Origin of the sequence: Parapedobacter sp. ISTM3, assembly GCF_016533505.1 — a bacterium.
GTDB classification, from domain to species: domain Bacteria; phylum Bacteroidota; class Bacteroidia; order Sphingobacteriales; family Sphingobacteriaceae; genus Parapedobacter; species Parapedobacter luteus.
Genome location: NZ_JAENGN010000005.1, coordinates 173,014 through 230,684 on the forward strand (window position 1 = coordinate 173,014; position 57,671 = coordinate 230,684).

A 57,671-nucleotide genomic window follows, 5' to 3' on the forward strand; every position below is an offset into this window, starting at 1 on the left:
CGGCCGGAGGGATCGGATTTGGTGGCGATGGAGGTGTTGGCTATCGAGATGGTCGCCGCCGCAACAACCTCGTCGTCTGAGGCCACCGTTCCATACACAACAGCAAGGCGCTCTTGAGCGAACGTGGTATGGAACAACACTAAATATAAGCAAGTAAAAATAGTAGGTTTCATGATGAATGGTTTCATGATTGAATCGTATGATCGAATTTTGTTTTCGTTGTAATTATTACCGATGACGCTATTACCGATGACGCGGATTACGCACCGACGTACCGCGTGCATGGTAGCTGCACGACGATATAAATGGTATCGATGACGCATCCTGAAATATATGATACGCTGCATGCCGATCGCACGCAGTTAACGGCACCACGGGATCTGCTTGGCAGCCGTGGCTTATAACATCGCCGGTGGACCGCGGAGATACGCGTACTGGAAAGGTTCGTGGGTGTAATAAATATGCTGCCCGACATTGAAGGGGATTACAAAATGCAGGGCAAGTGAGAAATCAAAGACAATGCAGGAAGGCTGGGTATAAGAACCCTGAAAAATCACATCCAGCAAATGGATCTCGGTTTCCGTATGGTGATGCTTGGTCGCATCGGAATCCTTTGATAAATTGTAGGGGTGGGCGTGGATAACGATCCGGCCGTCAGCCGTCTTATGCTTGTGCATAAAGACGGTTCCACTTGCGACAAGCAAACAGAACAATATAGCTTGAAACCAGGCGAGACTTGGACGGATCTTACTACTCCACATTCGTAATGACTAAACGCTTTTTTACGAAGACTGATCCACCTTAATCTGGATGCAGGGGGTGCATAATGAACACCCACAGCAAAGTTAAGCGAAAGAGTTTGATTAACCTAACAATTCGCTAAATTTTCTCGATAGTATTTGCGGGGAGTTATAGCAGCCGGTTGTTTTCGTCGGGAAATACCAACGTAGGCTCGTATTTTTTGGCTTCCTCAAAGTCCATGAGCGCATACGATATGATGATAATAATATCTCCTACCTGCACGAGGCGCGCCGCTGCGCCATTGAGGCAAATGGTGCCTGAGCCACGCTCGCCTTTGATGACATAGGTTTCAAAGCGTGCGCCGTTGTTGTTGTTGACGATTTGCACTTTTTCATTGGCAATAATATTTGCCGCATCCATCAAATCCTCGTCAATCGTGATGCTTCCCACATAGTTTAATTCCGCCTGCGTGACGCGCACGCGATGAATCTTGGATTTTAATACCTCGATAACCATGGTACAAAGATACGGAAAAATAATAGAACAGATCCGCCCTTTATTATCCGGCTAATTGCAGGTTGATACGCGCTCGATACCAAGAAGACACCGCTTATTACCTCCTTCGCCACGACCACAATAAACTACCTTGGTAAGTCTATAATGAATCCATAGAAAACATGAGTTTTATAGACTCATTATGGACTTACTATGGATTCATTATGGAGTTACCCCTTAGGAGATACGGATATGGTAGTGCGGGAGTACGGACCGCTTCCGAATAACCGATAGTGATTAAAGGCGACAGAACAGGAAAACTTCGGGAATGTGGTTGACTGTCTCAAAGCTGCGTTTTTTACTTCATCAGGTCAATAGTAGGATCGACAATTTCAGAAACCACCAGATTGTGCTATCTTTATCAATGGCATCAACACCGTTCAACCATGCGCTGGATATTGTTCACTTTCTTCTGTCTGCTATCTATCTGTAGGGTAGGAGGCCAATCTATCCGCCCTGATGGGGGGCAGTACAGCAATGTCCGCACGGCGGTTCCTTTCTTGCTCATTGCGCCGGATGCAAAGGCCGGGGCAATGGGTGACGTAGGAGTAGCCACCGAACCTGATCCCTACGCCATCCATTGGAATGCCGCCAAATATGCATTTGCGGAAGAAAGCGGTGGCGTGGCACTCTCTTTTACCCCATGGTTGCGTCAGTTAGCCGATGACATCAGCCTTTCTTACCTCAGTGGTTACGCGCGGCTGAACGAGCGGCAGACACTTGCCGCATCCTTTACGTACTTCTCGCTCGGCGAGGTGCGTTTTGCCGATGGGCAAGGCAACGAGTACCTCCAGTATCGCGCGTTTGAGGCAGCTTTAGACGCAGCCTACATACTGAAGCTCTCCGACTATATGGCATTGGCCACGACCTTCCGTTACATCTATTCCGGCATTGGTGCGGGCGATTACCTCACGGGGGAAGCCTTTCCGGGCAGAGCCATCGCGTTTGATGTCGGGTGGTACCGCAGACAGCCGGTGGCGCCGGATCGTATTAATGCAGACCTGGCTTTCGGCATCCAGCTGTCCAATCTTGGTACGCGGATGCAGTATGGATCCAACGACCATTTTCTGCCGATGAACCTGCGTATGGGCACAGCCTATACCCATCATCTGGACGGTAGCCGCGTTTCTGTCGCGCTTGACTTAAATAAATTGCTCGTTCCTACAGAACCGGAACGGGATGCACAGGGCAACATCATCAAAGGCAAGAATCCCGATCGTTCCATCACCGGGGCTGTGTTCGGTTCTTTTACAGACGCTCCCGGCGGGCTGCTGGAAGAACTGAGCGAAGTACGTATATCAACCGGATTGGAATGGTCGGTTGGCGAACAGTTTGCACTGCGGGGAGGGTATTACCATACCAGTCCGCGGAAGGACGATCTTCGCTACTTCACGGTAGGCATGGGGTTGCGATACGAGCGGCTGCGTTTCGACTTTTCTTATCTCATCTCCGCGCGGCAACAGAATCCACTGCGCAATACGTTGCGTTTCGGCTTGAGCTACGGCTGGTAAGCGATATTTATCCTGTCAATGCCTGATCACCACCTGCCGCTTCTCTACTTCGCCGTTGTGGTGGATGTGCACGAAGTAGGTGCCCGCGGCGAGTTGCCGGGTATCGAACGCTACCCTACCTTCCTTGCTCTCGCCCTGGCGGAGTTGCCGGCCGCCGCTGTCGTACAGGGTAACCCGGAATGCGGGCAGGGCTGATTTGTCCGGCAGGCCACTGCCTCCGGCTTTGCTGCCCAGGGCCACGGTGAGTGTCTCATTGGCGGGGTTGGGGAAGACTTTCCACACCGTTGTTCCACCATCCATTCCGGAACAATCCATGAACTCGATGTCGTCTTCTTGCCACGGTCCAGGGCCACAACTGATGCTGCCGATGGCCCGCACACGGATGTTGTACCAGCCCGGCACGGAAGGTACGTAGCTTAATGTGGTCAATTTGCTTGTGGTCGTTTGCGTAGAGACAACGGCCAGTGAGGGGTAGCTCCGGATCTGGATTTCATATTGCGTGTGCGGCGCGTCCGTTTTGATCAGAATACGGTTGTTGCCATGCGTGGTGCAGAGGTAGCTGACCCCGCCGTCATGCTGGCAGGTAAAATCCCCTTCTTCGATGGCGTTGCTATAGGCTATGCATTCGATATATGGGAAACCCACATAGATGTCGCGGGTCAGGACGGTGTTGCCACAGCTGGTGCCTAACGTCGCTGACAGGGTCACCCATCCCGAGTAGCTTCCCGAGCGCGTGACCGTACGGGAGTTGCCGCTGCCGGAGAGCGTGACAGCGCCGGCGGGTGAGGCGCTCCACGTCACCGTAGCCCCCGCAGGCAGGTTCGTGACCGTGTAGGTTTCCGAGGTGCAGAGCGTGGAGGGGCCGGTGATGGAGGGTAAGGCAGCCTGTACAGCTGCATGAGTATTTAGGCGGCCAAACCCGAGCTCATCACAGCGTCCACCTACATAGATATAACCACCTACTTTGTCTGCGGTAGAAGTAATAATATTTCTAATTTGCGCTGGAGTTAACCCTGGGTTAATTGACAACATCAAAGCAATCGTTGCCGAAACCATCGGTGCTGCAAATGAGGTTCCGTCTAAATCATCATACTGATTATTTAAAGTAGTTGTACGGATACCTTCTCCGGGAGCAGCAATAACCAAATTACTGCCAAAATTTGAAAATGTAGCCCTTTGGTCGTTTTGGTTCGTCGCTCCTACGGAAATTACATTACTATTTCGTGCGGGATAACTAACAGGCGCACCGAAGCCATTTCCTGCAGCACACACAACTACTACTCCATTATTGATTGCATGTTCTATCGCAGCATTAATTGCTGATGTTTCGCCGACTGTTGCACTTATTTGGATTATTCGTACTCCCTTATCAACAGCATGCAAAATAGCGTCATCCATAACAGATCCATCAGGGGCAGCTATTCCAATGCATAGGCCCAAAATTTTCACTCCATCATCGTTATTTCCACCCGCTATTCCCGCTATTCCCCTATTATTATTTGCCTTTGCTGAAATGATGCCGGAAACTTGAGTACCATGACCATTGTTTGTCCGAACATCGTTAGAGTTAAAACTGTAATTCCAGCCCTTCCAATTATCAATTAACCCGTCGGTATCATCATCAATTCCGTTCCCAGTATTCGGATTGTTTTGATTTGACCAAATATCCTCTCCGGGGTTCAGCCAAATATTCTGATATGTGTCGTGCCCAACCCCCAAATCTTCATGTTCCCAATCAACTCCAGAATCCAATACGCCAACTACTATACACGAACTACTGCCCATGGTATAATTCCAAACATTTCGAGCCTGTATACGATTTAGGTACCATTGGTTGGTCAATTGCGGGTCATTTGGTGTCACTTGGAAAGCATTATAAACCCCAAACGTATTAATGTCTATCGACTCAATGTTTGGATCCTCAGATATAGTGCGCAGCTGTGAGAAAAATTCAATATCTTTAGAAAGTTCTACATCAATATAGCCTAAAGAATTTTCCCTGACCTTTCTACCTATTTCAGCCGAAATGGTTTGCTGCAACCCATCTTTTAGCTTGACAGTAATAATCTTGTTGTTTACGATATTTCCGTATTCATCATGCCATTTATCATCCTTCTGTTCATATTGCCTACCTTGAAAATTGGTCACCATCTGGGAATAGCACGAAAAATAAATTCCAAATGCTGTAATAGCGATGAGTATACACTTTTTCATTGTGATTTTAGGTTTAAGTTCTATAAACGGTCTTGTATCACTACATCCAAATTTACGTCTGTTCCCTTAGGGATTTTACCAATAATCACCCCAAAACGAAACAGCCCTAAAGCGGTATAACCCCCATTTTTTATCACGACACGGTATGTGTAGGTTTTATCGTCCGAACGATACACCTCTTCACTAATCAATCCTCCTTGCACGTGGGAAATTTTCCTTTTGCCTATCAACAGTGTATGTTTGGTAAAGTCGATTGCCAACTCTTCCTTCAGCAATTCACATACATCGGGATTGTCATTGGCGACAAAGATGGATTGCTCTAATTCTTCCCGTGTATTTACCACAATAAAGCCGTCCGATAATTGTGTGTCCATAACAATTGCTGGGCAGTCATTTAATCGTTTTAAAGAGATGAAATCGATGGCCTCCTTGACCATTGGTTCTGTTTTTGTACAAGCCCATACGAACGATGAACAAAATAATAAACCTCTGGTTAACAACTTTACTGCGGTAGGGCGATTCTTTTTTTTTATCATTCTCATTTCATATCCGTTTTGGCTTGTAATACAAAGTGCTTGTCTAAAAACATCAGCCCTGAGGCGATGGAATAAGCCCGCTGTGAGTGAATATCCTGTTTACATTTCGTACCAATCAAAGGCAAATTGGTATAGGCGGGATTTTCAGGGATTTCACTTAGCGGGATGGTATCCGTATCGTTGCCAATGTCTTTCTTCTGGCATCCACCGAACAGCGGCAGGCAGAAAAACATGCCTGCCGTTAGCAGCTGGAATAGCGTGTTTTTAATCGAATTTCCCATATCGCTGCGTTTTGATGATATAAACCTAAAAAGCTACGGCTAAAAACGAAAGGCATCGGCAGGTAATTGATATCCAGCACTAAGTTAGTAACTTAATCCTGACAATCCAAAGGGCTGTCCCACCGGACAGTCAATGTCTACATTGCAGGGAGCCGATGCTCCGAATCCTGTAGAAAAGGTATTGATGTATCCATGTATCACTTTTGATATACTCAATTTTACCTGTTTCAATGCTTCTTTGTCACCCAACAATTCCAAAATTATCCCATCGCCAGGTAGCAGATCGGTCCAAAACTCTCCCTCTACATCGCTGTTGGATTCATCGATCGGCCCCATCACCGTTGTTCTGTTTCGGTCATAGATATACAGCGCAGCACCATTTGGAACACTTAATTGGTCAAAAATCAAATTAATGGAATATGCCCTAGGTGAGGATATTTTTAATTTCCATTTTGATTGGCCGCCTTCATCATACCATTCGCCATCTTCCAAACCAATCTTCATGTCATATGTCTTGCCAAACTGAAATGGTATTCCGACGGTAACACAAGCAGCAGCAAGGTAAAGGTTCTATTCATGGCTTTATCGTTTTAATTTTTAGGTCCTAATGAATCTCAAACGGAACATTGAAGTGTGCGTAAAGTTGGTCGAACTTGGCAAACTGTATAGCATGTTCAAATTTAACAACATATTTACCTTTGGGTAGACTGGAGTTGTCTAAATATTTTATGCTTCCCCAGGTTATTTTCGTTTCTTCCGCGTTTCCAAGCCAAGTAACTCTTATGACGGCCGGACTTGTTGAAAGTAAGGTGTTTCCCCATTTAAAATCAAAAATATACGGAGCATGTGTAGGGCCGACTAAGGTCAAATCCCCAGAGATATCCTTATATACGTTGAAAACCGGATAAACCGGCTTATCCATTTCATTTTGGTCATACCAAACAATGTCTTCCGAACTTCTGTTCACCATCCTGTACTCGAATACAATATCCTCCCCCTCACGGAAAGAGGTCGTGGGCTCCCCGGTGGCATTCAGTAGCTGGAACTGCACTTCGACCGGATGCTCCGGGATCACTTCTTTTTTGGAGCAACCGGCAACCGCTAATATGACAAGGGCTAATAGTATTCTTTTTGAGGTATCCATAACAACAATTTTGAACTAAACAACACGTTGGATTGGCTAAAAACGAAAGGTCTCGGCAGGTAATTGATATTCAGCACTAGGTTAGTAACTTAATCCTGACAATCCAAATGATAGCGGGCTTTTAAAGGAACGTATCTTAGCCCCCGAATGCTACAGCGGGCCAGCGGACGGCCATTCGTGGTCGAGGTCACAGCAGCATATTGTCAATCAGCCGCACGCCGTCCACCCAGGCGGCCACCAAGGCTACCAGACTCCGGCTGGATGCTGCTCCGGTTGCGTCCTCAAACGTGTCGGCATCGTAGATAGCGAAGTATTCCAGCCGGACGCCCGGGCTGGCTTCGAGCATGTCGATAGCGTTTTGGCGCAGCGTTTGGAGGTCCGTATGCACGGCGTCCGCTTTGGTTTGCAGCAAGGCCCGATAAAGTGCCAAGGCGTGCTCCCGCCCCTGGGGCGTCAGCCGCACGTTGCGCGAACTCATCGCCAGACCATCCGGCTCTCTGACTGTGGGGCATAGCTTCAATGCAACAGGAAGCGCCAGCTGGATAACCATGTATTCAATGATTTTATATTGCTGGAAATCTTTTTGGCCGAAACAGGCCACATCCGGCTGCACGGCATCGAACAGCTTTTTTACAATCTGTGTTACCCCTTGAAAATGTCCCGGACGGTGAAGCCCTTCAAGCACACTATCCAATCCGCCCAGCTCCATATGCCACTGTTCGCCCGGCTGATACATTTCGTCGACTTCAGGCTGGAAAAGCACATCGCAACGTACATCCTCCAGTAAGGCGATGTCTTTTTCGATGGGACGTGGATATTTCTCCAAATCTGCCGGGTCATTGAATTGTGTGGGGTTTACAAAGATGCTGCATACGACGACATCGGCCAGCGTCTTAGCATGATTGACAAGCGCGATATGGCCTTGGTGCAACGCACCCATCGTAGGGACAAATGCGATGCGCAACCGTTGGTTGCGATAGGGTTGCAGCTGCTGATGCAACGATTCCTTGGTCTTAACGATTTTCAACAGACGAACTTGTTTTTTGTTTGACAAAAATGATAAATTTTTAGGTAATCTCGTTTACGGATCGGGTAACTAATTGGTATATTGATAAAAAATGATTATCTTTGCAAACCGATTTTACTTTTCTAATAAAAATTAAAAACAATAAATTGGAGATGGCAAAAACGAAGATTCTGTTTGTTACCCACGAGATGTCGCCTTTCCTCGAACTAAGTAAAATTTCTGAAATCACCCGCCAGCTGCCTCAGGCCATGCAGGAAAAAGGTTATGAAATCCGTATACTGATGCCGCGCTTCGGGAACATCAACGAACGCCGAAACCGTTTACATGAAGTAATCAGGCTTTCAGGAATGAACATTGTTGTAGATAACAATGACAATCCGTTGATTATTAAAGTCGCTTCTATTCCAGCGGCGCGTATGCAGGTGTATTTCTTGGATAACGAGGAATATTTCCAGCGTAAGCATGTGTTTTGTGATGAGTGCGGTAAATTTTTCGAAGACAATAACGAGCGCACGGTGTTTTTCTGCAAAGGGGCTTTGGAGACGGTGAAGAAATTGGGATGGGCTCCGGATGTGGTGCATTGCCATGGATGGATGAGTGCGTTGATACCGGCGTATGTCAAGACCGCCTATAAAGACGATCCGACTTTCAAAGACGCCAAAGTAATTTATTCACTTTATAAGGAAGATTTTAACTTTTCCCTGGGTGAAAATTTTGCGGAAATAGCACGTACCGGCAATATGACTGCTGCGGATGTGGCGGCGTACGGTACCGGCGATTATGCAGGTTTGTATCAAGGGGCCCTGGCTTATTCCGACGCTGTGGTTCTGACGGGCGACGAGGTAGACGAGCAACTGTTAAATATTGTTAAAAAAAGCGAAATTCCGGCATTCGAAGTCGAAAGCAATGCAGAATTCGAAAATTATTGCAACCTTTACGAACAATTTTCAAGCGTTGAGCTTGAAACGGAATTGGAAGCGTAATTTTGGATTAATTTCTTGCAAATGGGCCTTCGTCACGGCTGTTGAAAATGTGCGATACACGTGGATGTTCCATTAGCTTTTAAACTAACAATATACAAATGAGATATCATACTAAGGACTTATTAACATTGTTGATAAGTCTTTTTGTTTTGGGAGGCTGTACAAACCCATCAGGTATTGGATTGGATGTAAATCCGGGCGATGAGATTGTGGGTACGTTGACGGATACCCTTACGCTGCACGCCGTGACTTTACGGGATGACAGTACCCGTTCGTCGTCATTCAATCAAACCGTTTTTGGCTGGTTTGACGATCCGGTAATCGGTAAGACCGTTGCCGATATGGCCTTGGCCATCGGAAGGCCGACCGCGGTTCCGCGGCTGCGCCCCGACGCAGAAATTGATTCGGTTATTTTGGTACTCCCGTATGGCACGGAGTACTTTGGCGATACGCTTAATCCGTTCTTTTCCCTGCAGGTGCGCCAATTGGATGAGGCTTACACCGATGGAAACTTCTCTTCTAAGCAATGGTCGGTGCGGGAAGCGGTGATTGGCTCCAAAACCATCAATCGTTTTGCCTACAAGCAAAGCGATAGCGTTAGCATCACTAAGCATATAGATGGCAAGGATTCATTGGTAAAGGAAATCCCGCAGCTGCGTTTGGCACTTTCGCCGGAATTTTTCAAGGAGCTGCTCAGTGAGTCGGTTGATTCGGCAACGCTTTCGACGGATGCCGGATTTAATAATCATGTAAAAGGCCTTTACCTGAGTGTCGATGATGCTGCCATGAACGGTGTTGGTGGCCTGGTGACCCTGCGGGGTATCGTCAACATGACAGGAATAGAATTGACTTATCGGCAACCGAACGGCAAAGAAGGCGATGACGCCGCCATCGACACGGTGCGTACATTCCTGCCCACGACGATACAGGATGGCTTCAGCGGGGCGACCTACCATCGGTTGTCTTCAAGCATCAAGCGGACGTATACGGCGGATGTACTGGCCCAGCTGGAAAACCCGGAAGGCAACTACGGACAGTTATATTTGCAGGCGCCCGCCGGACTTCGGGCGCGGTTGCGGATTCCGTATATCGATGCGCTGAAAGGACGTAATATTGCCGTAAATAAAGCTGAGCTGGTGCTCTATGTTGATTCGGATGCTTCCAACGGCGGGTTCGATCTTCACGCACCGCGGCTGACCCTGTACCGTGAAGACATTGCCGGGCAACGTCAACCCATTCCCGATGGCGATTCCCGCGCAAGCGGCAACAGCTTCACAGGCGATGGGCGTAGCCTTTGGTACCGCTATGGTAATTGGCGGGCGTTCGGCGGCCTGTTGGATACCGAAAAACAGCGCTACGTTTTCCACCTGACGTCATTTGTCCAGGACGTGCTTATGGGGAGGATAAACCGCAGCGAGTTCTTTATCGCCCCTGCGGGTATTACCGATAATATAATTCCCTATCATCCCACATTGAACAACGGCGGACGGGCGATTATCAGCAACCTTGACGACCCCAACGTGAAAATGAAATTGAATATCTATTATACGCAGATAGGGGATTAACATCCGGCTTCTGCTGTCCGATGAGAAAGCATCCGTGAAGTCGCGGATGCTTTCTCATTTATACCGATATCCAATTGAGTCGGAATTGCCGGATGCTTGCTTGCCAAGACTGTGTTGACGGTGCCCCGGTGCGGGGAAAAAGTAACGGTTGCGCTTGTTATAAACGCAACCGTTACTTTTATGCTGTTCGCTCTGTTCCTCGATTAGAAGATGCCCAATACCTTTTTCTTGTTGCCCTGGGATCGTGTCCGGTTGGCCGGGAAGCTCGGCTTCGTTTTGGTATAGACTTCCGGTGAGCCCACCAAAGTCATCGCGCAGCGGAAACCGGTCATGGCGTTGGACTCGTCTTGTTGCATAAAGCGTCTTGTTGCCGGATTCAGCCAATAAGCGCGGTCGTTCCAGGAGCCGCCTTTGTATACGCGGGATTTATCGTTTATCAACGAAGTGACGCCATAAAGTTCGTTATTTGTCTCGTCGGCATATCCGCGCATATCGTGGTCAAAGCCGGCCCGGGCCGAATCCGCGGATGCGGCCTGCAATTCTTCCCAGGTCTGTTTCCTCGGGGCCTTGGCCGGTACGCGGATGGGCCGTCCATATTTGTCCTTTGCAATAATGCCTTTCTCGGCGTCCTCGTATTGTTTATCTAAGTATACATTGCCACGGAACGGATTGAAGTCTTCAAAATCCTCAAACGAGAGTTGCCTGTAGACATCGCTTACCCACTCGTTGACATTGCCTGCCATGTTATACAGGCCGTAATCGTTGGGAAGGTAACTTGTCACCGGTACGGTGATGTCACCTGCGTCGTTGAGGTAGCCAGCCACGCCCATGTTATCCCCGCTGGTGGGCTTGAAGTTGGCCATCATCAGGCCCTGCGTGCGTCTCTTGCCTGAGCGAACACCTAATCCATCCCAGGGATATACCCGGCCGGTTTCAATGTTGCCGAACTCGGTATTGCCTACCAACCCGAGTGCTGCATATTCCCATTCCGCCTCAGTTGGCAAACGGTAAGGTTGCTTAAGTATACCGTCTTCCATCCGTACCGGGCGGCGCGATCCGTCCTCGGCGCCCGGCCGGTTATCGCGCGGCATCCGTTCGCCGTCAATTCCTTCACCTTGGTATTGCCCGTTGAGGTAAATGTCCGTGTTGAAGGGCTCATTTGGGCGCGATTGCGATTCCGCCAAAGTCCGATAATCTACCAAAGCCCCGCGTTGGCGGAGAATGTGTTCGTTTACCCGATCGGTGCGCCATACGCAATAGGCATTGGCTTGTTCCCAAGTAACACCCACCACCGGATAATCTTGGTACGCCGGGTGCCGCAAATAAAGGTCGACATACGGTTCGTTATACGAAAGTGGCTGACGCCATACCAACGTGTCTGGAAGAGCATTGTAATAGAGTTCTTTATCCTCCGGAAAGTTCTGGTTGAGCCAATGCAGATATTCCAGCCAGTCGGCATTGGAAACTTCGGTTTCATCCATGTAGAATGAAGCCACCGTTACCCGGCGTTTGAGGTTGTCATGGGCATAGGTGATGTCCTCATTGAGGCTGCCTCCCATGACGAAGGTCCCGCCCTCAATGACCACTAAGCCGGGGCCGGGCCCTTCCTTTACCTTTCTGTTGATTTGCAATCCGCCGTTATAAGGGTCATTATAGGCTACTCCGGTTTTCGAGGATACACCGCTTCGGTTTTTACAGGAACTCAATAGCGAGCCACAGCAGAGTAATGTGAGGAAATAAGTGAAATAAGTGGTTGTCGTTTTCATTCGGTACATCAGAAAGACACATTTCTTTACCAAGAACCAAAAATAGGATAAAATATTGAAGTTGCTGCAATTGAAATAAAATTACTTCGGGTTCGGGGATAATAGGGCCAGCGTTTTGAGATTGTGCGGGCATTTGGTTATGTTTGGCTGGTAACCGGAGGTCTGATAGCGGTGATCTGCGGCTGTATGGACTTTATAAAATAACGATATGAAGATAAAAGTAGGATTCGGGTTTGATGTGCACCAGCTTAAAGCGGGGCATCCTTTTGTTTTGGGGGGCGTGCAGGTGCAGCACCACGCCGGGGCATTCGGGCATTCCGATGCGGACGTATTGGTTCATGCCATATGCGACGCATTGCTGGGTGCCGCGAATTTAGGCGATATCGGCCATCATTTTCCCAACACGGATGAGCGCTGGAGGGGTATCAGCAGCCTCATTTTATTGGAGGAGTGTGTCAGGCTGTTAGGCGAGCGTGGGTGGGCGTTGGGCAACATTGATGCGATGTTGTGCCTGGAAGCGCCGAAGATTAAGCCGTATATTCCTGAGATGAAACAAAAAGTTGCGATCGCGGCGGGTATCGATCCGGATGACATATCCATTAAGGCAACGACCAACGAAACGATGGGGTTTGTGGGAAGGCAGGAAGGGGTTGTCGCGTATGCGGTGTGCTTGATCGAGCGGCAATAGGTCGGACTCGGTGTGAAAAGGGTGATATTTTGGCGATTTGAACGTAACTTGATAGTTACCCCCGTGTTTTTTGTCAAGAAAACACGCATATTTGGCATGAAGATGTCGTTGGTTTGGCGGTTAAAACAGCTTGCATTCAACGGAAATCTTCGAAAAGTAGGATTTAATCACCCTTTTACTAACGAAAGTTAATTTACTTACACATGAAAAGAAAATTTACGCCACGTGGGGCTGCCTTCGCATTGTTTTTACTGCCGTTTTGCTCGGCCGCCATTGCGCAGGACAACTTGACTTATCAGGCGCCACCCGAAAGCATCCGTGCACTGGTGGATGCGCCCACTACACCGTCGGTGCTTTTTACCAAAAGTAGGGACAAGATGCTTTTGCTCGAACGGCCGGACTTCCCGACGATTGCAGACATCGCTCAGCCCGTATTGGGGCTTGCGGGCATACGGCTCAATCCGGCCAATAATGCTGCAGGAGGGACTGGTTTTACGGCCATTATGGTAAAAGATGTAAAGAGCGGTCAGGAAAGTACGGTCACCGGTTTACCGGCGGAAGCCCGTATCGGCAATGTGGCGATTAGCCCGGATGAGAAATGGGTGGCCTTCAGCAATAGTACAAAGACAGGCGTGGAGCTTTGGATAGCGGATATGCAACAGTTGACGGCAAAGAAACTGACCGACGTGGCGCTCAACGATGCCTTCGGCGCTACGCTCGTGTGGACACCCCGTGGTACGCATATCCTGGCCAAGTTTATTCCGGAGGGGCGGGGTGCCGCACCAAAGGCAAGTGATGTGCCCACCGGACCTGTCGTGCAGGAAAGCTTGGGCAAAACCGCGCCTTCGCGGACGTATCAGAATTTGCTGGAGAATCCGCATGACGAGGCGCTGTTTGATTACTACATGACCGCGCAATTGGGGCTGGTGGATTTGCAGGGCAACATCACGAAACTTGGCACGCCGGGTATCTACCGTTCATTAAACTATTCGCCTGACGGGAATTACTTACTGGTGCAACAGGTAAAACGCCCTTATTCTTATCTTGTGCCGGTATTTTCCTTCCCGTACCATGTGCTTGTTTGGGACAGCAAGGGCAATGAAATAAAGAAATTGCATGAGGCCCCTTTGGCAGACAACGTCCCTATTGGTTTCGACAACGTGACGCCCGGCCCGCGGGCGTATAGCTGGCGTCCGGACAAAGCGGCTACCTTGTATTGGGTGGAAGCATTGGATGGTGGCCTGGCCCGCAAAAAAGCGGATAAGCGCGATGCGGTATACCAACTGGAAGCGCCCTTTGCCGGCCAACCAACCACTTTGATCACGACCTCGTTGCGGTTTGGCGGCATCACCTGGGCGGACAACGGTTATGCGGTATTGAGCGAACGTTGGCGGCAATCGCGCAGCGAAAAGATGACGTTGTTTGACTCCAATAGTGGCGACACGATAAAGACCATCGCGGACCGCTCGTCGGAGGATACCTATACGGACCCGGGACGGTTCGTGTACACGCCCAATGCCTATGACCGCTCGGTGTTGTTGCTGGATAAAGGCAAGCAACCGACGGTATTTACGATCTCAGAAGGCGCTTCCCCCGAGGGCGATCGTCCATTTTTGATGCGATGGAATCTGATCTCCGGAAAGACGGATACGCTGTTTCGGTCGCAGGCGCCTTATTATGAGTCGCCGCTGTATTTCGATAATACGGGCACACTCATCGTTTCACGGGAGTCGGTGGAGGAACCGCCGAATTATTACACCGTCAATCTCAAAAACCGTTCGATGACACCGCTCACTGCATTCCCACACCCATATCCGTCACTCAAAGGCGTGCAGAAGCAGCAATTGTCATATCCCCGAAACGACGGGTTGACGCTTACCGGTACGCTGTATTTGCCAAAAGATTACAAGAAGGAGGATGGTCCCCTTCCTATGCTGATGTGGGCATACCCAAGGGAGTTTAAGACGGCCGCCGCGGCAAGCCAGGTTAAGGGGTCGCCATACCGTTTCACCCGCATAGCATGGGGTTCGCCGATTTACTGGGTTACCAGAGGCTATGCCGTGCTTGACAATGCGGATATGCCCATTGTCGGCGAAGGCGATGAAGAACCCAATGACACCTTTGTGCCACAGGTACAGGCAAATGCCAAAGCGGCGATAGATTACGTCACCTCGCTGGGTGTCGCTGATCCGAAACGGATAGGCGTGGGCGGGCATTCGTACGGTGCGTTCATGACAGCCAATCTGCTCGCACATACCGATTTGTTTGCCGCGGGAATTGCCAGAAGCGGCGCATACAACCGTACACTGACACCATTTGGCTTCCAAGCTGAGCCCCGCACATACTGGGAAGCTCCGGAGGTATACTACCAAATGTCGCCATTCAGCTTTGCTGACAAAATCAAAACGCCGATTTTACTTATTCACGGCATGGATGACGACAATTCAGGGACTTTTCCCATCAATAGTGAGCGTCTCTACGCCGCTATTAAGGGACATGGTGGTACCGTTCGCTTGGTCTTTTTGCCCAAGGAACTGCATGGCTACCGCGCAAAAGAATCCGTATTCCATACCTTGTGGGAAATGGATCAATGGTTGGAAAAATATGTCAAAAATAAGGCCGACTAATCCGTGGAAGACGCCATGTCGTCTTGCCATTCGATGATCAGTTCTTCTTTATAGGAAAATTTCAGCAGGTGTCTCACAAGGACACCTTTTATTTTTTCAATGTCTTCAGCCTTTGACGCAGTAATGTCAAAAACGAGCTGGTCGGGCTTAGCTATCATTTCGCATGTCCCGAAGGGGAAAATCGCCCGGCCTGTCGTTGGCGTGTACGTTGCTTCGATTTTGTGCCGGAAGTGGCGGCATAGTTTACCGATATAACTGCTGGCAGCTTGTGTTTGTATGATACTGATGGATTTTTTCATCGTGTATTTTTTTTTGTGGCTGGTTCATCGCCGAGCCGGTGTACGAGCTGTTTCGGGCGACAGCCATAATATTTTAAAAATGCATTGGAAAAGTGCGCGATATCCCGATAACCGACCTGATAGGCAACTTCACCGATGGTATGGTTTCCGTCTTTAAGGAGCGAAAGGGCCAGCCGCATCTTCTTGTGGATGACATATTGGTGGACGGTTTGCTGGTAATAGGCTTTGAATCCCACTTTGAGCTTGTACTCATTCAGCATGACGGCTTTTGCCAAGGTGGGGATAAGGGGCGGGTTGGCAAATTGGTCATCCAGAATGCGTTTTGCTTCGGCGAGTTTAGAGACATCGGCAGCCTGCAACGGCAGGTTACCCGTGCCCGGCGGTTCCTGATAAAGAAACTGCTCAAGCTGGACCACCAGTATTTCTTTTATCTTCGTCTCCAAGAACAACCGCGGTAACCGGCCTTGTTTATTCGCCGCTACGATTTCAGATAGCACGCATTTCACATCGGGCGTTACCTTCAGAGGCCCCGGCGAAAAATAGGCGTGCTCTTTTTTTTGCATCTTATTGACAAAATCCTTGTGCAATGTCGACTCCTTACTGATCAGATTAAAATAGAAACTTTCCGAAAGGATAATGCAAACATAATGAATTTGCTGGCCCGCTGGCATGAGAAAGCGTCCATGGAAGTAAGGCGTATACGATATGGTGTGGCTGGTCAAGGTTGCCGGATGGAGGGGGACAAGTTTATCCACCTCGTACGCAATCGATCCGCTTAAACCGAAGTTAAGCATGATATTGCTTCCGTCGATCCGAAACAGATCTTCGGTGTCCTCGCGAAAGCTCATGCGGCAATTAGCGATGATAAGGCCCGAGGTGGTCAGGTAGTGTGCTTCCATATACCTGATGGCGGGGTGGTCAATCGTGTTGACCCCTTCATCCAACGCGCTGTCGGGCATGTAATCATCCCCAACTTCCAAGTTGTATATCCAACCTGGTATGCTTGTTATGCGTGACGTTAACTTCATTTTCGCGTTGCTGCTTCGATAACTGGCACCATAGCCGGCCAATTTTTTTGCAAATAATAATACCAATGGCGCAAGTACTATGGCGCTACGGCTTCTATTTTTGCAGCAAAAATATTTATAATTAGTCTAAATAGTAAATGATTGTTGGAAATTTTTACGTAAACCGTCTGGTGCTGCTGGTATTGATAAGTGGGTTGATGTGGAGCTTTGTCCCGTTTTCCGTTCGTGCTCAGCATACTTCCGTCCGGTTGCACGGCATGGTAACGACAGAAGAAGGAGCCCCTTTGCAGGACGCCTCTGTATATATCGAAGGCAGTTCGTTTTCGGCCGTAACCGATGCCGGCGGTGTATTTCAATTGCAGGTGCCGGGAGGTCGGCACCGGATAGTATGCACGCTCGTGGGCTACAGGCAGCAGGCGGTCAGCCTGGCTATTCAGGTAGGTGGAGACCATAAGCTCGATTTTGTGATGGTAAAAGATGGCAACTATCACTTGCAGGAAGTGGAGGTGGTCGGTAAATCAGCCATTGCCGAGGTGCGTGAATCCCCGTTCAATGTGGTAGCACTTGATGCAAAATCACTTTACAATTCGACCCTGGACCTGGGCCACATGCTGGATAGGGCGTCCGGTGTGAAAATCCGGGAAACCGGTGGTATGGGTTCGAGCATGTCCATTTCGTTGAATGGCTTTACGGGCAGGCACATCAAGCTATTTATGGACGGTGTGCCGATGGACGGGTTCGGTTCTGCCTTTCAACTCAACAACATCCCGGTAAACGTTGCCGACCGCATTGAAGTGTACAAAGGTGTGGTGCCCATAGAATTCGGAGCGGATGCAATGGGTGGGGTCATCAACATTGTGACCAACCAACGTGCAAATACGTATCTTGATGCTTCTTATTCCTATGGTTCATTCAACACGCACAAGACCAATATAAGTGTAGGCCATACGACGAAAGGCGGTTTCACGTTTCAGCTCAATGCATTCCAGAACTATTCAGACAATGATTATAAGGTACGCACGAGCGTACTGGATGTACAAACCGGCAACTTTTCGTGGGAGGAATACTGGGTGCGGCGCTTCAATGATGCCTACCATAATGAAACGGTCATGGCCAAGGTCGGCTTCGTCAATAAACCGTGGGCCGATCGCCTGCTGTTTGGCATTACGCTGGGCCGGGAGAAGGCGGAAATCCAGCATTCCAATCTGATGAAGATCGTTTTTGGTATGCGCGAACGGAGCGGCACCACGGTGCTGCCATCGCTGTCCTATGAGAAAAAGAACCTCTTCATAGCTAATTTGCATGTACGTGTGACCGCCAACTACAACCGGAACTATAACCATAACATCGATACCGCTGCCCGCCAATACAACTGGTTTGGTGAATACCGCCCTACGCGATATCTTGGCGAATCAAGCTACACGCTGGGTAAATTTTATAACGATAACGCGTCAACCACGGCCAATGTGACCTACCGGTTCAATGAAAGGCACGCATTGGCATTCAATAACGTCATTACCGGTTATGAACGTAAAAATGCCGATCGCGTAGCCGCCACCGATATCTATTCGTCGATCGACACGATGCGGCGCGCCAACATAAAAAACGTACTGGGCGCTTCGTACCGCTACCAGCACAATAAAAACTGGAATACCAACCTCTTTGGCAAATATTACTACCAGCGCGTGACAGGGCCCATCGACACCTCGCAGGTTGCGGGTAGCACCGCTTATAGCGAACGCACAGAATCGTTCAGCACCACCGGTTACGGGCTGGCTTCTACGTACTTCTTTCGGGATTTCCAACTTAAGGCTTCCATTGAAAAGGCTTTCCGGTTGCCCACGGACAACGAATTGTTTGGCGATGAGGTGCTGGAGACGGGCAATACATCGTTGCGTGCGGAGCATTCCATCAATTATAATGTGGGCGCTACCTGGAATAGCACGCTGCAAAATGATCATTCGGTGTACGTGGATGTCAACGGCTATTACCGCGATATCAAGGATTATATCCAACGGCTGGTCGAGCAACGCTATGGCACGGCTGGATACAGCAACCATGGTAAAGTACGAAACATCGGTGTGGATGCAGAATTGCGCTATTATTACAAAAACCGTTTCATGGCTGGCGGTAATGTGACTTATCAGGATATGCGGAATAAAGAGCGCTATGTATCATCGACGGGCGATCGCCTGAGCGTGACCTACAACAACCGCATGCGCAACGTCCCTTATTTTTTTGGCAATGCCGATGCGGCTTACTATATACACGATTTATGGGGTGCAGGCAATGTATTGAGTCTGGGCTATACCTTCAACTTCGTGGGTGAGTTTTTCCTGGATTGGGAAAGTTTGGGCAATCAAAACACCAAAGCTACGCTACCCCGGCAAGTATACCACGATTTCAGCATGTCGTACATGCTGAAAAACGGGCGATACAACATCGCCTTCGAAGCACGCAATTTTACCGACGCAATGCTGTACGACAATTTCAGCCTGCAAAAACCGGGAAGGAGCTTCTCACTCAAACTACGCTATTTCTTAATCAAACGAAATGGATAAACCGTTAAACAAAAACAATATGAATATGGAACACCTTAAAACAATGAATGGTATCGTATGGGGCATAGGCCTGGCGCTTTTAGCAGCCGTGGGCTGCAGCAAAAATGATGGTCCGGGGCCGGCTGGTGGCAATGGCGGAAACGGCGAAAGGTATTTTATCGCCGCTACCGCGGGTTCGAGTACTTACCTGCTTACGGCCGACGATTTGGAATCTGGCACGGCAACTATCGTCGGAAATGGCGTGGAGATACCACGTACCTATTCCATGTGGGTAAACAATGGCACCAAGGCTTCGGTAGGGCTTATCTATGCACAGGGCGATCCCGGTATCGGCATTTCTTACGGCTTGGACGCCAGCGGCAACCTGGTCCCCGTGGGCAATGAGTTTCAAATCACATCCCGCTTTACAACCTATGGGGCATTTGATAAGTATGTCGTCACAAGTGTGAGCGGACAAACACTGACGGATGGCAAGACGGGGGCTGTTTTTAATTTCATCGACTTGGACAACCACAATACCATGACGCAACGGGACATCGTAACGGAGAATTTCACCGGTAACGGCCAGCTTGCTACCTTTTCCGGCATCGTCGATCTGGGCAACGGCGAGTTTCTCACCGGGCTGGTAGTGTCCGAACCGAAAGATCCCGAAGCCGGCGGCGGGGGGAGTACCGGCCCTGTCACGCATCCGGATAGCGTATGGGTAGCCGCATTGGACGCCAACCTCAATGTAAAGCGGATTTACCGGGATGACCGCATCAGCTATGCTTCGGGCCGTATGCGTTCGCAGTATTATTCGCAGATTGCCAGCGACGATGCGGGCAATGTGTACGTGTTTTCCGGCTCGTTTGAAAGCAGTACCACCAAGCCTGCCGGCGCGTTGCGCATCAACAAAGGGGCTGCGGATTTCGACCAAAGTTATTATTTCAACATTGAGGAGATGTCGGGTGGTTACCGTTTCCGCAAGGTATGGCATATCACCGAAGACTATTTCCTGTTGGAGGTATACAACGATTTGGAATACGGTTCTACCACCGCTGCCAGTCAATATGCCGTCGTAAAGATGCAAGACAAGACCTTTAGCTGGGTACGGGAAGGGTTTCCGGCCAAAGATGAGATTTCGGCTACGGGATTGCCGTTTGCCGATAACGGGAAAATGTATTTCCCTGTAACCACTGCGTCTGCGCAGCCTACCGTATATGTCATCGATCCGAAAACGGCGACGGCGAAGGCAGGGCTAGTGATACAAGCGGAAGGCGTAGCGGCGTTGTCACGGTTTGAATATTAAGGCACGGCGGATTATGCAACGACATACCTTTATCCAAAAAGTAGCGGGCATGGTGCTCGCTGCTTTTATTGGCATGGCCAGCCTCGGTATAGCGGATGGTAAGGACGAACTGGTGACGATTAAACACCAGCTTGGCGAAACGCAAGTCAGGAAAAATCCGGAACGGGTAGTCATCTTTGATATCGGTTCGCTGGAGACGTATCACGAACTGGGCATACCGGTTGCTGGTGTGGCCAACAGTGTACCGGCCTACTTGCCGGAATACAGAAGTGACAAATATGCCAAATTAGGTGGTGTCAAAGGCCCGGATATCCGAGCGATTGCTGCCTTTGCACCGGATCTAATCATCATCTCCGGCAGGCAGTCGAACGCTTATGACTCGCTATCGACGATCGCTCCAACGATATTTCTCGGTGTCGATACGAAAGACTACTGGCGTAGTTTTGAGACCAACGTGCGCCATATTGCCAAGCTACATGGCAAAGAAGCACTGGCTGAGCAGAAGCTGGCTGCATTGCGGCAGAAACGGGATCTCGTTACCACCGAGACGAAAGATGATGGCAATACTGGTTTCGTTGTCTTACATGTGCGGGGTGGCCATACCGCGTATGGCAGTGGTTCGCGGTTCGGCTTCATCCACGATGTACTGGGGGTTCGCCAGTCGTTGGCCGACTTGGATGACACCAGCCATACCGGCCATCGGTTTAGCGAAGGTGATGGATTGGTGGAGAAAGCAAATCCGGATTACCTCTTTCTGATCGACCGCGATTCGGCAGTGGGGGGCGACGAGAAACAAACCGATGGGCTGCTGAGCGATGAATTGAAGCAGACACCGGCCTATCGGAACAACAAAATTGTGGCACTGCCCGGAAATATCTGGTATGTATCCGGTGGGGGGCTGATCTCGGTCGATAAAATGATTACGGATGTGGGCACACAGTTGTACGGCCTGAAGTTCTGAAAATTCTTATAGTTCCCTGTCGACGATAAGATTGGGCAGTCCCAATGAACAGATTTCCACACGAATCGCCACGCCATATACTTGGGCGATGATATCGGGTGTAATGGCTGTTGTGGGGCGCCCATGGCTGGCAATGGTGCCTTTATCCATGACGATGACCTGGTCGGCCCACTTAAGTGCCAGGTTGAGGTCGTGCAATACCATGACCACAATGCGGCCGTCGGCGGCGAAGGATCGGGCCAATCGCATCACCTTGAGCTGATGTTTGAGGTCAAGGGCGCTGGTTGGCTCGTCCAATAGCAATACCTTCGGCTCGCGCACTACACTGCGTGCTAAGCTGGCCATCTGCCGTTGGCCTCCCGACAGCTGGTTGAGCGGCTCCAATGCCAAGTGCGAGATACCGATGCGTTCCAGGACTGCAATTGCGCGATTATGTAATTGTTCGTTGCCATCTCCGGCAGCGTCCAGCGGGGAGGCTTTCAGCGCACTGATCACCGCCTCAATGACCGACAGGTTGATATCCGTAGGGACGCTCTGTGGCATGAAGCTGACCACCCCTGCTCGCTTTTGCGGCGATAGGGGACCCAGGTCCTGACCTTCGTATGTGATGGATCCCTTCGTACGGAGTAAGCCGGCTATCGCGCGCAATAAGGTGGATTTACCGGCGGCATTCGGCCCGGTAAGTATCGTTACTTCGCCACTGACCAGGGGAGGCAAGGTGAGCCCGCTGATAATGGGTTTGCCCGGGTAGCCTGTATGAAGGTTGTCGATGCGTAGTGTAGCCATATCTTCCTGCCGTTAACGTTTTCGCTTATTTAGGATGAGCGCAATGAATACCGGTACGCCGATTAGCGAGGTGACGATGCCCACCGGTATGATAGCACCTGCTACGATGGCCTTGCTGGCCAGCGATGCCAGCGACATGATCAGCGCGCCGGAAAGGATGCTTGCTGGCAGCGAAAAGCGATGATCTTCGCCTATCAGGAGCTTGGCAATGTGCGGCCCAACCAAACCGATAAAGCCGATAGTACCAACGAACGCAACCGAACCGGCCGTCAGCAGGCTGATGCGCAGCAGGGACAGAAATCGGAGCCGCCGTACGGACACCCCGAAGCTCCGTGCGCTATCCTCACCGAGCCGCAGCGCGGTGAGTGGCCATGCAGCAGCTAAGGAGAAGGGCACAATGACCACGAATAGTAGGAAAAGCAAAGGAATATTGTCCCAATTTGCCTTTGTCAGGGAGCCGAGGCTCCAAAAGATAAATTGCTGTAGGGCTTCGGCACTGGCCATATACTGCATGATGCCTGTAAAGGCGTTGAACGTAAAGACCAAAGCGATACCAAACAGAACCAGTCCTTCCGGACCAGCTCCGCGCGTAGATGAAAGCGCCTGTAGAAGGAGCGTGGCGCCGAACGCAAACACGAAGGCATTGACAATGACCATCCAATCGCCAGCCACGCCGGGAAGGCTTACGCCGATGATGATGGCCAGGGCTGCTCCAAAGGACGCAGCAGCCGATACGCCGAGCGTGAAGGGGCTCGCCATGGCATTGTTCATGATGGTCTGCATCTCACAGCCTGCCAGGGAGAGCGACGCGCCGACCAGTAAGGCCATGATGGAATACGGCATGCGGACCTCCCATACAATGACTTTGCTGGACAGCTCGACGGCGCCAGGTGAAAAGATAGCTTGGAAAACCTCACTTACTGAAAGCATCGAAGGTCCCACGACCATATCAAAGAAGAAGGATAGCGCCGTGGCAAGGGCTAAAGCAACAAGTAAAATGATGCGTCGGGCGAATTGCTTGCGGTACCCTTGTTCGATGGCCGTGGTTGTCGTCGACAAATCTGCTCTCCTGTTATTGTTTCAATTCCGCAAAGTAAACACCTTTCAGTGGTACTGCCAAAAATCGCTCGTTTATTTCCTTCAATACGCCGTGTGGCTGTAGCTTGCCGAACAGTTCGGGATGCGTCCATTTCGCCAGCGCTTCCACAGCCGCAATGTTAAGCGGCGAATCGTAGAATAAGTGCCACATACCGTATACTTTCCCTTGCTTGATGGCGCTAAGGGGGCTCACGACAGGGCGTGCAGCGAGCTGTGCGAGGCTTTGCTGAGTTTGGTACGTGTATACATTCTGCCCGATGACCAATCCGGCCTCACCGGGTATAGCAATGCCTGTGGCAATATATACGTCAGGCTGTTCACTGATCACGTATTCCATGTTGAGCGTGCCTACTTCGCCGGGAAGGATGGTGCCGATATTGTTGCCGCCGACAAATTCAATAAATTCGCCGAGGTTGCCTTTGCCCGGTGATCCCGGAGGCACATTGCCGCGAATCATTTCCATGTATACCTTGGGCCTTTTGAGGTCGCTTTGCCTGGCCAGCGTGCCCTGAATGTGGTTCATCCGGCGCTTGTAAAAAGCTGTAAATTCAGCCGCCTTCTGCTCTTGGCCAAGCACTTTGCCCAACACTTCGATACTGGGAACCGTGTTTTTAAATGGATGGAGCCTGAAGTCAATGAAGATGATGGGAATGCCTGCTGCTTCCAGCTGGCGGATGATATCCGTGGATTTGGCATCCGGTCCGTGGGAACCGGCCCCGAAAATGGCCAAGTCGGGCTTCAAGGTGATGATTTGTTCCGTGGAGACAGTTTCCTTACCCGAGGTGCCAATCAGCGGAATCTTGTCCATCGCCGGAAAGCGTTTGCGGTATTCATCATACAGCAGGCCACCGGATTTGGCGAAATCGCCCGTCCAGCCGGCGATGATGGACACAGGATCTTGCACCAAAAGGCTCAAGGTGATTAGCTGCCGTCCCTCACCAAGGATGATTCGTTTGGCCGGGGAAGGGATGGTTACTTCGCGTCCGACCACGTCTGTCACCGTGATGGGTTGGGCGCATAGTTGCGTGACGCAAAAGATGCCGAAAAAAAGGGCGATCAAGTTGGTTTTTATTTTTCTGCTCATGTTTTTTATAAAATTAAAAAGTGGTCTGCGGGTTCGCTAATCGTAAACTTGTCATTCACTGCCGCTGATCACAGACCACTGATCACTGATTTATGGCTTGATAAGGCTCACGGAGTCCGCATTTGGTGCAGGTACCGGTTCGGGTGCGTTTTCACCACGTTCGCGTACGGCTTCCTTGTTGGTGATGTATACGTCGCCCGTTTGGTGATTGATGGCCACCGTGTTGGGCAGGGCACCGATCTCAAACGTTTTAATGATCGCCAATGATGTGCCATCAATTACATTGACTGTCCGCCCGTGGCGGTTGGCAACATAGATACGATCGCGCTGTGGGTCGTAATTCACGCCCAGTGCGCCTGCGGCTGTCGGAATGGCTTTGATAAGTGCACCGGTCTCGGCATCCAGCACCGTGATGTTTTCCGACGTCTGGTTGGCCACGAAGAGGCGGTTGCCTTTGGCATCGTAGTGGACGTTCGTAGGACGTTCGCCATGGGCGGCGAATTTCTTCAGCACGTTGCCGGTGGCGCCGTCTACCACCACCACTTCGTTGTCGCCCATCGCGGTGGCATAAATGATATTGTTTTGCTCATCAACGTAATGGCCGGTAATGGCATTTCCGAGGTCGCCATAAAATTTCAGGAATTTATTGGTTTTGGCATCGATGACCCAAAGGCCTTTGCCACGCACGCTGCTGGCGTAAACCAAACCGCGGCTCTCGTCCACACGGATTTCACGCGGAGCACGCCCGTCCGCATCAGCCTTGATAATGGTTTTTTTCCCGGTGGGGATATCGATGGCGACAACAAGTCCCGAACGGCTGTTGGTCGTGTAGAGCGTTTGCGTATTTTGGCTGATACCCAACCCCATCGGGGCGGATTCAGGGGTGGATATGCTGTCCACTGCTTTTAATGTTGTCGGATCCAATTTATACACCATGCTGGTGCCGGCTGAAGAGATGAAGACGGCCCCGTCTTTCTGATTGACGACAGGTTGATAGATGTTGGCACCTATTTTTTCGGTCTTCACGAGCGTCTGGGCAGTGATTGGATTGATGGCGGCTGCCGTTAAGGCAACTGTTGTGATGGTTAATGCCGCCGCGCGGCGATTGGCTATTGCTTTCATTTTTTTATTTTTAACTGATTAAACGGTTTTTTTACTCAATTTACGGGGTGATTAAACTTACCGTGTCACCATTGGGCAGGGGAGTCGGCGGCGTTTGTCCCTCACGTACGCGGGTGCCCACTTGTTTGTTGGTCACATAAACGGTACCGGTTTTGGGATGTACAGCTACCGTGTTGGATAAGCCTTCCGTGGGGATGGTTTTCATAACGGCGTAGCTACTGCCATCAACCACGGTAAGGGACTTGCCTTGGCGATTGGCGGTATAAATGCGGTTTCGCGCTGCGTCGAAGCTGACACCGATGGGGTTTTCGCCGACGGTGATTTTTTGCAGCAGCTCGCCGGATGATGCATTTAACACGGTAAGCACGCTGTTTTTTGAATCGGTCACAAAAAGCCTGTCGCCTTTTTTATCCAATGCGATGTTGATAGGGCTTTCCGAGCCTGAGGGAAATGACCTTATCTTTTCGCGGGTTTTGGTATGGTATACCAGCACTTCGTTATCACCCATGGCGGTTACATACAACAATCCTTTGTCGCTATCGACAGCCAGTCCTGTCGCCGTTTTTCCGGCGCCGTCCAGTGAATACGCATATTGGTTGGTTTTTCCATCAATGACCCAGATGGTACTCGGATCGCCTACGTCAGAGACATAAATCTTGTTGGCTTTTTCGTCCACCGCCACCTCGCGCGTATGGCTGCGTTCGGCGCCGTTGGTGATGGTGGCTACTATCTTGCCTGTTTTCAGGTCGATAGCATGCACTGAATTTGACCGGGTATTGGTGGTGTAGAGTGTACGGGTCTTTTGGTTGATGCCGAGCCCGAAACCAGGTACCTCGCCAAGCGCGATGCTGTCGGTCACCGCCAACGTCCGGGGGTCGAGCTTGTAGACGCATGAGCCAGGTTTGCCCTGTTGGCCCACGGAGGCCACGTAAACTGCGCCATCACGGTGATCGACGGCTATTTCATACAGCCCCGCACCTACCTTCGCCGATTTGGAGAGGGTCTGGGCATTTGACATTGCGGTAACTGAAGCCATAGCAAGGGCCAGTGTGCCAACGCGGAAATACGAACGGCGGAAATTAATAGTAAACATGTGAATTGAAATTATGGTTAAACATCCTGATTATTGAACATGCTTTCGGGTACCCGTTATGAACCAGTCATAGAACGCGGGGAAGGCCTCGCGCCAATACAGTGCGCCATGCCTACCATCTTCGCGTACCGACAGCTTGAGTTGGGGGGCTGCCGCTTTTTTCAGCAGTCCCATCGCTCGTTGCACATCATCGTGCATGTGCACGAAGGTGCTGTCGGGCTTGAGGCGGTTTTCGCTCATGCCGGCATAAAAGTAGTACCGTTGTGTATGGATGTTTTGTATGTTTGTTAGCGTAGTTAATTCCTGTTCGATATTGCCGTGGTCCAACCAGATGGATGGCGAAAATACACCAAGCGTGCCGAATACATCAGGGTAAGCCAACCCTCCGTACAGCGTGATCAATCCGCCCAAAGAACTGCCGGCCAAGCCGGTATGCGCTTTGCTGGGCAAGGTGCGGTAATGGCTGTCAATGTAGGGTTTCAAGGTCTCCACGATAAATTGGAGGTACCGGGGGCCTTCCACTTCGGGGTATTCCTCGTTGGGCCGGAAGTAAAACTCAGGTACGCGGTCTTTGTAATCCGTTTGGTGATTGATGGCTACGACAATGCATTTTTCCGCTGCTGTGTCGATGACTTCATCGACGCCCCATTCAATAGGGCCAATGCGGCCTTGGGAAGTAGCTTCATCGAAGAGGTGCTGCCCGTCATGCATGTACAGCACGGGATACCGCTTACCGGAGGTTGCATAATCTTCCGGAAGATAGATCCAGATTTTGCGATGCCGATCCAACTGGGGGATATACCATGCGGAGTCCAGCAGGTGTACATTGGGGGACGCCGTGGAGGGCGGGAAATCATCGCGCCACCCTTCGATTTGGCAGACGATGGTCGTATCGCGATCAAGCATCGCAAGCCGGGGGCCTTCCAGGCGGCCTTCAGCAGTGCATTCCGAAGTATGCCAATCGCCGCGAGTGAACTTAAATTCCAGGCGGTCACTGGGTACATCTTCGAGCAGCACACGGATGCCATAGGAACCATCGGTGTGCCGTTGCAATACCATGCTTTCCTCGGCAGGGTTCCAGCGGTTGAAATTGCCAGTGATGTAGATCGGCTCGCCAGCATGGGTATGGGGGATGTCCGTCACTCGCACAGTGAGCAGTTGCTGGGCAGCGCTATCGTAAGGCGTGCCCAGCAAAAACAACGCGTATAGCCATGCCTTAAGCCGCATTACTGCACTTCGATTTTGTGGAAGCCCGATACCGCTCCGCCAACGTTCACATTGAATAACAATTCGGCTGAATGGCTTGCGGGGTCATATTCATAGTAACCGTTTTCGCCGCTGACGGTCGAACCGCGCAACAGGATTTTTCCGTCTACTTCGACAGCCGCCATGGCCGCACCCGGATTGGTGCCTACAGGTACCCCGGTGATTTCGGTGAACGCTTTGCTGGCTACATCAACCGCATAAAATTTCCAGATATTTGCTGAATTGATGTTGCCATTGGGACCGCCGGTTAACGGGCCTGTATTGACGGTGAGGATGAGCTCGCCGCCTTTCGCAAACACGCCGACAAATTTGCCATTGTATGCATCGGTAAAATCACCCGCGAAATCGAGTTCCCATGAAGGGTCGATATCGGTTTCGTTCGCCTTAATGCGCACAATTTTCGACTGGCCGCCAATAGCACTTCTGCCCTGGCAAACGATGTAGAGATCGCCATTGGTATCGAAGTCATACATGTGGTTTTCATTGATATAGGCGATACTCCCTGTATTCTTGATAGCAATGGTCTTTTCATGTGTCTCGGTACCTAAGTCTATCACGGCAATGTATACATCTGGATAGAAGTCGTCGAAAAAGCCAATCTGGCCCTGGCTGGTGGTATTCTTGGCATAGGTAAGGTTTGCAAAGAGTTTGTTTCCTTTGATAGCGAGAAATTTCTGGCCAATAGCACGGAAATTGATCCCTGTTCCGTCCTCGCCGCGTTCATTGATTGCGTCAGCGAAGTCGAGCGATCCGATATTGCTCATTGTACTGGGATTGAATTTCTGGATTTTGGTAGGTTCTGCAGCATCCCAATAGTAACCCAGGTTGTCATCCTTGATGACGAAATTGCCCGTTCCAAAGTATTTGTCGGCTTCTGTTGGGTTTTTGGAGGCGATAAATTGTCCGGCGGTGACCGTTCCGTCGGCGGCGACGTTAATCTTTTCGATGCCCGTGGCGTAATCCGAAGTGCGGAACATTTTGTAGATGTTGTTGCCATGCGTCCGCCAGCCGCCCATTCCTTGCCCTTCGAGCGAACCGGCCCCTGAATTGGAAACGGTACCGGTAGGCAATTCATCGAAGGCGCTGATAAAACCGGCCTTGTTGCCGGAAACCCGGTCGCTTAACGTAATCAAGACGTATTTGTCTGTCGTCAATTGGCTTGGAGTCGGGTCATCACTGCTACACGCGCTTGCTAGCGTACCACCTGCGAGTAGCATGAGAAGCGTGTACTGATTGAATTTTTTCATTTGATTATGATTTTTTCGTTAAATGGTAATTGATTTTTACATGAAAGCTCCGGCCTGGCCGTTGGATTTTATAATAGTCGTAGAGTTTGGCATCAGCCAGGTTTTTAATCTCAACGCCTACCGATATCGGTTGGGCAGGCAGAAAATAAGTGAAGCCGGCGTTAAGGAGGTGCTGGTTGGGCACTACGTTAGTGACCGGTACACCGGCCTTCCCGAACAATCCGAGGAATCCGCCTGGTTCTTGGTCGCGAGGGATGTGGTTGAGATAGAATTCGCGGATAAAATTCCAATGTATGTACGGTTTCAACCGGTCGTCTTGCCAAATGAGCGAAGGGAAAGTGCCTGCAAGTCCGACATTCGAAAAGAAGTACGGTGTATTGCGCAGGCGCGTACCTTCAATCCATTTGTGCGTGCCTTCGCCAACATCCACCATCCGGTTGTCCTGCCAGGTCGCATTGCCATTTAATCGCAGGTACTGGCCGATGCGGTAAGAAATGTCGATGTCAAAGCCATACCCGCGGATACTATCAAGATTCTGGTATTGCGCAAAGGGCGGTTGAACCGGAATCAATAAGATCATGCCGCTTGTTTTACGATAAAAGCCGGTTACCTCCAGGGCAAGCGTAGGCGTTTGGTAGCGATAGCCGAGGTTTGCGTTGAAGCTTCGTTCCGGCTCCAAATCGAAATTTGGGGCACGGGTATCGTTATCGCCGAACAGTTCGTTTTCGCGCGGGAGCCGGTTGGTCAACTCAAATGAAGCCCTGAGCAGGTGGCGGTCGCCCATGGTGTATTTCATCGCATTGCCGATGCCCCAATTGCTGTTGGCTGATGAGGTGTAATGGTCAAGGTCGGTTGCATTGGCCATGAATCCGTTGATGCCCCGCGTGCGGAAATGGAAAAATTTGCCAACCAGCTGATTGGTTAAGCGGCCATCAAGCCACTTCGATTCCCAGGTAATTCCCGCAATGGTTTTCGCATAAATTGCCGCTCGGGAGAGAATGTCGATGTCTGTACCGTTAAAACGCATTCCGTAGGGGTCTTCGCCGACGCGTCTGTTGTGGTTGAACACGACATTGGCTTCGAGTCTATGCGTTTCGCTTATGTCGTACGCTGCGTTCGTACGGCTGATGATGTTATCGAAGTCGATATCGGACAGTGAGCGCCTCGGGCTTTCCCCGATTCCGCCGTGAGGTGTAAAGTTTCCAAACCAGTCAAAGGTACCTCCCACGGTATCAACACGTGAACGGTTCAGGATGCTATACGAAACGAATTGGTCCAGCGCCAGCTTGCCGCCAATATTTTTCTTATAGCGCAGACTGGGTACCCAGCCTTGGTTGTAAACCATTAATGCACCATACGGATTGGTCATCAGGGCCGGGTGCTGCGATTCACGATCAATATCATAGCGAGCTAAGGAAATTTTCAGTTCATCCGCCCAGGCCCGATTGCTGATCCCCGCGTATGCCTCCAGAAAATAGTGCCGGTAGCCATTATGGAATAACGATACCGTGGCAGGGGTGGGGTTCGCGCTTTCGTTGATCACTTCAACATCTGCCTTGTAATTGTTGTCCGAATAATTATAAAACCCGTCAACGCCCACGAACCAGCGGTTTGATGCATTGCTGTGGTAGGCAGCGATGTTGGCAATATGCGTGTTAAATGATGCCGCTTCATAAGAGATGTCCAGCATCGTGCCAACATGCCTTCGTGTCACGAGGTTTACCGCACCGCCCAATGCGTCTCCTCCAAGCGAAACGGGTACGACCCCTTTGTATACTTCTGCACGTTCCAGCAAATTAATTGGGACATTGTTTATACCATATCCGCCGCCCAGGTATTCAAGCGGTATGCCATCGCGGAAATATTGAACCGAGTTGCCTTGGAACCCATTGATGGAGACATCTACGATATTGCCCAATCCGCCGCTTTGCCTGATTCGTATGCCCGGTGATCGGTTCATGAGCTCCGCTAACGTGGTGGGTTGTTCGGCAATAGCCCGGGTATCGACCACGACGGCCCGGATGGCCTGTTCGCGTGCCTGCTGCGTTTCCGTTTTTCCGGTGACGGTCACATCCTCAAGCATGGTCGATTGAGCAACCAACCGGACGGCAATATCCGTCTTCTGGCGTTCCAACGTGATAGCTTGGGTGTATTCGAGGTAGCCCACATGTGTTACCCTCAAGGTGTAGCTGCCAGGAGTTAAGCCGCTGAAAGAAAACGTTCCCGATTGGTCGGTGATCTGCGGTGCGACCTTTTCGCCGATGTGTACTGACGCTCCGGCCAACGCTTGTCCGCCTTCGTCTTGTACAGTGCCTGTAAATTGCAAGGTTTGCCCGTACGTCGTGCCGAACGTGAGCATACCCATTACGATGACATATTTTCTAAAAGTTACAAGTAAGTGAAATCCTCTTCCCACAGCGACGCGTTAAAATGCCGCTAATTTAGATTAATTATAGATTAATACCAAATCACACCGCAAAAAGTAACACATACGTGTAAGCGTAGCAAGTATGTTACGGTTTCCGGCGGCGGGTGAGGTCGATATCTGCTGAGATGGCTATCCCTGAAGAATAGAGTTTAAGGTTGCCGTTGCCGATACCGGTCAGGGGCACTTTCACGAATGGCTGTACCGTTACTGACAGGGAAGGTGTAAGTTTGCGCCCGTAGCCCACTGAAAGGTTGCCGATACCGAGCATATGGCGATTTTGGTTGTGCAAGGTGATCTGCTGTGGGTAGCCGTATTCATGGGGGGGATAGCTATAGTTATACGTTTCACGGAGCATGAGGTAACTTGAGATGCCCGCAGATACAAACCATGATGATTTCGCTGATTGGCTGACATTCACCCCGATGTTGAACGGAATATCCAGTACGCCGCAGTCAGCTTCCACAAAGCTGGGCGATCCGGCGCTGTTGTTCCAAGTGGCGCTTGGGCGGTAATCGGCGAAATCGGCTGCATATCGTTTTCGCGCATAAAGGGCGCCAGTGCTGATGGTGAATCGGTTGCTGAGACGGTATGTGGCTATCAGGCCGATGTTGCCACTGAGTTTGCCGCCCAGCGGCTGTGTGCCAGACAAATCCGGGGCAGCCAATATGCTGAACGCCCAGCCGCGTTGTGGCGGGCCGGCGACGCGGTAGCGGGGTTGCTGCATCCGGGCATCGGGAGGGCCAATCATCGTATGGGCCGGCCGTATGATCGATGTGTTGTACAAACTATCTGTACGCGGGGTAAGTGAGGCGGTTGCCGTGGGGCTGCTAAGCAATGCATAGGTTGTCTTTGCGGCAGACAAGGCAGGGCTTCCCTGGCTGTCGGTTGCCGCAGCTTGCATGCGACCGACCGGCGGTGGTATCGCCTTGCTGCGGTTTTCGTCGTCAACCGCCGGCTTATCGGCTAATCCGTTTCCCGGAGACACCGCCGAATGACGTTGCACTCCTGAAGAAGGCGGCGCTTCTGCTGGAGTTTTTTGGGTATATCCCGGACTTTCCGCTATCGTTGAACGTGTATTACGATTCGTGACAAATAGCATGATGGCCAGTACTATTGCTGCCGCAGCGGCGCTACCTGCCCAAACCCATAAGGGTATGGTACGCTTCCTATTCCCACGTAGTTTCTTGGACAATCTCCGCCAGTCCTTTTCGTTAAAAAGGATATCCGGATCGGTGAGTCCATCCTTGAAAAGTTCGTCTATGGGGTGTTTCTCTTGCATTATTCCATACTTTATCGATATTGCGCTGCGCCTGTCATCTATTTCGTACGTATCGTGGGCCGTTCCATTTTGGTCGTTTCATCCAATAGTTCCTGAAGCCGTTTGCGTGCCTTATGTAAGTTTGACTTCGAGGTGTTTACGGTAATGCCCAACAGCTCGGCGATCTCATTGTGGCTGTATCCATCTATTGCGTAAAGATTGAATACGGCCTGATACGCGGGGCTGAGTGACCGGACTAACGCCAGCAAATCATCGTAAGCCAATTTGCCATAGACACTTGCCTCATCACTGATGTGCTCATGGTCTTCTACGTCCTCTTGCTGACCGAATTTCAAGTTCGCACGGTAATAATCAATCGCCGTATTCGTAATGATTTTTCCGAGCCATGATTTAAAAGGTTTGGAGGAATCGTATTGTTCGATATGGCTGAATACTTTCAGGAAACTATCACTTAAGATGTCCGATGCTTCGTCCGAATTTCGGGCATAGCGCCTGCATATTCCCATAGCATAGCTATAGAATTGCTTGAACAAAGCATATTGACTTTCCTTTTTGTGTTTTCGGCAACCCGCAATATACTTTTGTACTATTTCTTCATTGACCGTCGGCAAGCGTTTGTCTTATATATACAATATTACGGAGGATGACCACCAAAGGTTGCCTTGATGCAACTATATTTTTTATTCCGCTACTCGTGGCAACCGCTAGTCGTTTTTTTGCGTACTTCCAGTAAAGAGACAATAATAATAAAACAACGATCATGATGGTTCTTTTTTCTCCCCGACTGATTGGATTGGCAGCCGCAGCGGTTTGTCTTTCCTCCCTTTCCTGCAGCGATGACGATCCCGAGCCGGAGCCCGAAACAATGGGTATCCGTTTGCAGGTCCACACCACGTTTGGGCAAGTGCTGACGGATGGAGCGGGACGGGCGCTTTACTTTTTTGCGCTTGACGCTGACGGCAACTCAGCCTGCGCGGGCAATTGCTTGTCGCTATGGCCGCCGTATCATCATGATGCGGCCGCGCCCGGCGAAGGTATCGACAGGGAAGATATAGGCACGGTTGCCTTGGCCGACGGCACGATGCAGACGACCTACAAAGGTTGGCCTTTATATTATTATTCCGGCGATGGCAACCCGGGAGAAATCACCGGAGATGGTGTCGGTGGCAACTGGTTTGTCGCCAAACCGGATTATACGGTCATGTTGGTCAGCCATCAGCTTGTCGGCGGCGATGGGACGGCATACACGGCTGATTTGACACCGGGAGAGGGCCTGACCGCATATCTCGTGGATGCGTACGGCCGTACCTTATATGGGTTTCGGAATGACCGGTATAATACCAACAATTTTACCAATCCGGATTTCAGCAACGATGGCGTATGGCCGATATACGATGCCACGTTGCAAACGGTACCTTCGGCGGTCAATCGCGATGATTTTGCATCAATAACCGTACATGGCCGTACGCAATTGACGTATAAAGGCTGGCCACTCTACTATTTCGGACAGGATGTCGCCAGGGGCGAGACCAAGGGAATCGATTTTCCTGCGGTTGGTGTCTGGCCGGTGTTGGGCCCCGATTCACCGGAAGCGACCGCGCCTTGACCGACGGCAGATACATCTGATAGGACTGAATTGATATAACTAGCTAAATAACATAATAGAACGTAATAGAATATGAAACAGTATGTATGGAAGACATCATTATTAACGATAATGGTGCTTAGCCTGGCGGGATGCGGAAAGGACAACGATGCGCCAACGCCTGAACCGCCGCCATCCGGCGGTGAAAACGTAACGGTAGACAATGTGACCTACGCCAATTTCGTGGGCGGCCTATTCCAGTCGCGCTGCAGCAGTTGCCACACCGGATCAGGAGCTGGTACCGCTCGCTGGGTCTTTTCGGGATACGCTTCCGTAAACAACAACCTGGAGCGTATCAATGACGTGGTGGTGGTACGCCGCATCATGCCGCTGAATGGAAGCCTATCCACGCGTGAACTGCAGTTGCTTGAAGCTTGGATCGCTAAAGGGGCACCACAGAACTAAGACTATCGACAGCGGATAGAACCATAGCCATGAAGATATACTATGTTTGGTTTTTCGTTATGATCCTGTGCTTCCGGGCGGAAGCACAGGATATTTTGGTCGATCGGGGAAGCCGGATTTCTTTTTTCTCCTCGGCTCCCCTGGAAGATATTGCCGCGGTCACAGAACGGGCAAGTTCAGCCCTTCACGTCAAAAGCAATGAAATCGCGTTTAAAGTAGCCATAAAATCCTTCGTATTCAATAAACGCTTGATGCAGGAACATTTTAACGAAAACTACATGGAAAGTGACCAATTTCCATATGCCACGTTTAGCGGCAAGATAAACGAGCCGATAAACTGGGCTAGTGATGGGCGCTATCCGGTGATCGTTGCAGGCCAGTTGGAAATCCATGGGGTAAAGAAATTTTATACAACCAAGGCGATGATTGAAATACGAGGCAATGCCGTGAAGGCCCATGCCAAGTTTGACGTGAAGCTTGCCGATCACGGCATTAAGATACCGCGGGTCGTGGTTAAAAATATAGCGGAAATTGTAGCGGTAGACGTTTCATCTACTTATCAAAGGCAATAAACTAATCCATTTTATGCGTAAATCAAAAATAACGAAGAAGTGTAGGCTACTGATGGTTTTGGCCATGCTGGCTACGAGTTTTTCATTGTCGGCGCAGACCGAGCTCGCAGATGTATTGGCAGGCGACAGTGTAGGGCATGCGCGTGAGGAGGTGGAAGCTACATTCAAAACAACACGGATAATCAATAGCCAATCCATCGAGACCATTCATAAGCACGAGCTGGATTTTAAGGTTGACCACCGTTTCGGTGATATTGCCGGTGCCAATGGCGGGGGGCGGAATTTTTTTGGATTGGACAATTCAACGGATATTAAAATAGGCTTTGAATACGGGATAACGGATTACCTGAACGTGGGGATAGCCCGGGCCAAGGGAGCGACCCGGGTCTCGCAATTGTATGAAGCAAACCTAAAATACCGGGTGCTGCGGCAGACTGTCGATGGGAAAACGCCACTATCCGTGACGCTTTACACGAGTGTAACCATCCCCGGTGTGGAAGCCGACCGGCAGAACGATGGCGAAGCGGTATCATACCGGCAGTTTTCAGACAGGCTAAACATCGTGGCGCAATTTATCCTGGCACGGAAATTCGGGTCCAACCTGTCCTTGGCGCTCCATCCGACATACATTCGGCGAAATACCACGGCCTATTATGATGATATGAATGACCTGTTTGCCCTGGGGATTGGCGGTAGGCTAAAGGTGAGCAGGCGTATGGCGCTTGTGATGGATTATTTTCTGCCTTTCCGATCGGCGGCAAGCAAAGAAAGGTATGCGGATGCCATCACGGCGCTATATAATCCATTGGGCGTGGGACTCGAAATTGAAACAGGCGGCCACGTATTCAACCTGAACTTTACCAATGCTACTGCTATTCAGGAAATGCAGTACATCCCGGAAACCACCTCGTCATGGAGAAAGGGGCAATTCAGATGGGGATTCACCATTTCGAGGCGGTTTTCATTAGGTAATAAGGAGGGCGAGCGCCGGTGATGTAAAGGCACACGTTTTGTACGATTAATAGGCATGATATGGCTGAAAGTGCTCGACAGCTTTTTTACCCTGCTGCATGTGTTGATTATCGGTTTCAACCTGCTGGGTTGGATATGGCCGTCCACCCGCCGGCTTCATTTATATGCGGTGCTGATCACAGCCGCTTCCTGGCTGTTGCTGGGCATATGGTATGGCATCGGTTATTGCCCCATTACCGATTGGCAATGGCAGGTAAAAACTAAGCTGGGCGAAAACAATCTTCCTGATTCATTCATCAAATACCAGGTAGATACGTTCACCGGCACCTCCATCGATGCAGGATTGGTGGATAGTGTCACCGCCATAAGCTTCGCCGTGGTCAGTGTGTTGTCTGTCTACCTGAATATCCTCGACAGAAAAAAGCAGCGCGGTTAATGCGGTATTATTTCCCCCTGCGTGTCACCGCCCGTATCACCGTATAGATGCTGATGCACACACCCACCAGCGCAAATAAAGCAGTCCAAAGCGGCTTCTCGCTATGCCGGGATTCGTCCAGACGGTATCCGAGATAAGTGAAAATGCCGATAATCGCCAGCATCTGGAAACCGACGCCTGTAAAATAAGCGTATTTGCCTAATGCGTTATTGGGGGACGACCTGGGCTTTTTCATAGCCAATCAGTTTCACTTCGGGCAGGTGGTCAGGCAAGCTTAAATTTTTGCTGGTCGTACATTTCCCATTAATGGAAGCCCCGTCTTCGACGATAAACCGCGTTGCTTTGATATCACCATGTATCGACGCTGAATGATTGAGCTGGAGTACCTCTTTGGCTACCACCTCTCCCTGAACGGTGCCTGAAATTTCGCCGGAGTTGCAGTTTACATTGCCTTTAATGTCTCCGTTTTCGCCAATGACCAGTTTGGCTGTGCAGGTAACATCGCCAATGATTTGGCCGTCGATGCGTAGGTCGCCGGATGTATTGATGTCTCCGGTGATTGATGTGCCGCTGGAAATCAGGTTAAAGGTGCTTCCTCGTTGTTCCTGCGGTTTTTCATTTTTTTTGTTTACAAACATGCTGGTTTTGCTTAGGTAATTATGGATTTTTCAAAAAGCGATGTAGTCGGTGGGGTTTACCGGGTTGCCGTTGTGCCATAACTCAAAATGAAGATGTGGGCCTGTACTCAATTCGCCTGTATCACCTGCAAACGCAATAACTTCCCCGCCACGTACAAAGCTACCAACTTTTTTGATAATCGAAGCACAATGTTTATAAAGTGATAATAAATTATTACTGTGTTGGACAATGACGACGTATCCGGTTTCCGGTGTATAGGAGGCAAACACGACGTTGCCGCTCAACGTCGTTCTCACGGGTTCGTTCAGCTTCACGGCGATATCCACGGCATGGTGCTGTTCTTTGGCGCTGAAATTTGAACTGATAATACCCTTGATAGGGCTATAAAACGTGTAAGATGAGATACCCGTGTGGGCGGCTTCCGGATTTTCGGGTAGGTCATACGGCGCACCGGATTCCACCAACTGGCGGAGTGCCAACTCATCTTTGGAAAGGCCAACGTCAGCCACAGCCGGAGGTGCCAGGTTCGTTGTCTTGCCCGCGATATGTTGCCCGCCGGCTTGTTCGAGTGTCTCGCCGGCCTGGCCTGCAATAACCTGCCGAAGGTTATCCAGGTAGATGGTGTTTGCCGCTGCGACCTGCTCCATGGAATCGATGCGGGTATAAGCCTCGATAAGGCGGCTCCGCTCAAAACCGTTTAAAGACATGCCCGCCACATACTCGCGCAATGGTGTGGCCCGGATAAAGGCGATCGTCAACATTACCACGATGACAGCCGCGGAACTAACGCCAGTGATCCAGTACCACAATTTTCCGGTAAATGACGCTTTTTCTTCAAAAGTTTCCTCCTGGAGCACGACAACCTTATACCGCATATTGAGTGTTTTAGCAAGTTTCGTTTTTTGTTTGCGCAACGTTCCTCCTTTTTATTGTGTAGCTGGTATCAAAATAAATGATATTTTTGCATGTGTGATCCCAGCAAAGATATTTATTTTTATGGCACATCCTCTAAGAAATAGCGGCATTGAAACGTAATACATTTTCTTTTTTATTCTCTCGCTTAGCTGCCTTAGCCTTAATGTCTTATGTGATTGTAGCATGCGCTGTTAATCGGCAGGACGAAGGGGTTAAGTACGACATGATGGAAAACCTTACCGCACGGTATAATATCGTCTACCATGGCCGTAAAATCATTGCTGACGTCGAACGTGAAAATTTCGCTTCACATCAGGACAACTATCAGCAATTGCTTCCCATCTTCGTGGAGCCTACCGAGGCTACGGCTGCAGCCAACGGCCAGTTGATGGATTCGGTCATCGGCAAAGCGCTGGATATCATTAATAAGAAAACAAGAAGTAAGTACATTAATGAAGCCTACCTGCTTACGGGTAAGGCTAACTACTTGAAGGCGAACTACTATAATGCCGTTGAGTTTTTCTCGTATGTAGCACATGCGTTTGCCGACATGCCAGCGTACCGTCAGGCGGCATTGATAGGAAAGGCCCGTTCGCTGATGCAATTGGGCAATCTCCATGATGCCGGTTTGGTGTTGGATACGGTCTTTTTAGGTTTGGAGTCGGACAAGCGTTCGCAAGGGCTGGCGTTTGCCACCCAGGCGAAGTATTACCTCCTCACACATGATGAGGAATCGGCGATTACCATGCTGCGTCAGGCGGTCGAAAATACGCGGCACAAGCCGACCAAGTTGCGTTGGCATTTCCTGTTGGGGCAGTTACTGCAAAAACATGGTTACGCGGATGAAGCGCATCAACATTACCGCCGGGTAATAAATAGCAATGCACCTTACGAAATGTCGTTCTATGCGGGGTTGAACAGCGTTTATCTTGCCACCGATGAAAATGCCACCGGTGCTGACCGTGTAAGGTTGTTGCGGCGCATGCTTCGCGATGACAAAAATGCGGCATTTAAGGATCAAATTTATTATCAGATTGCCGAGGTGTTTTATGCAGACGGTCACTTAGCAGAAGCCTTGGCCAATTACGAAATGGCGTTGCAGCAGCCAAGCAACAACCGCTATCAAACGGCGCTTACTTACCTGAAGTTGGCTGATCATTATTTCAGCGCCGCTGAATACACAACCGCAAAGCACTACTATGACAGCGTGGGTATGTCGTTGCCCGCAGACTTTCCTGATGTAGGCGCGGTTCAGCGTAAAATCGCCAATCTGGATGATTTGATCACGCAATTGCAAGTGGTGGCACGCCAGGATAGCTTACAGTATCTTGCAGCTTTGGATGACGTAAGGCGCGAAGCCGTGCTCGATACCATTGTCAGTGACGCATATGCCAGGCAGTTTGCGGCCGAAAGTGAGCCTAAGCATGTCAGCCGCCGGTCGGACCGACGGCCGGCATTTGATGACATCTTGCCCACGACGGTAAGCTACACCGATAATCGGTTTTACTTTAACAACCCGGATGCTATGGGGATGGGGCAGGCGGAATTTAGACGGCGATGGGGCAATCGCCAATTGCGTGATAATTGGCGGTTCAGTGATATGCTCGGTCAACCCTCTGCCACTGGAGGCAGTGGCCCTGCGGCTTTCGGTGAAGGCGCGGCCGCGCTGGCTGACACGGCCGCGCTCGATAGTACCGCATGGGTACAGCAACTCCGTGGGCGTTATATCGAGGCCTTGCCCGATAATGAAGCGAAGCTGGCGACGTCGCACGGACAAATCCACGATGCATTGCTTCGCATCGGAAACACCTACCGAGACGAACTGCGTGACAATGAGGCGGCAATCAACACCTATGAGGAGCTGTTAAAACGCTACCCCGACACCGAGGAGGCTGCATTGCTCTACTATAACCTGTATCGGCTTTACACCGATGTCGACGAAGCGCGCGCAGCGTATTATAAGGACAGGCTATTGACCGCCTTTCCTGACGCGCTATACAGTCATTTAGTCCGGGACCCTTCGTATATGGCCAAGCTTGAGCAACAAAAGCGGGTGCTGGACCAAGCTTATGAAAACGTATATACCTTATACACGCAACAGCGGTACCCTGACGTCATCGAAGAGGTGACGCGTATACGCCGTCAAAACCCCGAAAGGCAACAAATTGCAAGTCAATTGGGCTATTTGCAAGCTTTGGCATTGGGACGCACCGCAAGCCTCGATACATTTGAACATGCCTTGCTGCAGCTCGTTGAAGATTTTCCGGACGATAGCCTGATCACCCCATTGGTTGCCCAGCATCTTGCTTTTATTGAAGTGAACAGGGATACACTGGCCGCCCGGCCGTATGCTTTGCAAGGCGCCGATGAAAACAGGGAGCGGTTTGTAGACGAGCCGACGATGACCTTATGGCCGCAACTGGTCATCAACCACGGTCCCGAGCCGCCAAGGCCACGCCGGGAGCTGGCCGTGGCTGCCGCCGGGCAAGCAGGGTTAAGCGGACGCAATAGCTTGGGAAACGCGTCCGGTGTTTCCAGGCAACAGCTGGCTAAGACGGCTGAAGTTGGTGAACTTGGGCCCAATGTCTATCGGGATTTGGAACTGCTTCCGGATTCGGCAACCTACTTTTTTGTTATCAATGTAATGAATGAACGTGTGAACCTCGCACCATCGAGGTTCGGCATCGGACAGTTTAACCGTACCCGGTATGCGGGCAATGCCATCAGCCACCAGCTTAAGGTTGTAAATGGCGAAAACCAATTGGTTTATATCGGTCCGTTTTACCGTTATGACGATGCCAAGCGTTACGAGACCTCGTTATTGCCCTTGTTGCCGGACATTATGAAAATCCCGGCGGATATCTATAATACATTTGTCATCACGGAAACATATTTTGGCACGCTATCTGATTTTGATAAGATAGATGATTACCATGCCATTTACCAGGAGCAAATGGATAAGTGAATACGTGAGTAAGTATAAACCGCTAACGACTAACTACTCGGTACTTAGTACTAAAACATAATGAAGAAACAGACGAAGAAAGCGAATACATTAACAAAAGAAGAAATCAGCCGATATACCCGTAATTTCTGGAAAATACTGATAGGTGCTATCTTAATGGGCTTTTTGTTTATTTTCAGTGTGGGCATGGGGCTTTTTGGAAAGCTGCCAACTTTCCGCGACCTGGAGAATCCGAAAAGCAACCTGGCATCCGAGGTTATTTCGGATGATGGTGTGGTGCTTGGGACTTATTTTGTGCAAAATCGATCCAATGTACGGTATGACGAATTGTCACCCCACCTGATACAGGCGTTGATAGCAACCGAAGACAAACGGTTCTACCGGCATTCCGGCATCGATTACAGGCGTACGTTCACGATTATTTTTTACAATTTGGTAGGCAATCGCCAAGGTGCGAGTACCATCACGCAACAACTGGCGCTTAACTTGTTTTCGGAAGGCCGTGCACGCAGTACGGGCAAACGCATCATCCAGAAATTTCAAGAATGGATTACAGCCGTGCGCTTGGAGCGTAATTACACCAAGGAAGAAATCATTACGATGTATTTCAATACCGTCGATTTCGGCGCTTATAATACGTACGGCATCAAATCGGCAGCACGGACTTATTTTAATACAACCCCGGATAAGCTGAATGTCCAACAGGCAGCCCTGCTGGTGGGGATGCTCAAGGGACCGGGTATCTATTCGCCCGTGCGGTATCCACAGAATGCCATCAGGCGACGTAATGTGGTTATCGACAATATGCGGAAAGAAGGCTTCCTCACACGGGAAGAGGCGACGCGCCTCAAAAGTGAACCGCTGATTACCGATATGCGTATATCGAATTACGGAGAGGGGCTTGCTCCTTATTTCAGGGCTGTCTTGAAGCGTGAAATACAACGGGAATTCAACGAGATGTCAATTACCAAGGCTGACGGTACGCCCTGGGATCTGGATCGGGACGGGCTCAAAATCTATACAACCATCAATTCCAAGATGCAGCTTTACGCTGAGGAAGCCCAGCAAGAATGGATGAAAACCATCCAGGCAAATTTCGACAGGCAATGGCGGAACCGCGACCCGTTTCAGGGCGACAAAGCTAAATTGCTTGAAACCGGCATGCGGCGTTCAGACCGTTACCGGGTGTTGAAGCAAGCCGGTAAGTCGGATGAAGAGATAAAAAAGGATTTCAATACGCCAGTGCCGATGACCATCTTTACGTGGGAAGGAAACAGGGATACGACCATGACACCCATGGATTCTATCCGCTACAATAAGCTGATCCTTAGAAATGCCTTCATGTCTATGGAGCCGCAGACAGGCTATGTACGCGCCTGGGTGGGGGGGATCAATTTCGAACACTACAAATATGACCAGGTCAAGATGGGTACCCGGCAAGTGGGTTCTACGGCCAAACCATTTACCTATGCGGTAGCCATCGATAATGGGTTCTCGCCGTGCTTCCAGGTACCAAACGTACCGTTGACTATCGGTACCGGGCAATATGCGTGGACGCCGCGTGGCGAATCGGTGGGAAGTCCCATCACATTGCGCGGGGCATTGGCCCATTCGCAAAACTTTGCTACGGCCTACATGATCAACGAAGTAGGTGCCAGGCCGGTTGCTACACTGACCAAACGGATGGGCATTACCTCCGAAGTGCCGGAATACCCGTCCATCGCGCTTGGGGCTTATGAGGCGTCTGTATACGATATGGTGGGTGCCTATTCTTCGTTCGTAAACCAAGGCGTATGGGTGGAACCCACCTATATCCTGCGCATTGAAGACAAAAACGGCATGCCGATTTATGAGAAAGCTCCCCGGGTAACCAAGGTGCTCAACAGCGAAAGCGCTTACATTATGGTGGATATGCTAAAGAGTGTCGTGGATGACGGTTCGGGAAGACGCCTGCGTTTCCGCTATAATTTTACCAACCCTATAGGCGGGAAAACCGGTACGACCAATGACAATGCGGACGCCTGGTTTATCGGCATCACGCCGGAACTGGTGAGCGGCGTATGGACAGGAGCCGAAGATCGTGGCATCAGTTTCTATTCGATGACTGAAGGGCAGGGGGCGCAAGCCGCATTGCCGGTCTTTGCCATTTATATGCAAAAAGTCTATGCCGATACCTCGCTGCATTATTCCAAAGGTGACTTCCCCTTGCCGGATGGCGGGCTCACGCGCGAACTGGATTGCAGTAAATACCGCCAGTTTTTCGGGGAAGAGGAAGAGAAGCTGGATGATCGATTGGGATTCTGAGTTGGTTCAGTTTTAGGCTATAAGCTATAAGCTTACGCTGAGGCCTTCCGCCTGCTGCTTATTCGATATGACTAAATTTGACTACCGTAAGGCGCTTGAAGAGATACCGCATCGGCCGGGTGTTTACCAATATTGGGACGCTAACGGCGAACTTATCTATATCGGTAAGGCGAAGGACCTCAAAAACCGGGTCAGCTCTTATTTTGTAAAGACCAACCTGCTCAACGGCAAAACCCGTGTGCTGGTGCGCAAGATCAATCGCATCACCTTTACCATCGTGGATACCGAAATCGATGCATGGCTGCTTGAAAACAGCCTGATAAAAAAGCATCAACCCCGGTACAACGTCATGCTCAAAGACGACAAGACATACCCCTGGATTGTCATAAAAAACGAGCGTTTTCCGCGTGTTTTCCCGACACGGAAATACATCAAGGATGGGTCAAGGTATTTCGGTCCTTATGCGTCGGTGGGCATGATGCACGCTATCATGGACACCATCCGCGAGTTGTTTCCACTGCGCACGTGCAACCTCGCCCTTACCGAGGACAACATCAGTAAAGGTAAGTTCAAAGTATGTCTGGAATATCAAATCGGCAATTGTAAAGGGCCCTGCGAAGGTTATCAAACAGAGGAAGATTACGAACAAAACCTCAACGATATCCGCGATATCCTGAATGGCAAAATCGGCGTAGTTATCCGGCGGCTGAAAGACCAACTGGACGGTGCCGTCGCGGAGCTGAATTTTGAGTACGCGCACCAGCTGAAAAGCAAACTTGACCTGCTGGATCGTTACCAAAGCAAATCTACGGTGGTCAATTCCTCCATCACCAATGTGGATGTGTTCAGCATTGCGTCCGATCAAAGCCATGCGTTTGTCAATTACCTTAAGGTGATGAACGGTGTGATTATCCAAACTCAGACGGTGGAACTTAGGAAAAGACTTGACGAAACCGATGCTGAGCTGCTCAGCCTGGCTATTCCGGAAATCCGGAGCCGTTTCAACAGTACCTCGAAGGAAATTATCGTCCCCTTTGCGATTGGTATCAAGGCGGAAGATCTTAAATTCACGATACCCAAGTTGGGCGAAAAGCGAAGCCTGTTGGATCTGTCCTTGAAGAATGCGCTTTATTTCAAAAAGGAACGGTTGGATCAATATGAGAAGCTGAATCCGGAGCTGAAGGTTGAGCGTATCCTTACCCAAATGCAAAGGGACCTTCGGATGAATGTACTGCCACGGCATATCGAGTGTTTCGATAATTCCAATTTTCAGGGAAAATATCCCGTGTCGGCCGTCGTGGTGTTTAAAGACGCCAAACCGTCAAAAAAGGATTATCGGCATTTTAACGTCAAGACCGTTGAGGGGCCCAATGACTTTGCCACCATGGAAGAAGCGGTACACCGGCGGTACCGCCGGCTACTGGACGAAGGGCAGACCCTCCCACAGCTTATCGTTATCGACGGGGGCAAAGGCCAGCTTTCCGCTGCACTGAAAAGCCTCAAGCTGCTGGGCATCGATAAGCAGGTCACCATTATTGGTATCGCTAAACGGCTTGAAGAGCTGTATTATCCCGGCGACCAGTATCCCCTGTATTTGGACAAAAAGTCAGAAACGTTGAAGGTCATCCAGCACTTGCGGGATGAAGCGCACCGCTTCGGTATCACGTTCCATCGGAAACAACGCAGCCTGAAAACCTTCCGTACGGAACTGGAAAACATACCCGGTATCGGCAAGACCTCAGCTGAAAAATTGCTTAAGACGTTTAAGTCGGTCAAGAAAATACGTGAAGCGGAGGACGACCAACTGCGTACCGTACTTTCTGAAAAACAAATCCGGGCAGTCCGCGACTATTTTAGTCACGTATCCTAAAGTGGACAATATCCTTTTTATTCGTGTTGATTTCGGGTTGTTGCAGGAAAGGTACGTTTTTTGCCTTTAAGGTCGATGAACTCAGGGAACTATGAATATGAAAACGATTCGCATCACATTGTTAGCGGTTTTAATCGCAATGACGACATCATGTGTCACACACCGGACAGCGGGCAAGAGCGGTAAGGTGCCGCCAGGCCAGGCCAAGAAAATCACGGGAAAGAAATCTGCCCGTGACCATGCCCCCGGTCAGCAAAAAAAAAGCGCTTTTGTTTACTTTTTGAAGTAAGGGAACGGCTGGGACATCATTTTATTTTGTAAGCAGGTGAAGCGATGGAATTAGGAAAAGCCTCCCCTGTTCCCGATTGCCAGCGGAATCATCCGGATTAGCTTTCCCGCGGGTACGACAGCCATGCCCTTCGCAGCTAATTGGTCTCCTGCGGTGCCATGCAGGTAACAGGCCAGTATTGCGGCTTCCTGTGGTGGGTAACCCTGCGCCAAGAATGACGTCAGCATACCTGTAAGTACATCACCCATGCCGCCACTGGCCATTGCCGGGTTACCGGTGGGGTTTATGTATACGCTGCCATCGGGCATCACGATAAACGTATAGCGGTTTTTCAATACCAGGACAATATGCCGTGCTTCAGCCTGTTCCCTTGCCGTACGCAGCCGATCCCACCAGGAACTATGCGCGCCAAACAAACGGTCAAATTCCTTCATATGTGGCGTGAGGATGCACGGTGTAGGTAATTTCTCCATCAACGACGGTTCTCGTGCCAGTAAGGTAATCGCATCAGCATCGATCACCATCGGTTTTGCGCTGTAGCCCAGGCATGCCGTAAGGAGTTTCTCCCGCTGCCCCAACCCCGGTCCAATACCTACTGCGTCAAATGTGCCCCATATTTCAGCCAGATCTTCTTCAGGACAGTACATTACTTCCGGATGACAGGTGTTCAGGGCTGCAAGTCCTGCCGGCGGAATACAAGCCGAGGTAAGGCCGGCACCGCTATATACGCTTGCTCCGCAGCAGAGCAGGGCGGCGCCCATGGTCCGGGTATTCCCGGCGATCAGCAACGCATGTCCGTATGTGCCTTTGTGGCTGAATGGTAGGCGGTTGCGGTAGATGCGCTGGATGTCGTCTCTGGTGATCAACCGGAAATCGGTGGGTAAGCGTTCGATGTACGACTCATCAAGGCCGATGTCTACCACGTGGAAACGTTCGATGGCCTTGGCTGATTCGGGGAAGAAAAAGCTCAGCTTGGGCCGTTGAAATGAAATAACGTCATGGGCATACAGGGCATACTCCGTATCGGGGATGATGCCATCAGCTCTTAGCCCGGTCGGAACATCTACCGCAACCTTACGGCCCGGTACGCCATTGATGTGTTTTACCAATCGCAGCCAATCACCGGTGAGCGGCTTATTCAGACCAGAGCCCAGCAAGGCGTCGATGATGACCGTTTGGTCAATATCCGGTAGCTTATCGCCGGGAAAAAATTCCGTTATCCGGATGGGCGTATTATGCAAGCGGGCGAAGTTTGCCGTAAAATCGTCGCGCTCACTATTGGCAAACCGTACGACCCACACGGTGATGGCATCGTATCCATGTGCTTGCAGGAGACGTGCAATCGCCAACCCGTCGCCACCGTTGTTGCCGGTACCGCAGCAGATCAGTATGCTCGTATTGCTGTCGGGATACAGCGGTATGAATGCCGTTACAAAAGCATTTGCAGCTCTTTCCATGAGGTCGACCGAAGCGATGGGCTCCGTTTCAATGGTATGCCGGTCGGCATCCTTTGTTTGCGCGGCGGTAATGATGTTCATTTTTCTCAATATCGTTAGCTAAAGGTACGGCTTTGTGAATGCAATGTCAAGATGTAGGATCAACTGGTCTTGGTGCCAGAAAAATACATTACCTTTGTATGGTACCCGTGAAGTAAAAACGATGATTATCAATGATCCATTGAATCTTGCACCGGCCATTACGGCGGAGTTGGAGACTGTATTCGATCCAGAAATACCGGTTAATATTGTCGAATTGGGCTTGGTATACGAAATCATCACGAAGGAAGATGGTTCGGCTAAAGTGATTATGACGCTTACGGCACCGGGCTGCCCTGTCGCAGGCAACATTATCGATGAAGTTCAGCGCAAAGTGGAAGGGGTGGAAGGGGTAAGCAGGGCGTTGGTAGAACTCACCTTTGACCCGCCGTGGGACAAAAGCATGATGAGCGAGGTCGCCCGGTTGGAACTCGGCTTCATGTAGCCGGTTTCACCGCCCTAATAGCCACCTCCGCTGCGGTTATTCTGCAAAAGCATGCACGATTTGAGACCGGTATTGCGGTCCTTTCTCTTGAAATTCGACAAGGTGTTGATACGTATCTAACGTAAAAAACAGCTCCCCCGGGACACGGGCGTCTTCATCGAAGAACAGTTTGAAATTGTTTGTCGTAGGTTTCGCGTCATCAAAAGCCGCTTTGTTCGAAGAGAATACCAGCGGCTGGACAGCACGCTTCATGCTGCTCACTTCGCTAACTTGCCACAGTTGGCCCAACGCCGCAACAAAGCGATCGCTCTCCGGCCCAGATTTTATAAATTTGATTGATCCCTTTTTGAAACCGAGCTCCTCATTCACCGAGCCATCCGGGTTGATCCCCGCGGGAATGCCTTTATCAACCTCAATCCGTATGCCTACCGTATCATCTTGATAAACACCCTTTGCTAAATAAGATACGGTGGTGGCATCTTCCGTTTTGTCCAGCAAGGTAAGAAAAATCGATGTAGGGTTCTCGGGGTTGTTGGTGATTGCCGACAGCTTTTTCATGCCCGAATCGCTTGATTTCGGTGTGTTGTTGCAGGAGGCAGCTAAGCCTATCAAAGCCAACAAAATTATCGTTAAACGGTTCATTGCTTCAGTTTTTAGTGTATGTTATATTTGCTTACCAACAAGCTCAACCGACCGCTTGTTTCCCAAAAATCCGGAATATTTTTCAAGCACACAACAAAACGTACGAGAATCATAGCAAAAAGTGATCACCCGCACTTAATTTTGTGGACGGGACTACCAAACCTCGATCGATTATGATTTTGGCGGCGGGTTTTCCAGGTCGCTAAGCGTTTTTACGGGCTTCTTTTCTACGTTATCCTTGCCGAATAGCGCGTGCCAGATGTTGCGCGATTCTTTGGTGAGCAGGGGAGCTATGATGGACAAGATCAATACATATACCACCACAAACGATTGGATGACAGGTAATAGCTTGCCAGCCTTACCAATATTAGCCATAATGATGGAAAATTCGCCCCGTGCCGCCAGCGTAAAGCCGATGTCTACCGAGTTTCGCTTTTTTAATCCGGCGAAATGCGACGCAAAGTAGCCGGAAGCCACATTACATAATACCGTGACCAACGCCGCTAGGGCTGCCCACATAACCGCTCCACCCAAAGACATGGGGTCGATGGATAGCCCGAAGCTGAAGAAAAACATCGCTCCGAAGAAGTCCTTGTAGGGTAGCACCATCTGTTCGATGCGCTTGATGTATTGGGATTCTGCCAACACCAAGCCGGCCATCAAGGCACCGATGGCTTCGGCCACGTGGATGGTTTCGGAGAAACCGGCAACAATAAATAAGAGGGCAAATATCACCAATATAAACAGCTCAGAAGACTTGTCCTGGAGTACCTTATCAATGGCCGGAACCAATTTCCGGCCCAGGATGAGAAAGGCCAAAATGAATCCCAAGGCAAGCAATGATGTGCCTGCTACCGTCCAAAAAGAACTGCTTCCGGTAAGAATAAGTCCCGAAAGAAACGAAATATGCATGGCAATAAAGAGGTCATCAAACATAATCATGCCCATAATGACCTCCGTTTCGGGGTTGGCCGTCCGTTTGAGATCAGTAAGCACCTTCGCTACGATAGCCGTGGAGGAGCTTGTCATGATGCCGCAAAGGACCATGGTCTCCTTAAACGGTAGTCCCATTAGCCAGCCAACCAGCAGACCGGAGCAAAAATTGAGGATAACATAAAACGTCCCACCTGTGAGAATGGACTTTCCAGATTTGATAAGCCTACTCACGGAAAACTCCAGCCCCAAGTAAAACAGCAGAAACAGCACGCCCAGGCGCCCCATAAAGTCGATGAACGGTTTGCTTTCCGTAAAGGTAAGGTCGATGTTGCCAAATTTTGGAGCATGTTGGCCAAGTACCATTCCAATCAGGATGAAAAAGGGGATGACTGAAAATCGAAGCCTATTCGATATCAGTCCAACGAGGGCTACCAATCCAACGGCTATGCCTACTTCCAATATCAGGGTATGTGATAGCATGCTGTTTTTTCGGGCCCTCGACTATAAAATTTCCTTCAACAATTTGATATGGCTTCTTTTGCCGGCCACTACCAATGTGGTTTCGGCGGCAATGACGTAGTCGGGCCCAGGATTGATGATGCTGTCGCCATCCTTGATGGCGGCAATGATGGATGCGCCGGTGCGCTTGCGCACTTCCAGATCGCCTATGGACTTGCCGATGCTTGGAGCGCCGCCCTCCACTTTGTACCATTCAATGATTAAGTCGTCAAGTGCGACTTCAATCGTTTCAAGGGCCTTTGGCTTGTAGGATAGTCCGCCAATGATGCCGGCTACTTGGCGTGATTCTTCATCAGACAAGGTCATCACGCATTTGGATTCACTTTCTTCTTGGTCATAGCGGTAGAGCTCCCGGCGGCCGTCATCGTGGATGACCACGACCATATAATCCCCGGCTTCGGTCTCAATTTGATATTTTTTACCGATACCAATTAAGTCTGATTCTCGAACAATTGACATAGTTGTCTCTCCCTATAGTTAAAAGTCACGCAAAGATACGACTTTATTCAAGATTACTGTTATCTCCTTGGCAACAGGGCATAGATAGGTTTCCAATTTGTACAGCCTGGATTTACCAAGCGGCCTTCATGATAATAGACCACATGAGGAAATCGCTTGTTAATGAAAAAATTACAACAGCAACCGGCGAAAACAAGGGCCTCAACGCCTATCTTTGGATCCGGGCAAAAATCCATTGACAGTTATTCATTAACGGAATTATTATGAAAAGAACCATCTCATCAACACTTTTTTCGGTAGCATTATTAGTGACGTTTTACGCATTTACGCTGCCAGCGGCCGATGTTTTCAAAGTTGATACCACCAAATCCAAGATAGCTTGGACCGGACGCAATGTAGCGGGCGGAAAGCATACCGGCGAAATAGGTATTAGCCAGGGGGATCTAACGTTTGATGGCGATAAGCTAACGGGAGGCAGCTTTACCATAGACATCAATGCTATCACGGTGACCGACTTGACGGGCGATCGCGCAGCTAGACTTGCTAACCACCTGAAGAGCGAAGATTTTTTTGATGCACCCAAGTTTGGCACAGCCGTGTTTAAGGTGACGAAGGCCGGTGGTTCGGGAAGCGATTGGTCGATTACCGGCGACTTGACAATCAAGGGTATTACGAAACCTATCACCTTCCCGGCGACGATTCATCAATCAGGCGATATGGTACACGCTATCGCTAAAGAGGTTAAGATAGACCGTACGCAATTTGACATCAAATACCGGTCAGGCAACTTTTTCAGCGGATTGGGCGACAGGGCAATTTCTGATGAATTCCAGTTGGATATTGAAATCGTTGCTGTCAAATAAGTACACCTAATCATTGAGGATATTAGCATGGAGCTCCGTTTCATAGAAAGGAACGGAGCTCATTTTTTGGATGTGCGTTGGATTTTAAAAAATACCCATTTTGGTGTATTTAGATCACTGATTTGGATTCCGACATTTGTTTCTTTGAAAAACATAAGCCAATACATGCTTGACCCTATTATCTACTACTTGAAAAAAAATTAATGTCCTCCAGCACGTGAGATTGCTTTACATTCAAGCCCTTTATTATGATGACCGAAATTCAACAACCTTATTATGCGTTGACCAGCGAAGAGAAACAATACACCCGGGAGATGGTGGCGGATGTTGTCGCCCCGTATCATACTGAAAATTTCGATACATTTATGCAAAGTTGCCAAAAAGCCGCTGCGCTTTTGCCCGAGCGCTTGCTCGACTGGCGGAGTGAAACGGCGGAATCTGATGTCGGGTTATTGCGCAACCTCCCCACAGAAGACCTCTTCGCAGATACGCCCGAAGAACCGTTTGTAGCCGATCATATCCCCCTGCTTTCTGATAGCATGATGGGTGTTATCGCAGCGCTGTTCGGCGATACCTTTTTTTTCGATAAGGCGGTATGCAGGGGGGCTGCGCTGCGCCCGCACGGCACTGGCGCTACCACACAAGCGGTTTGGACGGGATTGCTTTGTGTACATGGTGATGAGCAAGCGGTCGTTAAAATCGCACGCTACGATGATATACAGTGGTATCATGAACAGCTGTCTTCGCTGATTGGGTCGATTTGCAGCCAAGGAGTCGATTGCCTGTTCCACAAGGAATATGCCGCGTCTGTGAAACTGGCGATGCTGGCCGAAAGTGAGGAAAAGCCAGCTGCCATGATTTCATCCAACAGGGCGTCCGCCGAGCAGGTGTATACGCGTGTCGTGCTCGAAAAAGGGGATTTGTTGATGTTTAATAGCCGGAATACGATCCATGCGCACTCGGCGTCCAACGCCCGGATGCACGGCAAGGATCGATGGATTAAGCGGGTCCTGGTGGCCGACGATATCATGTAATCAACAAGTTAAGCTTCTGGGGGCGGTCTATCAGGCCGGCATGACTAAAACTTGTCTCAAAACCCCACTGAATATGTCACATCCCACACCGCTATTTCACGTCAGGATAAATTAAATTTGTCTACATCGCCGTTCATACGGCAACGAATTTTTCTGTTAGTCATTAAATTATCCTGATATGAAACGATTATTCATCTTATTCATCACGGTATGCGCCGCGTGTGCGGCGGCTGCCGATGCGACTGGCCAAACCACCAAGCAGGCAGCCCGGCACGATAAGTCGTTCTTGCTTGATTATTATCAGCAGACCTATGACGATTTGGAGAAAGCGGTGGCAGGGCTTAGTGAAGCGCAGCTTCGATTCAAGCCCGCGCCGGACCGTTGGTCGATAAGCGAGTGCCTTGAGCACATTATCCTGACGGAGAAAATGTTGTTCGGCTTTGCCCAGGAGGTATTCGCTCAATCGCCGAATGCGGAGCGCAGGGGCGCGATCAAGATGACGGACGAAGAGATTATCAATGGCATCAAGGACAGGAGTTTCAAGGTACAGGCTTCGAAAGAACTAACACCAGCGACACCCGGCAAATACACGGATGCGGAGGTGGCCCTTGAAGAGCTGCGCAACCAGCGTAGGACGTTGCTGGACTATATCGATACGCTCAGTGAAGACGATATGCGCAATCGCGTTTCCGACTCACCCTTCGGTCCGGTAGACGGCTACCATTCGCTGCTTTACATCCCTGGGCATACCGCCAGGCATACGCTGCAGATAGCAGAGGTAAAAGCAGACAGTCGCTTTCCCAAAGGAGAATGATGGGCGTGGGGTTTCTTGTTGCATTTGCCGATTAATTGACTACCTTTACCGGATACCCGTCAGGCGCAAATAGTACATGAGACAATTGAAAATATCTGAGTCGATTACCGATCGCAGTAATCGATCCTTGAATACCTACTTATTGGAAGTTAGCAAATACGATGTACTTACTGCGGAAGAAGAAGTAGCTTTAGCCATCCGGATACGGACGGGCGATAGCCTGGCCCTAAACCGGTTGATCAAGGGCAATCTACGGTTTGTTGTGTCTGTTGCCAAACAATACCAACACCAGGGTTTGGTACTTGAAGACCTGATTAACGAAGGGAATCTCGGGCTTGTCACTGCCGCAAAGCGGTTTGATGAGACCCGGGGATTCAAGTTTATATCTTACGCTGTTTGGTGGATACGACAAAGCATTATATCGGCCATTTCTACCCAGTCGCGCATCGTACGGTTGCCAAGCAACCAGATTTCGGACTTGATCAAGGTGAAGAAATCGCAAACTACCCTGGCGCAACTGTTGGAACGCGAGCCTACCGCTGAAGAATTGGCCGAAGCGCTTGATGTTTCCGTTGAGAAAATACGCCGTTCGTTGAAAAACGGCGAAAAACAGGTTTCCGTAGATGCACCGTCACTGGTGTCGCCGGAGATAAGCCTGCTTGACGCGATACCGGACGGCGGCGAACCGACAGATCAAAGCACGATCAAAGAATCACTGAAAATAGTTGTTCAAGATGCACTATGGCAACTTCCTTACCGCGAAAAACTGGTGCTTACTCTTTTTTACGGGCTTGAAGATTCCGAACCAAAGACGCTGGAGGAAATCGGCCGACAACTCCGGCTGACCACCGAACGGGTCAGGCAGATCAAAGCTCGTGCACTGATTTGGTTGCAGCATTCGCGTTGGGGGAAAAGTTTGTCGGCTTACCTCGGGTAGTGAACCTGGGTAATTATTTTCAACGGGTCACCTTTCTCCTGCCTGTTTTTTGTGGTTCCTTGATTTTGATATATACGTGCTTGATTTTCGTTTTTTCTGTGCTTTTTTCCTCCACCTCGAAATGATCGCTTAGTGATTTGAACAACGGCGTAAGTTTGGAAAATCCATAAATCCGGGGATCAAAGTCAGGCTTCCGCTTATTAAGCAACCCGCCTATAGCGGCCAAAGGCGCCCAGCCACCTTCATCGGCTACATCGTTTACCGACGCTTTGAGTAGGTCAATTGTTTCAGTGCCAATCGGGTCATGTGGCTGTACACCTTGGGCTGTCTGCTTTACAACCTTGACTGCCGAAGTCGCCGTTTCCGTGGGCGTTTTTCCATTGGGCGTTGTCGTTGTCGCATCCTTATCCAATATTTCGATGTATATAAATTTATCACAAGCAGCGATGAAAGGTTTAGGCGTTTTTTTTTCGCCTACGCCTATTACCATTTTTCCCGACTCCCTTAACCGAATGGCCAGCCTTGTAAAGTCACTATCACTCGAAACGATGGTAAACCCATCCACCTGCTGACTATGGAGAATATCCATGGCATCGATGATGAGGGCCGAGTCAGAAGAGTTCTTGCCACTCGTATAGCTGTATTGTTGTATCGGCGTGATGGCGTGAGTAAGGAGCGGTTCTTTCCATCCGGTCACATGTGATTTCGTCCAGTCCGCGTAAATCCGCTTGATGGATGGGATGCCGTATCGTTTTACTTCATCCAGAATGCTCGCTATCTTGGTGTTTGATACATTGTCTGCGTCAATTAGCACAGCTATCTTTAAGTCCATCCCTTGCGCCATAAATCTGTTTTTATTTTCCTATATGCGTGCAAGGTAATCAATTTCATTGGCAATATGGACATAGGCTTTTCTTTCCGAACCCTTCCGTTTTCGAATCCATGTTGTTATTACCTGGCAAAATACCTCACCAATAAGCGGCTTAATCTTTCCTGCGTTTCTCTGCCTGTTTTATTTTTTTATCCGCTCTTTTTTCCTTTAAACTCTTTACGGCGGTTTTTTTGCCGTTTTCCTTCTTCGCTCCTTTTTCTTTTGACATGACCCTAAGTTTAATTCTTGGTAAGGTAAGAAAATTAAATTAAAGTAGTGCATGTTTCGGGCAGTTTTGCCGGTTGCATAGCGAACGTTTTCTGTGGTGTGGCATAGGGTGGATATCAATACCGCTACGTTTGTGTTTTTGAGTGTAACACCCTATAAAATACCTAATTATAGGTATTGATATTGCTGATTTTTCCGGTAACTTTGTTGTTATACAACGGTGATTCAAGCATGATCTCATGTTCCGGATTTATCGTTCGTCGGCCCTCGTGTCTCCATCGGACGTGTGTTGTGATGATTGCTGACGCCCCTGAAATTGTTGCGAGGGACATGCAACATCAGGGTTTCGATGACCGCTTCAAGATATGCATACGGATATTTGTGAGCTAAAAAATAGTGTTCCCGATTAGTCAGTGGATTCCACGTATTGTACCCCTGTTCGTCTACCATCAATGTTCCCGGCCCATTGACGTAGAAATAATCTTCCGGATTGCGCACAGCGGCCAATACGGTGGTTTGATCCCAGGATGGCCGGTTCGTTTTCTCCTCTTCTTCGTAGGTTTTCAAGTTATAGGCGTAGGCAGCTGCCACCGGACCATCTTTGTCGCCCTGCTCATTTAGCTTACCGCCGGTGAAGATTTTTGATCCGATTTCAAAGCCGCTAATCAATAAGGGTTTGGGCCATTGGCTGATGGCGTCATAAGCAGCTTGTGCGTCTTCGACGACGTTAAATTCCTTGCCTTCAGGTAAGTTTCCTGCCATGGCAACCCATTTTTTTACTTTCGCTTTTACCAAGGCTATCCCGTTCATTTTTGAATGTTCGTCAGGGGCAGACGCCAGCAGGTCGGCAATGTTGGATAAAAAACCAACGGTGACGATGACGACACTATTGTCCGGCTGTGCGGCAAGCACTTTACGATATACACTGACAGCGCTGGGATAGGTGTGGTTAATGCGATCAGGAGCATACTGTTTTAAAAGCAACGTATTCCAATCATTTTTTGCCGTATAACCCGGAGCATCGTCGGCAGGTATGCCTACAGGCAGATCAGCACGCCCGAAATACCGGTTGAACAGTTCTATGGTCGGCGCGATGGTCGGGTGCCCGGCGCTGGCCACGGTAGCCAGTATTTCGCATTCGCCGCTATCTGCCAGCGCATGCAGCACCGCAATCGCCCCTACGTCATCGTAGTCGGGTCCCATATCCGTATCAAAGATAATCTTCGGAATTTCTTTGTTCATTTTGACTTGGGATATCCCATACCGCGGGATACCGATCGCCAGTGCAAACGCGAGATGAAATAGCAACCTACAAACCGTCTTATTTTTCATGTCTAAAAACGAAATTAGTAATGACAAACGTTCTATTGATTAGTACGCCAACACCAGCACCCAGTCGTTTCCACGGCCCCGCGTTGGCGGGGAAAATTTGACCACTCCGTTGGCTGCCACATGTCCGGCATGTTCCTGATCGCCGGTGCGGGGATTATACCACGATGCATCGACCGCTTTGGTGCCACACAGACTGAGATCCAGCAGGGCGTCTAATCCGGTAGGGATATACACCAGTGCAAAATCGGTTCCTCGTGCAGCGACAATCCAATCCGTTTCCGGCATATATTCATTTTTGATGAATTCAGGAAATGGGCGCATCTGGCTTGCTGGTCGCGATGACAGCAGCTTGCGGGCATGGATGATGTCCCATGCGCCGGCTAAGTCCAAATCGTCATGCCAAAAACTCCTTGCCAACCCTATGGGCTCTTTGGTCTGGTCCCGCATCTGCCAGATGGAATGGCATCCATAGGTGTAGCCGAAGCCCCCCGATAGCATCGACCAATAGAGCGTTTGCCGGACATCAGCGTCGTCAAACCAACCGAAGACGTCGGGCGCCCAGCTCACGGGATGGTTTTCGTACCGGGGTTCGCCGTCCATGATGGGTTTAGTGGGGGTACGATGGTAGCCCGGTAAAAAGAGCCGTTTATAAATGGCAAATGACCGTTGCCCATGCCCGGTTTGGACCATGTTGAAGTCGAGCCAATCGCGCTCGTGAAACCATTCGGCAGAGCTCCGTTCGCCCTGCGGGTGAAAAGTCATCAGGTGCGCATCATCCACCGACTTGATGCCGCGAGCCATAGCGTCCCAAATCTCGAAATTTTTTCCGCCACCGGATCGGTCGCCACCGATGATCCAGATGATAT

At 50.0% G+C, this 57,671-nt stretch carries 53 protein-coding genes (2 of these 53 only partly in view); 21 read left to right on the forward strand and 32 right to left on the reverse strand.

The features are described 5' to 3' along the window. The 3 genes from JHJ32_RS09145 to panD all read right to left on the reverse strand — a co-directional run. On the reverse strand, positions 1-188 hold the 5' end (the start) of the coding sequence (locus tag JHJ32_RS09145; protein ID WP_200120785.1) for a TonB-dependent receptor. It extends 2,104 nt beyond the left edge of the window; only the first 188 of its 2,292 coding nucleotides appear in the window; its start codon is at positions 186-188; its stop codon lies off the left edge, out of view. A 210-nt stretch (positions 189-398) separates the two neighbouring features. After that, the gene (locus tag JHJ32_RS09150; protein ID WP_079715269.1) at positions 399-677 is read right to left on the reverse strand and encodes a hypothetical protein; all 279 of its coding nucleotides are present in this window, start codon (positions 675-677) and stop codon (positions 399-401) included. A gap of 232 nt (positions 678-909) precedes the next feature. Continuing rightward, entirely contained in the window at positions 910-1,257 is a 348-nt protein-coding gene (gene panD / locus JHJ32_RS09155) for an aspartate 1-decarboxylase (RefSeq protein WP_079715270.1), read from the reverse strand. A 425-nt stretch (positions 1,258-1,682) separates the two neighbouring features. Here panD and porV point away from each other — a divergent pair, with 425 nt between their 5' ends. Beyond that, entirely contained in the window at positions 1,683-2,807 is a 1,125-nt protein-coding gene (porV, locus tag JHJ32_RS09160; protein WP_200120786.1) for a type IX secretion system outer membrane channel protein PorV, read from the forward strand. A 15-nt stretch (positions 2,808-2,822) separates the two neighbouring features. Here porV and JHJ32_RS09165 read toward each other — a convergent pair whose 3' ends face one another. The 6 genes from JHJ32_RS09165 to panC all read right to left on the reverse strand — a co-directional run bounded on the left by JHJ32_RS09165 (position 2,823) and on the right by panC (position 8,009). Continuing rightward, positions 2,823-5,021: a S8 family serine peptidase gene (locus JHJ32_RS09165; RefSeq protein ID WP_200120787.1), complete on the reverse strand. Its 2,199-nt coding sequence runs from the start codon at positions 5,019-5,021 to the stop codon at positions 2,823-2,825. Between the two features lie 20 nt (positions 5,022-5,041). Next, positions 5,042-5,563 (reverse strand): hypothetical protein, encoded by a 522-nt coding sequence (locus tag JHJ32_RS09170; RefSeq protein ID WP_200120788.1) that lies wholly within the window; start codon positions 5,561-5,563, stop codon positions 5,042-5,044. Then, the gene (locus JHJ32_RS09175; protein WP_200120789.1) at positions 5,560-5,838 is read right to left on the reverse strand and encodes a hypothetical protein; all 279 of its coding nucleotides are present in this window, start codon (positions 5,836-5,838) and stop codon (positions 5,560-5,562) included. The genes JHJ32_RS09170 and JHJ32_RS09175 overlap by 4 nt, the downstream gene beginning before the upstream one ends. Positions 5,839-5,922: 84 nt before the next feature. Further along, positions 5,923-6,342 carry a hypothetical protein gene (locus JHJ32_RS09180; RefSeq protein ID WP_200120790.1) on the reverse strand — a complete coding sequence of 140 codons (420 nt, stop codon included), beginning with the start codon at positions 6,340-6,342 and terminating at the stop codon, positions 5,923-5,925. A 100-nt stretch (positions 6,343-6,442) separates the two neighbouring features. Beyond that, positions 6,443-6,982 carry a hypothetical protein gene (locus JHJ32_RS09185; protein WP_200120791.1) on the reverse strand — a complete coding sequence of 180 codons (540 nt, stop codon included), beginning with the start codon at positions 6,980-6,982 and terminating at the stop codon, positions 6,443-6,445. A gap of 187 nt (positions 6,983-7,169) precedes the next feature. Beyond that, on the reverse strand, positions 7,170-8,009 hold the full coding sequence (panC, locus tag JHJ32_RS09190; protein ID WP_200120792.1) for a pantoate--beta-alanine ligase: 840 nt from the start codon (positions 8,007-8,009) through the stop codon (positions 7,170-7,172). 152 nt (positions 8,010-8,161) lie between these two features. Here panC and JHJ32_RS09195 point away from each other — a divergent pair, with 152 nt between their 5' ends. Further along, positions 8,162-8,992 carry a glycogen/starch synthase gene (locus JHJ32_RS09195; RefSeq protein WP_200120793.1) on the forward strand — a complete coding sequence of 277 codons (831 nt, stop codon included), beginning with the start codon at positions 8,162-8,164 and terminating at the stop codon, positions 8,990-8,992. A 98-nt stretch (positions 8,993-9,090) separates the two neighbouring features. After that, positions 9,091-10,557, forward strand: coding sequence for a DUF4270 domain-containing protein (locus tag JHJ32_RS09200; protein WP_200120794.1), 1,467 nt, complete (start codon positions 9,091-9,093; stop codon positions 10,555-10,557). Positions 10,558-10,760: 203 nt separating this feature from the next. Here JHJ32_RS09200 and JHJ32_RS09205 read toward each other — a convergent pair whose 3' ends face one another. Continuing rightward, entirely contained in the window at positions 10,761-12,323 is a 1,563-nt protein-coding gene (locus JHJ32_RS09205) for an SUMF1/EgtB/PvdO family nonheme iron enzyme (protein WP_079715409.1), read from the reverse strand. Between the two features lie 208 nt (positions 12,324-12,531). Between JHJ32_RS09205 and ispF the strand changes: the two genes are divergently transcribed. Both ispF and JHJ32_RS09215 read left to right on the forward strand, forming a co-directional pair. Further along, entirely contained in the window at positions 12,532-13,011 is a 480-nt protein-coding gene (gene ispF, locus JHJ32_RS09210; protein WP_200120795.1) for a 2-C-methyl-D-erythritol 2,4-cyclodiphosphate synthase, read from the forward strand. Between the two features lie 203 nt (positions 13,012-13,214). After that, positions 13,215-15,638 (forward strand): prolyl oligopeptidase family serine peptidase, encoded by a 2,424-nt coding sequence (locus JHJ32_RS09215; RefSeq protein WP_200120796.1) that lies wholly within the window; start codon positions 13,215-13,217, stop codon positions 15,636-15,638. On the opposite strand, the gene JHJ32_RS09220 is transcribed toward JHJ32_RS09215, so the two are convergent. Continuing rightward, complete coding sequence (locus JHJ32_RS09220) at positions 15,635-15,937, reverse strand: DUF2218 domain-containing protein (protein ID WP_200120797.1); 303 nt, start codon at positions 15,935-15,937, stop codon at positions 15,635-15,637. The genes JHJ32_RS09215 and JHJ32_RS09220 overlap by 4 nt on opposite strands. Beyond that, positions 15,934-16,965 carry an AraC family transcriptional regulator gene (locus tag JHJ32_RS09225; RefSeq protein WP_139378491.1) on the reverse strand — a complete coding sequence of 344 codons (1,032 nt, stop codon included), beginning with the start codon at positions 16,963-16,965 and terminating at the stop codon, positions 15,934-15,936. The genes JHJ32_RS09220 and JHJ32_RS09225 overlap by 4 nt, the downstream gene beginning before the upstream one ends. Before the next feature lie 137 nt (positions 16,966-17,102). Here JHJ32_RS09225 and JHJ32_RS09230 point away from each other — a divergent pair, with 137 nt between their 5' ends. Genes JHJ32_RS09230 through JHJ32_RS09240 form a run of 3 tightly spaced genes read left to right on the forward strand, consistent with a single transcriptional unit; the run spans position 17,103 to position 21,775 of the window. Further along, entirely contained in the window at positions 17,103-19,526 is a 2,424-nt protein-coding gene (locus JHJ32_RS09230; RefSeq protein WP_200120798.1) for a TonB-dependent receptor domain-containing protein, read from the forward strand. Positions 19,527-19,551: 25 nt separating this feature from the next. Beyond that, complete coding sequence (locus JHJ32_RS09235) at positions 19,552-20,814, forward strand: DUF4374 domain-containing protein (protein ID WP_200120799.1); 1,263 nt, start codon at positions 19,552-19,554, stop codon at positions 20,812-20,814. Between the two features lie 13 nt (positions 20,815-20,827). Continuing rightward, on the forward strand, positions 20,828-21,775 hold the full coding sequence (locus tag JHJ32_RS09240) for a siderophore ABC transporter substrate-binding protein (RefSeq protein ID WP_200120800.1): 948 nt from the start codon (positions 20,828-20,830) through the stop codon (positions 21,773-21,775). Between the two features lie 6 nt (positions 21,776-21,781). Here JHJ32_RS09240 and JHJ32_RS09245 read toward each other — a convergent pair whose 3' ends face one another. From JHJ32_RS09245 to JHJ32_RS09290, 10 genes are all read right to left on the reverse strand, one after another. Beyond that, positions 21,782-22,561 carry an ABC transporter ATP-binding protein gene (locus tag JHJ32_RS09245; RefSeq protein WP_079715286.1) on the reverse strand — a complete coding sequence of 260 codons (780 nt, stop codon included), beginning with the start codon at positions 22,559-22,561 and terminating at the stop codon, positions 21,782-21,784. Positions 22,562-22,573: 12 nt separating this feature from the next. Then, positions 22,574-23,620 (reverse strand): iron ABC transporter permease, encoded by a 1,047-nt coding sequence (locus tag JHJ32_RS09250; protein WP_079715287.1) that lies wholly within the window; start codon positions 23,618-23,620, stop codon positions 22,574-22,576. 13 nt (positions 23,621-23,633) lie between these two features. Continuing rightward, positions 23,634-24,743: an ABC transporter substrate-binding protein gene (locus JHJ32_RS09255; RefSeq protein ID WP_079715288.1), complete on the reverse strand. Its 1,110-nt coding sequence runs from the start codon at positions 24,741-24,743 to the stop codon at positions 23,634-23,636. Positions 24,744-24,833: 90 nt separating this feature from the next. After that, positions 24,834-25,865, reverse strand: a complete 1,032-nt coding sequence (locus tag JHJ32_RS09260) for a YncE family protein (RefSeq protein ID WP_200120801.1) — start codon at positions 25,863-25,865, stop codon at positions 24,834-24,836. Between the two features lie 40 nt (positions 25,866-25,905). Further along, positions 25,906-26,958: a YncE family protein gene (locus JHJ32_RS09265; RefSeq protein ID WP_200120802.1), complete on the reverse strand. Its 1,053-nt coding sequence runs from the start codon at positions 26,956-26,958 to the stop codon at positions 25,906-25,908. Between the two features lie 30 nt (positions 26,959-26,988). Then, complete coding sequence (locus JHJ32_RS09270) at positions 26,989-28,185, reverse strand: alpha/beta hydrolase (RefSeq protein ID WP_200120803.1); 1,197 nt, start codon at positions 28,183-28,185, stop codon at positions 26,989-26,991. Further along, positions 28,185-29,471 (reverse strand): hypothetical protein, encoded by a 1,287-nt coding sequence (locus tag JHJ32_RS09275; protein ID WP_079715292.1) that lies wholly within the window; start codon positions 29,469-29,471, stop codon positions 28,185-28,187. Before JHJ32_RS09275 ends, JHJ32_RS09270 begins: the two co-directional genes overlap by 1 nt. A gap of 4 nt (positions 29,472-29,475) precedes the next feature. Then, positions 29,476-31,836 carry a TonB-dependent receptor gene (locus JHJ32_RS09280; protein WP_200120804.1) on the reverse strand — a complete coding sequence of 787 codons (2,361 nt, stop codon included), beginning with the start codon at positions 31,834-31,836 and terminating at the stop codon, positions 29,476-29,478. A gap of 148 nt (positions 31,837-31,984) precedes the next feature. Continuing rightward, positions 31,985-33,178 carry an outer membrane beta-barrel protein gene (locus JHJ32_RS09285; protein WP_200120805.1) on the reverse strand — a complete coding sequence of 398 codons (1,194 nt, stop codon included), beginning with the start codon at positions 33,176-33,178 and terminating at the stop codon, positions 31,985-31,987. A 38-nt stretch (positions 33,179-33,216) separates the two neighbouring features. Further along, positions 33,217-33,789, reverse strand: a complete 573-nt coding sequence (locus JHJ32_RS09290) for an RNA polymerase sigma factor (protein WP_079715295.1) — start codon at positions 33,787-33,789, stop codon at positions 33,217-33,219. 149 nt (positions 33,790-33,938) lie between these two features. Here JHJ32_RS09290 and JHJ32_RS09295 point away from each other — a divergent pair, with 149 nt between their 5' ends. The 5 genes from JHJ32_RS09295 to JHJ32_RS09315 all read left to right on the forward strand — a co-directional run bounded on the left by JHJ32_RS09295 (position 33,939) and on the right by JHJ32_RS09315 (position 37,208). Then, positions 33,939-34,784 (forward strand): hypothetical protein, encoded by an 846-nt coding sequence (locus JHJ32_RS09295; RefSeq protein ID WP_200120806.1) that lies wholly within the window; start codon positions 33,939-33,941, stop codon positions 34,782-34,784. 72 nt (positions 34,785-34,856) lie between these two features. Beyond that, positions 34,857-35,228, forward strand: coding sequence for a hypothetical protein (locus tag JHJ32_RS09300; protein ID WP_200120807.1), 372 nt, complete (start codon positions 34,857-34,859; stop codon positions 35,226-35,228). Positions 35,229-35,257: 29 nt separating this feature from the next. Next, the gene (locus JHJ32_RS09305; protein WP_079715297.1) at positions 35,258-35,800 is read left to right on the forward strand and encodes a YceI family protein; all 543 of its coding nucleotides are present in this window, start codon (positions 35,258-35,260) and stop codon (positions 35,798-35,800) included. Between the two features lie 13 nt (positions 35,801-35,813). After that, a complete protein-coding gene (locus JHJ32_RS09310) occupies positions 35,814-36,794 on the forward strand; it encodes a DUF5777 family beta-barrel protein (RefSeq protein ID WP_233632572.1) in 981 nt (326 codons plus the stop codon). Positions 36,795-36,827: 33 nt separating this feature from the next. Further along, on the forward strand, positions 36,828-37,208 hold the full coding sequence (locus tag JHJ32_RS09315; protein WP_079715299.1) for a DUF2784 domain-containing protein: 381 nt from the start codon (positions 36,828-36,830) through the stop codon (positions 37,206-37,208). A gap of 7 nt (positions 37,209-37,215) precedes the next feature. Here JHJ32_RS09315 and JHJ32_RS09320 read toward each other — a convergent pair whose 3' ends face one another. From JHJ32_RS09320 to JHJ32_RS09330, 3 genes are read right to left on the reverse strand one after another with little or no spacing between them, the layout of a single operon-like run. Next, on the reverse strand, positions 37,216-37,443 hold the full coding sequence (locus JHJ32_RS09320; RefSeq protein ID WP_200120808.1) for an AtpZ/AtpI family protein: 228 nt from the start codon (positions 37,441-37,443) through the stop codon (positions 37,216-37,218). After that, positions 37,415-37,846: a polymer-forming cytoskeletal protein gene (locus JHJ32_RS09325; protein ID WP_200120809.1), complete on the reverse strand. Its 432-nt coding sequence runs from the start codon at positions 37,844-37,846 to the stop codon at positions 37,415-37,417. Before JHJ32_RS09325 ends, JHJ32_RS09320 begins: the two co-directional genes overlap by 29 nt. 30 nt (positions 37,847-37,876) lie before the next feature. Further along, positions 37,877-38,722 carry a M23 family metallopeptidase gene (locus tag JHJ32_RS09330; protein WP_200120810.1) on the reverse strand — a complete coding sequence of 282 codons (846 nt, stop codon included), beginning with the start codon at positions 38,720-38,722 and terminating at the stop codon, positions 37,877-37,879. A 203-nt stretch (positions 38,723-38,925) separates the two neighbouring features. On the opposite strand from JHJ32_RS09330, the gene JHJ32_RS09335 reads away from it, so the two are divergent. The 3 genes from JHJ32_RS09335 to uvrC all read left to right on the forward strand — a co-directional run bounded on the left by JHJ32_RS09335 (position 38,926) and on the right by uvrC (position 45,901). Beyond that, positions 38,926-41,727, forward strand: a complete 2,802-nt coding sequence (locus JHJ32_RS09335) for a tetratricopeptide repeat protein (protein ID WP_200120811.1) — start codon at positions 38,926-38,928, stop codon at positions 41,725-41,727. A 60-nt stretch (positions 41,728-41,787) separates the two neighbouring features. Beyond that, positions 41,788-44,031 (forward strand): penicillin-binding protein 1A, encoded by a 2,244-nt coding sequence (locus tag JHJ32_RS09340; RefSeq protein ID WP_079715304.1) that lies wholly within the window; start codon positions 41,788-41,790, stop codon positions 44,029-44,031. 67 nt (positions 44,032-44,098) lie between these two features. After that, on the forward strand, positions 44,099-45,901 hold the full coding sequence (gene uvrC / locus JHJ32_RS09345; RefSeq protein WP_200120812.1) for an excinuclease ABC subunit UvrC: 1,803 nt from the start codon (positions 44,099-44,101) through the stop codon (positions 45,899-45,901). A 339-nt stretch (positions 45,902-46,240) separates the two neighbouring features. On the opposite strand, the gene JHJ32_RS09350 is transcribed toward uvrC, so the two are convergent. Further along, positions 46,241-47,728: an NAD(P)H-hydrate dehydratase gene (locus JHJ32_RS09350; protein ID WP_200120813.1), complete on the reverse strand. Its 1,488-nt coding sequence runs from the start codon at positions 47,726-47,728 to the stop codon at positions 46,241-46,243. 121 nt (positions 47,729-47,849) lie between these two features. Between JHJ32_RS09350 and JHJ32_RS09355 the strand changes: the two genes are divergently transcribed. Next, positions 47,850-48,170, forward strand: coding sequence for an iron-sulfur cluster assembly protein (locus JHJ32_RS09355; protein WP_079715307.1), 321 nt, complete (start codon positions 47,850-47,852; stop codon positions 48,168-48,170). Positions 48,171-48,206: 36 nt separating this feature from the next. Here JHJ32_RS09355 and JHJ32_RS09360 read toward each other — a convergent pair whose 3' ends face one another. The 3 genes from JHJ32_RS09360 to JHJ32_RS09370 all read right to left on the reverse strand — a co-directional run bounded on the left by JHJ32_RS09360 (position 48,207) and on the right by JHJ32_RS09370 (position 50,726). Continuing rightward, positions 48,207-48,812 (reverse strand): hypothetical protein, encoded by a 606-nt coding sequence (locus JHJ32_RS09360; protein WP_200120814.1) that lies wholly within the window; start codon positions 48,810-48,812, stop codon positions 48,207-48,209. Positions 48,813-48,983: 171 nt separating this feature from the next. Continuing rightward, positions 48,984-50,228, reverse strand: coding sequence for a cation:proton antiporter (locus JHJ32_RS09365; RefSeq protein ID WP_200120815.1), 1,245 nt, complete (start codon positions 50,226-50,228; stop codon positions 48,984-48,986). A 21-nt stretch (positions 50,229-50,249) separates the two neighbouring features. Then, positions 50,250-50,726 carry a cation:proton antiporter regulatory subunit gene (locus JHJ32_RS09370; protein ID WP_200120816.1) on the reverse strand — a complete coding sequence of 159 codons (477 nt, stop codon included), beginning with the start codon at positions 50,724-50,726 and terminating at the stop codon, positions 50,250-50,252. 263 nt (positions 50,727-50,989) lie between these two features. Here JHJ32_RS09370 and JHJ32_RS09375 point away from each other — a divergent pair, with 263 nt between their 5' ends. The 4 genes from JHJ32_RS09375 to JHJ32_RS09390 all read left to right on the forward strand — a co-directional run bounded on the left by JHJ32_RS09375 (position 50,990) and on the right by JHJ32_RS09390 (position 54,374). Further along, complete coding sequence (locus tag JHJ32_RS09375; protein ID WP_200120817.1) at positions 50,990-51,589, forward strand: YceI family protein; 600 nt, start codon at positions 50,990-50,992, stop codon at positions 51,587-51,589. 248 nt (positions 51,590-51,837) lie between these two features. Further along, on the forward strand, positions 51,838-52,623 hold the full coding sequence (locus tag JHJ32_RS09380) for a hypothetical protein (protein ID WP_079715313.1): 786 nt from the start codon (positions 51,838-51,840) through the stop codon (positions 52,621-52,623). A 178-nt stretch (positions 52,624-52,801) separates the two neighbouring features. Then, positions 52,802-53,437 carry a DinB family protein gene (locus JHJ32_RS09385; protein WP_200120818.1) on the forward strand — a complete coding sequence of 212 codons (636 nt, stop codon included), beginning with the start codon at positions 52,802-52,804 and terminating at the stop codon, positions 53,435-53,437. Between the two features lie 76 nt (positions 53,438-53,513). Next, positions 53,514-54,374, forward strand: a complete 861-nt coding sequence (locus JHJ32_RS09390) for an RNA polymerase sigma factor RpoD/SigA (protein WP_200120819.1) — start codon at positions 53,514-53,516, stop codon at positions 54,372-54,374. 19 nt (positions 54,375-54,393) lie between these two features. On the opposite strand, the gene JHJ32_RS09395 is transcribed toward JHJ32_RS09390, so the two are convergent. The 3 genes from JHJ32_RS09395 to JHJ32_RS09405 all read right to left on the reverse strand — a co-directional run. Next, positions 54,394-55,218, reverse strand: coding sequence for an NYN domain-containing protein (locus JHJ32_RS09395; RefSeq protein WP_079715316.1), 825 nt, complete (start codon positions 55,216-55,218; stop codon positions 54,394-54,396). 492 nt (positions 55,219-55,710) lie between these two features. Next, positions 55,711-56,715 (reverse strand): nucleoside hydrolase, encoded by a 1,005-nt coding sequence (locus JHJ32_RS09400; protein ID WP_176146069.1) that lies wholly within the window; start codon positions 56,713-56,715, stop codon positions 55,711-55,713. A gap of 129 nt (positions 56,716-56,844) precedes the next feature. Then, positions 56,845-57,671 carry the 3' portion of a glycoside hydrolase family 140 protein gene (locus tag JHJ32_RS09405; RefSeq protein WP_200120820.1) on the reverse strand. The gene runs 553 nt beyond the window's last position, so only the last 827 of its 1,380 coding nucleotides appear in the window; the start codon falls outside the window, past its right edge; it ends in the stop codon at positions 56,845-56,847.

Coding starts and splice junctions, on each gene's coding strand:
- JHJ32_RS09270 (WP_200120803.1), bottom strand. CDS start 28,185: ATGCGGCTTAAGGCATGGCTATACGCGTTGTTTTTGCTGGGCACGCCT.
- JHJ32_RS09220 (WP_200120797.1), bottom strand. CDS start 15,937: ATGAAAAAATCCATCAGTATCATACAAACACAAGCTGCCAGCAGTTAT.
- JHJ32_RS09170 (WP_200120788.1), bottom strand. CDS start 5,563: ATGAGAATGATAAAAAAAAAGAATCGCCCTACCGCAGTAAAGTTGTTA.
- JHJ32_RS09240 (WP_200120800.1), top strand. CDS start 20,828: ATGCAACGACATACCTTTATCCAAAAAGTAGCGGGCATGGTGCTCGCT.
- JHJ32_RS09230 (WP_200120798.1), top strand. CDS start 17,103: ATGATTGTTGGAAATTTTTACGTAAACCGTCTGGTGCTGCTGGTATTG.
- JHJ32_RS09225 (WP_139378491.1), bottom strand. CDS start 16,965: ATGAAGTTAACGTCACGCATAACAAGCATACCAGGTTGGATATACAAC.
- JHJ32_RS09325 (WP_200120809.1), bottom strand. CDS start 37,846: ATGTTTGTAAACAAAAAAAATGAAAAACCGCAGGAACAACGAGGAAGC.
- JHJ32_RS09385 (WP_200120818.1), top strand. CDS start 52,802: ATGAAACGATTATTCATCTTATTCATCACGGTATGCGCCGCGTGTGCG.
- JHJ32_RS09400 (WP_176146069.1), bottom strand. CDS start 56,715: ATGAACAAAGAAATTCCGAAGATTATCTTTGATACGGATATGGGACCC.
- JHJ32_RS09365 (WP_200120815.1), bottom strand. CDS start 50,228: ATGCTATCACATACCCTGATATTGGAAGTAGGCATAGCCGTTGGATTG.
- JHJ32_RS09355 (WP_079715307.1), top strand. CDS start 47,850: ATGATTATCAATGATCCATTGAATCTTGCACCGGCCATTACGGCGGAG.
- JHJ32_RS09165 (WP_200120787.1), bottom strand. CDS start 5,021: ATGAAAAAGTGTATACTCATCGCTATTACAGCATTTGGAATTTATTTT.
- JHJ32_RS09350 (WP_200120813.1), bottom strand. CDS start 47,728: ATGAACATCATTACCGCCGCGCAAACAAAGGATGCCGACCGGCATACC.
- JHJ32_RS09310 (WP_233632572.1), top strand. CDS start 35,814: ATGCGTAAATCAAAAATAACGAAGAAGTGTAGGCTACTGATGGTTTTG.
- porV (WP_200120786.1), top strand. CDS start 1,683: ATGCGCTGGATATTGTTCACTTTCTTCTGTCTGCTATCTATCTGTAGG.
- JHJ32_RS09395 (WP_079715316.1), bottom strand. CDS start 55,218: ATGGCGCAAGGGATGGACTTAAAGATAGCTGTGCTAATTGACGCAGAC.
- panD (WP_079715270.1), bottom strand. CDS start 1,257: ATGGTTATCGAGGTATTAAAATCCAAGATTCATCGCGTGCGCGTCACG.
- JHJ32_RS09150 (WP_079715269.1), bottom strand. CDS start 677: ATGCACAAGCATAAGACGGCTGACGGCCGGATCGTTATCCACGCCCAC.
- JHJ32_RS09185 (WP_200120791.1), bottom strand. CDS start 6,982: ATGGATACCTCAAAAAGAATACTATTAGCCCTTGTCATATTAGCGGTT.
- JHJ32_RS09215 (WP_200120796.1), top strand. CDS start 13,215: ATGAAAAGAAAATTTACGCCACGTGGGGCTGCCTTCGCATTGTTTTTA.
- JHJ32_RS09285 (WP_200120805.1), bottom strand. CDS start 33,178: ATGCAAGAGAAACACCCCATAGACGAACTTTTCAAGGATGGACTCACC.
- JHJ32_RS09255 (WP_079715288.1), bottom strand. CDS start 24,743: ATGAGCAGAAAAATAAAAACCAACTTGATCGCCCTTTTTTTCGGCATC.
- JHJ32_RS09260 (WP_200120801.1), bottom strand. CDS start 25,865: ATGAAAGCAATAGCCAATCGCCGCGCGGCGGCATTAACCATCACAACA.
- JHJ32_RS09305 (WP_079715297.1), top strand. CDS start 35,258: ATGAAGATATACTATGTTTGGTTTTTCGTTATGATCCTGTGCTTCCGG.
- JHJ32_RS09265 (WP_200120802.1), bottom strand. CDS start 26,958: ATGTTTACTATTAATTTCCGCCGTTCGTATTTCCGCGTTGGCACACTG.
- JHJ32_RS09180 (WP_200120790.1), bottom strand. CDS start 6,342: ATGAAGATTGGTTTGGAAGATGGCGAATGGTATGATGAAGGCGGCCAA.
- JHJ32_RS09320 (WP_200120808.1), bottom strand. CDS start 37,443: ATGAAAAAGCCCAGGTCGTCCCCCAATAACGCATTAGGCAAATACGCT.
- JHJ32_RS09390 (WP_200120819.1), top strand. CDS start 53,514: ATGAGACAATTGAAAATATCTGAGTCGATTACCGATCGCAGTAATCGA.
- JHJ32_RS09300 (WP_200120807.1), top strand. CDS start 34,857: ATGAAACAGTATGTATGGAAGACATCATTATTAACGATAATGGTGCTT.
- JHJ32_RS09175 (WP_200120789.1), bottom strand. CDS start 5,838: ATGGGAAATTCGATTAAAAACACGCTATTCCAGCTGCTAACGGCAGGC.
- uvrC (WP_200120812.1), top strand. CDS start 44,099: ATGACTAAATTTGACTACCGTAAGGCGCTTGAAGAGATACCGCATCGG.
- JHJ32_RS09380 (WP_079715313.1), top strand. CDS start 51,838: ATGATGACCGAAATTCAACAACCTTATTATGCGTTGACCAGCGAAGAG.
- JHJ32_RS09295 (WP_200120806.1), top strand. CDS start 33,939: ATGATGGTTCTTTTTTCTCCCCGACTGATTGGATTGGCAGCCGCAGCG.
- JHJ32_RS09315 (WP_079715299.1), top strand. CDS start 36,828: ATGATATGGCTGAAAGTGCTCGACAGCTTTTTTACCCTGCTGCATGTG.
- JHJ32_RS09360 (WP_200120814.1), bottom strand. CDS start 48,812: ATGAACCGTTTAACGATAATTTTGTTGGCTTTGATAGGCTTAGCTGCC.
- JHJ32_RS09370 (WP_200120816.1), bottom strand. CDS start 50,726: ATGTCAATTGTTCGAGAATCAGACTTAATTGGTATCGGTAAAAAATAT.
- JHJ32_RS09335 (WP_200120811.1), top strand. CDS start 38,926: ATGTCTTATGTGATTGTAGCATGCGCTGTTAATCGGCAGGACGAAGGG.
- JHJ32_RS09275 (WP_079715292.1), bottom strand. CDS start 29,471: ATGAAAAAATTCAATCAGTACACGCTTCTCATGCTACTCGCAGGTGGT.
- ispF (WP_200120795.1), top strand. CDS start 12,532: ATGAAGATAAAAGTAGGATTCGGGTTTGATGTGCACCAGCTTAAAGCG.
- JHJ32_RS09340 (WP_079715304.1), top strand. CDS start 41,788: ATGAAGAAACAGACGAAGAAAGCGAATACATTAACAAAAGAAGAAATC.
- JHJ32_RS09330 (WP_200120810.1), bottom strand. CDS start 38,722: ATGCGGTATAAGGTTGTCGTGCTCCAGGAGGAAACTTTTGAAGAAAAA.
- JHJ32_RS09375 (WP_200120817.1), top strand. CDS start 50,990: ATGAAAAGAACCATCTCATCAACACTTTTTTCGGTAGCATTATTAGTG.
- JHJ32_RS09280 (WP_200120804.1), bottom strand. CDS start 31,836: ATGGGTATGCTCACGTTCGGCACGACGTACGGGCAAACCTTGCAATTT.
- JHJ32_RS09195 (WP_200120793.1), top strand. CDS start 8,162: ATGGCAAAAACGAAGATTCTGTTTGTTACCCACGAGATGTCGCCTTTC.
- JHJ32_RS09200 (WP_200120794.1), top strand. CDS start 9,091: ATGAGATATCATACTAAGGACTTATTAACATTGTTGATAAGTCTTTTT.
- JHJ32_RS09205 (WP_079715409.1), bottom strand. CDS start 12,323: ATGAAAACGACAACCACTTATTTCACTTATTTCCTCACATTACTCTGC.
- JHJ32_RS09235 (WP_200120799.1), top strand. CDS start 19,552: ATGGAACACCTTAAAACAATGAATGGTATCGTATGGGGCATAGGCCTG.
- JHJ32_RS09245 (WP_079715286.1), bottom strand. CDS start 22,561: ATGGCTACACTACGCATCGACAACCTTCATACAGGCTACCCGGGCAAA.